The organism is Mucilaginibacter sp. P2_A5 (assembly GCF_056404995.1).
In genome coordinates, this window is record NZ_JBFUCY010000022.1 from 57,672 (window position 1) to 104,595 (window position 46,924).

The 46,924-nt window shown below is 43.3% G+C and carries 44 protein-coding genes (1 of these 44 running past the window's edge); 19 read left to right on the top strand and 25 right to left on the bottom strand.

Features of this window, described 5'->3' with window-relative positions; genetic code table 11:
• On the bottom strand, positions 1-175 hold the start of the coding sequence (locus tag AC1DXF_RS19545) for a vanadium-dependent haloperoxidase (RefSeq protein ID WP_477450383.1). 1,145 nt of this gene lie to the left of the window's left edge; only the first 175 of its 1,320 coding nucleotides appear in the window; its start codon is at positions 173-175; its stop codon lies off the left edge, out of view.
• Between the two features lie 234 nt (positions 176-409).
• On the opposite strand from AC1DXF_RS19545, the gene AC1DXF_RS19550 reads away from it, so the two are divergent.
• The 5 genes from AC1DXF_RS19550 to AC1DXF_RS19570 all read left to right on the top strand — a co-directional run bounded on the left by AC1DXF_RS19550 (position 410) and on the right by AC1DXF_RS19570 (position 6,335).
• Positions 410-3,973: a VCBS repeat-containing protein gene (locus tag AC1DXF_RS19550; RefSeq protein ID WP_477450384.1), complete on the top strand. Its 3,564-nt coding sequence runs from the start codon at positions 410-412 to the stop codon at positions 3,971-3,973.
• On the top strand, positions 3,966-4,178 hold the full coding sequence (locus AC1DXF_RS19555; protein WP_477450385.1) for a hypothetical protein: 213 nt from the start codon (positions 3,966-3,968) through the stop codon (positions 4,176-4,178). Before AC1DXF_RS19550 ends, AC1DXF_RS19555 begins: the two co-directional genes overlap by 8 nt.
• A 424-nt stretch (positions 4,179-4,602) precedes the next feature.
• Positions 4,603-5,634: a sensor histidine kinase gene (locus AC1DXF_RS19560; protein ID WP_477450386.1), complete on the top strand. Its 1,032-nt coding sequence runs from the start codon at positions 4,603-4,605 to the stop codon at positions 5,632-5,634.
• Positions 5,631-6,143: a LytR/AlgR family response regulator transcription factor gene (locus AC1DXF_RS19565; RefSeq protein WP_477450387.1), complete on the top strand. Its 513-nt coding sequence runs from the start codon at positions 5,631-5,633 to the stop codon at positions 6,141-6,143. Before AC1DXF_RS19560 ends, AC1DXF_RS19565 begins: the two co-directional genes overlap by 4 nt.
• A gap of 6 nt (positions 6,144-6,149) precedes the next feature.
• Positions 6,150-6,335, top strand: coding sequence for a LytTR family transcriptional regulator DNA-binding domain-containing protein (locus AC1DXF_RS19570; RefSeq protein ID WP_477450421.1), 186 nt, complete (start codon positions 6,150-6,152; stop codon positions 6,333-6,335).
• Positions 6,336-6,559: 224 nt separating this feature from the next.
• Here the strand turns inward: AC1DXF_RS19570 and xerD are convergent, their stop codons facing one another.
• Entirely contained in the window at positions 6,560-7,459 is a 900-nt protein-coding gene (gene xerD, locus AC1DXF_RS19575; RefSeq protein ID WP_477450388.1) for a site-specific tyrosine recombinase XerD, read from the bottom strand.
• A gap of 205 nt (positions 7,460-7,664) precedes the next feature.
• Here xerD and aroQ point away from each other — a divergent pair, with 205 nt between their 5' ends.
• A complete protein-coding gene (gene aroQ / locus AC1DXF_RS19580; protein ID WP_477450389.1) occupies positions 7,665-8,081 on the top strand; it encodes a type II 3-dehydroquinate dehydratase in 417 nt (138 codons plus the stop codon).
• 38 nt (positions 8,082-8,119) lie between these two features.
• On the opposite strand, the gene AC1DXF_RS19585 is transcribed toward aroQ, so the two are convergent.
• Both AC1DXF_RS19585 and AC1DXF_RS19590 read right to left on the bottom strand, forming a co-directional pair.
• Positions 8,120-9,172: a glycosyltransferase family 2 protein gene (locus AC1DXF_RS19585; protein WP_477450390.1), complete on the bottom strand. Its 1,053-nt coding sequence runs from the start codon at positions 9,170-9,172 to the stop codon at positions 8,120-8,122.
• A complete protein-coding gene (locus AC1DXF_RS19590) occupies positions 9,169-10,053 on the bottom strand; it encodes a lysophospholipid acyltransferase family protein (protein ID WP_477450391.1) in 885 nt (294 codons plus the stop codon). The genes AC1DXF_RS19585 and AC1DXF_RS19590 overlap by 4 nt, the downstream gene beginning before the upstream one ends.
• Positions 10,054-10,088: 35 nt before the next feature.
• Here AC1DXF_RS19590 and AC1DXF_RS19595 point away from each other — a divergent pair, with 35 nt between their 5' ends.
• The gene (locus AC1DXF_RS19595; protein WP_477450393.1) at positions 10,089-10,706 is read left to right on the top strand and encodes a WbqC family protein; all 618 of its coding nucleotides are present in this window, start codon (positions 10,089-10,091) and stop codon (positions 10,704-10,706) included.
• Entirely contained in the window at positions 10,707-11,831 is a 1,125-nt protein-coding gene (gene corA / locus AC1DXF_RS19600; protein WP_477450394.1) for a magnesium/cobalt transporter CorA, read from the top strand.
• A gap of 250 nt (positions 11,832-12,081) precedes the next feature.
• Here the strand turns inward: corA and msrA are convergent, their stop codons facing one another.
• The gene (msrA, locus tag AC1DXF_RS19605) at positions 12,082-12,732 is read right to left on the bottom strand and encodes a peptide-methionine (S)-S-oxide reductase MsrA (RefSeq protein ID WP_477450395.1); all 651 of its coding nucleotides are present in this window, start codon (positions 12,730-12,732) and stop codon (positions 12,082-12,084) included.
• An 80-nt stretch (positions 12,733-12,812) separates the two neighbouring features.
• On the bottom strand, positions 12,813-13,076 hold the full coding sequence (locus AC1DXF_RS19610; protein ID WP_477450396.1) for a DUF3820 family protein: 264 nt from the start codon (positions 13,074-13,076) through the stop codon (positions 12,813-12,815).
• Positions 13,077-13,179: 103 nt separating this feature from the next.
• Between AC1DXF_RS19610 and AC1DXF_RS19615 the strand changes: the two genes are divergently transcribed.
• Positions 13,180-13,413 (top strand): hypothetical protein, encoded by a 234-nt coding sequence (locus AC1DXF_RS19615; protein ID WP_477450397.1) that lies wholly within the window; start codon positions 13,180-13,182, stop codon positions 13,411-13,413.
• 126 nt (positions 13,414-13,539) lie between these two features.
• On the opposite strand, the gene AC1DXF_RS19620 is transcribed toward AC1DXF_RS19615, so the two are convergent.
• The 8 genes from AC1DXF_RS19620 to AC1DXF_RS19655 all read right to left on the bottom strand — a co-directional run bounded on the left by AC1DXF_RS19620 (position 13,540) and on the right by AC1DXF_RS19655 (position 24,313).
• Positions 13,540-14,823 (bottom strand): MFS transporter, encoded by a 1,284-nt coding sequence (locus AC1DXF_RS19620; RefSeq protein WP_477450398.1) that lies wholly within the window; start codon positions 14,821-14,823, stop codon positions 13,540-13,542.
• An 80-nt stretch (positions 14,824-14,903) separates the two neighbouring features.
• Positions 14,904-15,563, bottom strand: a complete 660-nt coding sequence (locus tag AC1DXF_RS19625; protein WP_477450399.1) for a beta/alpha barrel domain-containing protein — start codon at positions 15,561-15,563, stop codon at positions 14,904-14,906.
• Positions 15,564-15,657: 94 nt separating this feature from the next.
• Positions 15,658-16,704, bottom strand: a complete 1,047-nt coding sequence (locus AC1DXF_RS19630) for a PfkB family carbohydrate kinase (protein WP_477450400.1) — start codon at positions 16,702-16,704, stop codon at positions 15,658-15,660.
• Positions 16,701-18,113, bottom strand: coding sequence for a glucuronate isomerase (uxaC, locus tag AC1DXF_RS19635; RefSeq protein ID WP_477450401.1), 1,413 nt, complete (start codon positions 18,111-18,113; stop codon positions 16,701-16,703). Before uxaC ends, AC1DXF_RS19630 begins: the two co-directional genes overlap by 4 nt.
• Positions 18,114-18,123: 10 nt before the next feature.
• Positions 18,124-19,323, bottom strand: a complete 1,200-nt coding sequence (gene uxuA / locus AC1DXF_RS19640; RefSeq protein WP_477450422.1) for a mannonate dehydratase — start codon at positions 19,321-19,323, stop codon at positions 18,124-18,126.
• A gap of 354 nt (positions 19,324-19,677) precedes the next feature.
• Positions 19,678-21,363: a sodium/sugar symporter gene (locus tag AC1DXF_RS19645; protein WP_477450402.1), complete on the bottom strand. Its 1,686-nt coding sequence runs from the start codon at positions 21,361-21,363 to the stop codon at positions 19,678-19,680.
• A 46-nt stretch (positions 21,364-21,409) separates the two neighbouring features.
• The gene (gene xylA / locus AC1DXF_RS19650) at positions 21,410-22,738 is read right to left on the bottom strand and encodes a xylose isomerase (protein ID WP_477450403.1); all 1,329 of its coding nucleotides are present in this window, start codon (positions 22,736-22,738) and stop codon (positions 21,410-21,412) included.
• Positions 22,739-22,825: 87 nt separating this feature from the next.
• On the bottom strand, positions 22,826-24,313 hold the full coding sequence (locus AC1DXF_RS19655) for a xylulokinase (RefSeq protein WP_477450423.1): 1,488 nt from the start codon (positions 24,311-24,313) through the stop codon (positions 22,826-22,828).
• Between the two features lie 131 nt (positions 24,314-24,444).
• On the opposite strand from AC1DXF_RS19655, the gene AC1DXF_RS19660 reads away from it, so the two are divergent.
• Complete coding sequence (locus tag AC1DXF_RS19660; RefSeq protein WP_477450404.1) at positions 24,445-25,482, top strand: LacI family DNA-binding transcriptional regulator; 1,038 nt, start codon at positions 24,445-24,447, stop codon at positions 25,480-25,482.
• A gap of 456 nt (positions 25,483-25,938) precedes the next feature.
• Here the strand turns inward: AC1DXF_RS19660 and AC1DXF_RS19665 are convergent, their stop codons facing one another.
• Positions 25,939-26,202, bottom strand: coding sequence for a hypothetical protein (locus AC1DXF_RS19665; protein WP_477450405.1), 264 nt, complete (start codon positions 26,200-26,202; stop codon positions 25,939-25,941).
• A 207-nt stretch (positions 26,203-26,409) separates the two neighbouring features.
• Here AC1DXF_RS19665 and AC1DXF_RS19670 point away from each other — a divergent pair, with 207 nt between their 5' ends.
• From AC1DXF_RS19670 to AC1DXF_RS19680, 3 genes are all read left to right on the top strand, one after another.
• Positions 26,410-27,717, top strand: coding sequence for a cytochrome ubiquinol oxidase subunit I (locus tag AC1DXF_RS19670; protein ID WP_274212865.1), 1,308 nt, complete (start codon positions 26,410-26,412; stop codon positions 27,715-27,717).
• Positions 27,718-27,729: 12 nt separating this feature from the next.
• Positions 27,730-28,740: a cytochrome d ubiquinol oxidase subunit II gene (locus AC1DXF_RS19675; RefSeq protein ID WP_477450406.1), complete on the top strand. Its 1,011-nt coding sequence runs from the start codon at positions 27,730-27,732 to the stop codon at positions 28,738-28,740.
• 203 nt (positions 28,741-28,943) lie between these two features.
• Positions 28,944-29,972, top strand: coding sequence for a GntR family transcriptional regulator (locus AC1DXF_RS19680; RefSeq protein ID WP_477450407.1), 1,029 nt, complete (start codon positions 28,944-28,946; stop codon positions 29,970-29,972).
• A gap of 230 nt (positions 29,973-30,202) precedes the next feature.
• Here the strand turns inward: AC1DXF_RS19680 and prmA are convergent, their stop codons facing one another.
• The 6 genes from prmA to mce all read right to left on the bottom strand — a co-directional run bounded on the left by prmA (position 30,203) and on the right by mce (position 34,848).
• On the bottom strand, positions 30,203-31,039 hold the full coding sequence (prmA, locus tag AC1DXF_RS19685; protein ID WP_477450408.1) for a 50S ribosomal protein L11 methyltransferase: 837 nt from the start codon (positions 31,037-31,039) through the stop codon (positions 30,203-30,205).
• A 123-nt stretch (positions 31,040-31,162) separates the two neighbouring features.
• Positions 31,163-31,618, bottom strand: coding sequence for a hypothetical protein (locus AC1DXF_RS19690; protein WP_477450409.1), 456 nt, complete (start codon positions 31,616-31,618; stop codon positions 31,163-31,165).
• Between the two features lie 150 nt (positions 31,619-31,768).
• Complete coding sequence (gene tpiA, locus AC1DXF_RS19695; RefSeq protein WP_477450410.1) at positions 31,769-32,533, bottom strand: triose-phosphate isomerase; 765 nt, start codon at positions 32,531-32,533, stop codon at positions 31,769-31,771.
• 193 nt (positions 32,534-32,726) lie between these two features.
• Positions 32,727-33,911, bottom strand: a complete 1,185-nt coding sequence (locus AC1DXF_RS19700) for a GlmU family protein (RefSeq protein ID WP_477450411.1) — start codon at positions 33,909-33,911, stop codon at positions 32,727-32,729.
• A 66-nt stretch (positions 33,912-33,977) separates the two neighbouring features.
• Positions 33,978-34,226, bottom strand: a complete 249-nt coding sequence (locus AC1DXF_RS19705; RefSeq protein ID WP_090646940.1) for a type B 50S ribosomal protein L31 — start codon at positions 34,224-34,226, stop codon at positions 33,978-33,980.
• 220 nt (positions 34,227-34,446) lie between these two features.
• The gene (gene mce, locus AC1DXF_RS19710) at positions 34,447-34,848 is read right to left on the bottom strand and encodes a methylmalonyl-CoA epimerase (protein WP_477450412.1); all 402 of its coding nucleotides are present in this window, start codon (positions 34,846-34,848) and stop codon (positions 34,447-34,449) included.
• 106 nt (positions 34,849-34,954) lie between these two features.
• On the opposite strand from mce, the gene AC1DXF_RS19715 reads away from it, so the two are divergent.
• The 5 genes from AC1DXF_RS19715 to AC1DXF_RS19735 all read left to right on the top strand — a co-directional run bounded on the left by AC1DXF_RS19715 (position 34,955) and on the right by AC1DXF_RS19735 (position 38,987).
• Positions 34,955-36,166, top strand: a complete 1,212-nt coding sequence (locus AC1DXF_RS19715) for an IscS subfamily cysteine desulfurase (RefSeq protein ID WP_477450413.1) — start codon at positions 34,955-34,957, stop codon at positions 36,164-36,166.
• Between the two features lie 102 nt (positions 36,167-36,268).
• Positions 36,269-36,682: a Fe-S cluster assembly scaffold IscU gene (iscU, locus tag AC1DXF_RS19720; RefSeq protein WP_477450414.1), complete on the top strand. Its 414-nt coding sequence runs from the start codon at positions 36,269-36,271 to the stop codon at positions 36,680-36,682.
• Positions 36,683-36,812: 130 nt separating this feature from the next.
• Complete coding sequence (locus AC1DXF_RS19725) at positions 36,813-37,139, top strand: HesB/IscA family protein (protein ID WP_091144685.1); 327 nt, start codon at positions 36,813-36,815, stop codon at positions 37,137-37,139.
• A 380-nt stretch (positions 37,140-37,519) separates the two neighbouring features.
• Complete coding sequence (locus tag AC1DXF_RS19730; protein ID WP_477450415.1) at positions 37,520-37,966, top strand: YybH family protein; 447 nt, start codon at positions 37,520-37,522, stop codon at positions 37,964-37,966.
• 127 nt (positions 37,967-38,093) lie between these two features.
• A complete protein-coding gene (locus AC1DXF_RS19735) occupies positions 38,094-38,987 on the top strand; it encodes a flavin reductase family protein (protein WP_477450416.1) in 894 nt (297 codons plus the stop codon).
• 587 nt (positions 38,988-39,574) lie between these two features.
• Here AC1DXF_RS19735 and AC1DXF_RS19740 read toward each other — a convergent pair.
• From AC1DXF_RS19740 to AC1DXF_RS19755, 4 genes are all read right to left on the bottom strand, one after another.
• The gene (locus AC1DXF_RS19740; protein WP_477450417.1) at positions 39,575-40,177 is read right to left on the bottom strand and encodes a hypothetical protein; all 603 of its coding nucleotides are present in this window, start codon (positions 40,175-40,177) and stop codon (positions 39,575-39,577) included.
• Between the two features lie 145 nt (positions 40,178-40,322).
• Positions 40,323-42,248: a glycoside hydrolase family 127 protein gene (locus AC1DXF_RS19745; RefSeq protein WP_477450418.1), complete on the bottom strand. Its 1,926-nt coding sequence runs from the start codon at positions 42,246-42,248 to the stop codon at positions 40,323-40,325.
• Positions 42,249-42,947: 699 nt separating this feature from the next.
• Entirely contained in the window at positions 42,948-43,382 is a 435-nt protein-coding gene (locus AC1DXF_RS19750) for a hypothetical protein (RefSeq protein WP_477450419.1), read from the bottom strand.
• A gap of 367 nt (positions 43,383-43,749) precedes the next feature.
• On the bottom strand, positions 43,750-46,188 hold the full coding sequence (locus AC1DXF_RS19755; RefSeq protein ID WP_477450420.1) for a beta-sandwich domain-containing protein: 2,439 nt from the start codon (positions 46,186-46,188) through the stop codon (positions 43,750-43,752).
• 529 nt (positions 46,189-46,717) lie between these two features.
• Here AC1DXF_RS19755 and AC1DXF_RS19760 point away from each other — a divergent pair.
• Positions 46,718-46,924 (top strand): helix-turn-helix domain-containing protein (locus AC1DXF_RS19760; protein WP_477449880.1); only part of this gene is annotated, 207 nt, incomplete at its 3' end.

The following is a 46,924-nucleotide window of genomic DNA, read 5'->3' on the forward strand; positions in this document are numbered from 1 at the left end:
CATAGATACGACTTGCCACCGGCGGCGAATAAATATCATGCAGCATTACCTCGCTAACCTCGCGTACCGACCGATGGATGTAATTGGGATTTTCGGCTAATTTTTTCCACCCATTATTTTTATTACAGGCAAACAACAAGGCAACAGCAAAAACAGTAAAGTAAAGTTTATTCATATATGGGTTCCGATAAAATTAATAAAGGTTAATTGGCCCGGATAGGGTATCCATCAAAGCTAACAGTAAATCCATAAACATATATTGAGCGATACAATTTGACGAAATATTGAGATGATTTGCAGAATCGGTTATATCAAAATCCATTTTCTTTACGTGCGCTTACTGTATAGCATTCAGTAACTTAAAGCTCGGCCAAAGCATAAACCATTATTAAATTTTCATTGTAATTACATGATAAAACCTCTACTCATTAAGTTTAAACTCCCCCTTGTACTATTGTTTTTTTTAGCGGCCGGCTGCTCGCGCAAACAGGACGGTCCTACCCTTTTTAAACTATTAGATGCATCGCAAACCGGCATCGATTTTAAGAACACCCTGAGCCCAAGCGATAGTATCAACATTCTTAACCATCCTTATTTGTACAACGGCGGCGGCGTAGGCATAGGCGATTTTAATAACGATGGCCTGCCCGACGTTTATTTTGCAGGCAACATGGTGGCCAACAAGCTATTCCTCAACAAAGGCGATTTAAAATTTACTGATATAACCAACACAGCCTGCGTTGATGGCGAAGGCAAATGGAGCGCGGGTGTATCTGTTGTAGATATTAATAGCGACGGCAAAATGGATATTTACGTTTGCGCGTCGTTTAAATCAACTCCCGAACAGCGCCGTAACATGCTGTACATTAACCAGGGCAACAATAAAGATGGTATACCCACTTTTAAAGATGAAGCAAAGGCGTACGGATTAGATGATAACGGCTACAGCACACAGGCCATTTTTTTTGACTACGACCATGATGGCGACCTGGACATGTACCTGCTAACCAACTTTTTAGGCAAAACCACTCCTGTGGCCTATCGCCCTAAACTGACTGATGGCAGCGCCGAAAATAACGACCGACTGTACCGCAATAACAGTAACGGCACCTTTAGCAATGTTACTAAAGAGGCAGGAATTTTAATTGAGGGTTTTGGCAACTCGGTATCGGTAACTGATATCAACAACGATGGTTGGCCTGATATTTATGTAGGCAATGATTTTATATCAAACGATGTGCTATACATCAACAATAAAAACGGAACATTTACCAACCGCGCAGGCGAATACTTTAAACATACCGGCTGGTCGGTAATGGGGTCGGATATGGTAGACATCAATAACGACGGCCTGCCCGACCTGGTATCGTTAGAGATGCTGCCAGAAGAAAATGTGCGTAAAAAAACCATGCTGATGGGCGATAACTACATTACCTACATCAACAACAAAAAGTTTAATTACGAGCATCAATACATTCGTAACGTATTGCAATTAAACCAGGGACAAACGCCGCTGGGGCACACCCAGTTCAGCGAAATAGCCTACATGGCAGGCATCTACCAAACCGACTGGAGCTGGACGCCCTTAGTGGCCGATTTTGATAACGATGGCTACCGCGATATGGTGATTACCAACGGCTACCCACGAGACGTAACCGACCTTGACCATGCCCTTTACAGTAACGACCAGGGCCGTACTGTAAAGGAAAACCGCACGCTGGCTGCGGCCGACTCGTTCCCGGTTGTTAAAACGGCCAGTTATGCTTTTAAAAACCAGGGCGGTTATATGTTTGCCGATCAGTCGAAAAACTGGGGTATTGTTAAGCCAACTTTTTCGACCGGCGGCGTTTATGCCGATCTTGATAACGATGGCGACCTTGACCTGGTGATCAACAATATTGATGACGATGCCTTTGTTTACGAAAACAAGCTGAATAGCAAAACACAGGTAGATAAAACGCACCATTACCTCACCGTTAAACTAACTGGTGATAGTAAAAACCTTGATGGTATTGGTGCAACCCTGCGTATTTACTACCAGGGCAAGCAGCAATTTTACGATCAGCAACCCTGCCGCGGCTATATGAGCACCGATGATGCCAAAGCACATTTCGGTATCGGCACAGCCAATGAGATTGATTCATTGCGCATCCGCTGGGCCGATGGCAAAACCGAATTGGTAAAAAATATCAAGGCAAATCAAACTATCAACCTGCTATACAAAAACGGTTCGGGCAATTACAGTCCGCAACTTCCGGTGGAGCGTACACCGGTATTCCAATCAGCAGCAAGCCAATTGGGTATCAAATATGTGCACCAGGAAAAAGATGCCATCGACTATAACATCCAGCCAACACTCCCGCATAAACTAAGCCAATACGGGCCATCAATAGCTGTGGGCGATATTGATAACAACGGCTATGATGATTTTTATATCGGCGGATCGGCAGGCAATAAAGGCGTATTTTTTATGCAGGGTGCCGACGGTAAGTTTACGATGGACAATAACCGTTTTTTAAACGATAGTTTCAAGGAAGAAGAAGATATGGGCGCACTGTTGTTTGATGCCAATGGCGATGGCTTCCTTGATTTATATGTAGTTAGCGGCAGCTATGAATTCCCGAAAGACCATACCAGCGCACAAGACCGTTTGTATATAAACAATGGCAAGGGGCAGTTTACCAAAAGCTTTGGCGCAGTGCCGGTTGAGTACGATAATGGCTCCTGCGTACGGGCTGCCGATTTTGACCGCGATGGAGACCTTGACCTGTTTGTAGGCGGGCGGTCTGTTTCGGGAGCTTACCCATCATCGCCGGTGACCCATATTTTCAGGAATGATGGCGGCAAATTTACCGACGTAGCCGCCCAGCTTTGCCCCGAACTGGTTCGCGGCGGGATGATTACCGATGCGCTATGGTCTGATTTTGATAGCGACGGCCTTGTTGACCTGGTTGTGGTTGGCGAGTGGATGCCGGTAAGCTTCTACAAAAATACCGGTAATGGTTTTACGAAACTTAAAACAGGAATTGACGACCACGTTGGCTGGTGGAACAGTATTGTTTCCGGTGATTTTAATAACGATGGCCAGGTGGATTATGTGGCCGGCAACCTGGGCCAAAATTCAAATTACAAAGCGACTTTTGCACAACCAATGACCATTATGGGTAAAGACCTTGATGGCAACGGCTCATTCGACTCTATGATATTTTGCTACATGAAGGCCGGGGACGGTTTGCAAAAACCCTTCCCAATGCACACCCGCGACGATTTGATAAGTCAGCTGATATCTATCCGTAAAAAATACCCAAGCTATCGGGGCTTCGGCAAAGCTACCATGGACGATTTATGGAACGACAAAGACAAAGAAAACGCGGTGATCATGAAAGCCACCGATATGAACACCAGCTTTATTACCAATAAAGGAAACGGCAAATTTACAATAAGCCCTATGCCATTAGGCACACAAATGGCACCCGTGTACGGCATGGTTGCCGAAGACATTGACCAGGACGGCAACCTGGACCTGGTAATGGCAGGTAACGACTTTGGCATGGAGCCCTTTACCGGCCGACATGATGCCTTCATGGGCTTGTACTTGAAAGGTAATGGCAAAGGCGGCTTCGCTCCCCTATCTGTGGCTAAAAGCGGCCTGTTTATTAACGGCGATGCCAAGGGATTGGCCACCATACAATCCGCCAAGGGAGGCGACGTTTTAGTTGCCACGCAAAACCAGGATAGCCTGAAGGTTTACCGTCAAAGCAGTATTGGTATTAAGTCTAAAAAGTACATCAAGCTAAAAGCAGATGATTTTTACGCCGATATCACTTATAAAAACGGCAGCAAAAAAAGGGTGGAATTTTATTATGGTTCAACTTACTTGTCGCAATCATCGCGTAGCTTGCAGGTTGACGCCAATGTAGTGAGGGTTACGATAACCGGTTATGGTGGCAAAAAAAGGCTGGTGAATGACTAAAGATAATGGTGACGGTTTAAACAGCCAACCTTTCGAATATCCGGCAAGTAATAGTTTAATTCAATCAGCGCCTGAGGCCGGTTATACAAAACGTTTGAAGCAATCTGGTCACCAAAGGGCTTTAGCGGGAGCAGAATTTGCCGGTGCTAAACAAATAAGGCCGAAAAACTCTCGCAGTTTTATCGGCCTTTACATCTACCTATGAAAAACAATCCTTTGAGAAGGATATTAAGTTATATTCAATTGCAATGCCAATTATTAAATACTGGTTAAAACCCATAAAACAGCACTTAATATTGCATTACATAATAGTTTGTGGAAATTACTCCACTATTATTGTGTAATAATGACACGGTTTGCAGTGGGCAGTTCTCGGTTTGCAGTAGGCAGTTCCCAGTGGGCTGTTGGCTGCTTGCCGGGATCAGGCTATCCAAGTTGATATACCCACGAGTTTCGATCGAGAGTGACAATACCATCACTGCAAACCCACCGCAGCCAACAAACCGGGAACTGCCCACTGCCCACTGCCAACTGCTAACTGCCAACTAAAAAGGTCCCTTCGTCGGCACATTTAAGCCGCTCGTCTATTGCATTTACAGCGATGAATAAATGCATTTACCTTAGCCCGCATGTTTAACCGCATAAAGCCGGCGCTTATTATCGAGGTGTGTATCCACCTGCTGTTTTGGGCGCTTATTATTTATACCCCCATCATCTCCCGGCCAGACATGCGGGGCATGCCTCAGCACTTTTTTTCGCCCGGGCGTATTATCACCTTCAACCTGGTGCTTGCCGCCGAGTTTTACCTGAACGCCTTTTTACTTATCCCCAAGGTATTAAAAAAGAATGTATGGTTTTATTTTTTGGCTTTGCTGGCATCCTTTGTAGTGTTTAACATCGTGCTATTATATGCCAGGCCACATTTTCCATTGCCCAACATGAAAGACATGGAAGGCCGGGTGCCGCGCGGGCCCTCATTTGTACTGTTCCCGTTACTATCTATAACCGCAGGCAGCTTCGCGTACCATTATCTTGCCGATCAGTTTAGGGCGATGAACAAAAAGAAGGATATTACCAATGCCTCGCTCCTGTCCGAACTGGCATTTTTACGCTCACAGATCAGTCCCCATTTTATATTTAATGTGATCAACAGCGCGGTGGCGTTATCCAGGTTAAATCCTGCGGCAGTTGAGCCTACGCTGATACAGTTATCCCAATTATTGCGTTACATGCTATATGTTACCGATGCCGAAATGGTAACGGTACAAAAAAAAGAAGATTACCTGCGCAGTTATATCGACCTGCAACAAATGCGCTTTGGCGACCAGGTAAAAATTCACTTTAAATCGGATATAAAAGCACCTGATAAAACTATCGAACCCATGCTGCTGATCCCATTTGTGGAGAATGCATTTAAACATGGCACGGGCGATATTGATAGCCCCGATATAGCGATTACACTTTTTGCCGATGAAGAAACCCTTCGGTTTACGGTACAAAATGTGTATAACGCAGCCGAAAAGCAAAAAGATAATGATAGTGGCATAGGCCTGGCCAACGTAAAACGGCGGCTGGAATTGCTTTATCCCGGTAAACACAACTTATATATCAATAAAAACGAGCAAACCTATATCGTAATGCTGCAAATTGAACTGAAATGATGAGATGCCTGATTATTGACGACGAACCGCTGGCCCTTGACCTGTTGGAAGACAACCTGAAACACGTGCACAGCATACAAATAGCAGCACGCTGCCGCAATGCAGGCGAAGCCATACTGGCCATGCAAAAGGAGCAGATTGACCTGATATTTTGCGACATATATATGCCCGGCATCAATGGTTTGCAACTGATCAAAAGCCTCACCAATAAGCCGATGGTAATATTTGTAACCGCTTACGAAAAATTTGCCCTGGAAGGTTTTGAGCTGGATGTAATTGATTACCTGGTAAAGCCGGTACCGCTGGATAGGTTTTTAAAAGCCTGTCACAAAGCCATCGACCTTTTCGAACTTCGCCGAAGTTATGTGCCCCAACCCGTGGTAAAAAACTATTTCTTTTTGCATGCCGATTATAACCTCATCAAAATAAGTTTTGAGCAGGTGGAGTATATTGAAGGCTTAAAAGACTATGTAAAAGTACATTTCGCTAATCAGCAAAAGCCTGTGTGATCGCGCATCAGCCTCAAAGCTGTGGAACTGCAACTGCCATCTGAACAATTTTTCCGGGTACATAAATCTTTCCTGGTAAACCTGCAGCACGTATCCCAGCTGCGCAGGGCCCGCATTAAACTCATCAATACCGAAGTACCCCTGAGCGACAGCTATAGGGACGTGATTAATAAAATGATTGGGAAGGTGTGAGTGGTTGGTGTAGTGGTTGACTGGGTGCATGGTTGATTGAGTTAGGTTAAGGCGAAGCATAGCTTACCCGTCAATTTAACATAATGCCAACTCAGAACTCAGAACTCAGAACTCAGAACTCAGAACTCAGAACTCAGAACTCAGAACTCAGAACTCAGAACTCACAACTCACAACTCAGAACTCAGAACTCAGAACTCAGAACTCACAACTCACAACTCACAACTCACGATCTCGGATGAAACTGGCTTATCGTGCTTTTCAGATACTCCCTGTCCAAATGCGTATAAATTTCGGTGGTGGTGATGCTTTCGTGGCCCAGCATTTCCTGTACGGCGCGCAGGTCGGCGCCGCCTTCAACCAGGTGGGTGGCAAAGGAGTGGCGGAAGGTGTGCGGGCTGATTGTTTTTTTAAGGCCGATAGCTTGCGCCAGGTCCTGGATCATCAAAAATATCATTTGGCGGCTAAGCCTTGCCCCCCTCCTGTTTAAAAACACAATATCGTCTTCGCCTTTTTTAATGGGGATGTGCACCCGCAGGTTTTCGATATAAATTTTAATGGCTTTAATGGCCTCGGCACCTATGGGTACCAGGCGCTCTTTATTACCCTTGCCGATCACTTTTATAAATTCAATATCCAGGTACAGGTTTGATAGCTTTAGCTCGGTTAGTTCGGATACCCGCAGGCCGCTGCCGTACAAGGTTTCTAAAATGGCTTTGTTGCGCGGGCCTTCGGGCTTAGATAGGTCAATGGCGGCTATCAGTTTATTAATATCCTGGTAACTCAATGTATCGGGCAGCTTACGCCGAATTTTGGGCGATTCCAATAACTCCGACGGATCACTTTTTATCAGATCTTCCATCAGCATGTATTTGTAAAAAGCCTTAATGCCCGATAATATGCGTGCCTGGGACGATGGGATCATGCCCAGTTCGGCGGCCCAGGTAATAAACTCCCGCAAGTCGGTTAAAGTAATGGTTTCCGGCTTCAGCTTAAATGGTTTCGTTTCGGCATACTGATATAGCTTTTCTATATCCCGGCTATAGGCCTCCACAGAATTATCGGCCAGCGATTTCTCTAATTTCAAATAAGCCTGGAAACCCTTTATTGCCGAACGCCAATCCAAATTGATTTTAATTTAATGTATTTAAGAAAAGAGTCAAGATATTAGAGTCAAGAATCAAGAAAAAAACATTATTAGGGTATTTCCGCGCAGCTTCGACGAAGAAAATAGTTTGTAAAGCAATATTTTTACATCAGGCTTTTGGGTGTTTGTCTCGATTCTTGGCTCTTGATTCTTGATTCGCATTTTTATACTTAAGTTTGGAGCAATGAAGATACAAATTATAAACGGCCCCAATTTAAACCTGCTCGGCGTTCGCGAAAAATCCATTTACGGCGATACCAGCTTTGAAGGTTACCTTGAACAACTGCGTGCGCGTTACCCGGCCGTAGATATAGCTTACTACCAAAGTAATGTTGAAGGCGAAATTATAAATAAACTTCATGAAATTGGCTTTAGTTACGATGGCATTGTGATAAATGCTGGTGCATATACCCACACCTCCATCGCCATTGCCGATGCTATCGCAGCTATCAATACGCCGGTTATAGAAGTACATATATCCAACGTATACAAACGCGAAGAGTTCAGGCATCACTCCATGCTGGCTGCAAGCTGTAAGGGCGTTATTGCCGGTTTTGGGATGGACTCATACAGGCTGGGGTTAGAAAACCTGGTTGGTTAGGAGAATCAAGAGTTAAGAATCAAGATTCAAGACTAAAACTAAAGCAGATCCGCTGATGGCAAATCTGTAAACCTCCGTTTCTTTTTAACAAAAAACTGCCACACAATACTGCCCTGGAAAGTACCTTTTGAGTTATGAGTTGTGAGTTGTGAGTTATATAATCCTTTTGCCTTTTGCCTTTTACCTTTTGCCTTAAATAAGCTCAAAACAAAGGCCTGGTGTGCCCTGCTTACGGCCCAGGCATCTTTACGTTTGCCTTCCATCATGAACCGGATGAGGGCCAGCAAATCCATTAAAAAGCGGATACTGATAACCCAGAATGCACTCCAGAAAGGCAGGTTCTTTTTTAACAACAAAAGGTTATTCCTGAAATTGAGGTAGGTTTTAAAAGGGTTTTCGGTATTGAGCGTACCGCCGCCAACGTGGTAAACGGTAGATTCGGCGCAATACATTACTTTATAGCCCATATTTTTTAGTCGCCAGCACAGGTCAATCTCTTCCATGTGGGCAAAAAAGTATTCGTCAAAACCGCCTGCCAGGTCCCAGTATTTCTTTTTGATGAACAACGATGCACCCGAGGCCCAGAAAACCTCGCCTGAATGCTGGTATTGGCCATGGTCTTTTTCAACTTCATAAAACATGCGGCCACGGCAAAAGGGATAACCGTATGCGTCAATAAACCCGCCGGCAGCACCTGCGTGTTCAAAGGTATCTTTATTGGCATAAGCTAATAGCTTGGGTGCTGCCGCGGCTATCTTCTCGTCGCCTTCCATCAGGCTTATCACCGGCTCAATCCAACCGGGTACCACCTCAACATCTGAGTTTAACAGGATATAATAATCGGCCTCAACCTTGGCCAGCACACGGTTGTAGCCACCGGTAAAACCGTAATTTTCATCATTCTGAATGATCGTTATTGTGGGATAGTTTTCTTTCACAAACGCCACCGAATCATCTGTGGAGGCATTGTCTCCCAAAACAACATCAAGCCCGGGCCAGGTTGATGCCATCACCGAAGGAAGAAATTGTTTAAGATATTTGGTACCGTTCCAATTCAGGATAACTACGGCAACTTTGGGTGTATCGATCATTTATGTTTGTCCTCCGGCTTAAACTTCCACCTCCGGTGACTCCATAGCCAATATTGAGGCTCCTTCCTGATCATCCCTTCCAGGTATTGCACATGCATTTCGGTTAACTCATGCTCTGCGGTCTGTTTCGGGTTTTCTGTCAGCGGAACCAATGTATAAGTGTAATAACCGCGTTTAACGCGTTTCATATCGTAAAAAACAACAGCGGCATCAATTGTTTTCGAAATCTTTTCGATACCCAGGAAAACCGCTGTAGGCTGGTTTAAAAAAGTGGTAAAATAGTTTACCTCGTTTACACCAGGCGTTTGATCGCCCACCAATACGCTTACCGTTAATTCTTTCCGGTACTCCACCATTTTACGCATGGTTTGCTTCATGGCAACAGGCTGCCCCCCAAACCGCGACCTGATCCGGATAAAAAAATCGTTAAAAATTTCGTTATTCAAGGGCTTATAAACAATCATGAACCTTTTATCAGTTACGAAGTTAAAGTTCAGCGCAGCCATTTCCCAGTTGCAATAATGGCCTGCTACAGCTATGATGCTTTTGCCTTTTGCAAAGTATTCGTGTACTAATTCGGCATTGGTAGCCACTACTCTTTTTTGAATTTGCTTTTCAGATACGGTGATCATTTTTACCGTTTCTACAATCAAATCGGCAAGGTAATGGTAGTATTTACGTTCAATATCCTGGCGTTCCTTTTCTGTTTTTTCGGGAAAGGCGTTAGCCAGGTTTTGTTGTACTACTGCCCTGCGGTAATGTACAATATGGTATATGATAACGAACAAAACATCAGATATGATGTATAAAAACCAAAAGGGCAATAACGAGGTAAGGTATAAAAATAAAATCCCCAACCTTATAAACCCCTTTTTTACCATTATTTTAACCAATTTTGACCACAAACATAAAATATATGATTGAAAAAGGTGCTGTATTACCTATGTTTTATCTTCCGCCGGTTGAATACTTTGTACAATTGAACACGTACAAGCCTGATATACTGATAGAAAGAGAAGAACATTTCCCCAAACAAACTTACCGTAACCGGGCAAATATCTATTCGCCCGAGGGTATCCTTACATTGGTGGTACCAGTGGTAAAAGGTTCAAAAACGCATACCAAAGTTAAAGATGTTAAAATAAGCTACGATTTTGACTGGCAGCGCCTGCACTGGCAAAGCCTTGGCGCATGCTACCGCCGGTCGGCTTATTTTGAATACTACGAAGATGACTTTGCCCGGTTTTATGACAAGCAAAAACAGGTGCCCTATTTGTTTGATTACAACCAGGAGTTGTTACAAATGCTGCTCAAATTCCTTAAAATTAAAACAGAGTTGCAGTACACGTCCGAATATCATGCCGAATACGCTTCCGTACCTGACTTTCGTGCATCCATCCACCCAAAAAAAGAAACAGAGTTACAACAAAAACCGTATTTTCAGGTTTTTGAAGACCGGCAAGGCTTCCTGCAAAATTTGAGCATTGTCGATTTACTGTTTAACCAGGGCCCGCAGGCCATAAATTATTTGTAAATGAATAATCTGATAAAAAGGGTTAAGTATAATGCCCGCCGCAATGCAGGAAATGTTGGCGACAGCCCCGGAATGATACGCGTGCCCGATGGCGCACTTAAGCCGCATATAGCCATGTTTAGCTATAATAAGGATGAGCTGATAACATCCGAAGGCAAAGATATTAAAGTGATATTAGCACAGTTAAAAAAATGCGATAACCATACCCATTGGATAAAAATTAACGGCCTTGGCGATGCCCGGCTGATTGAACAAATTGGCGAGCACCTGAATATAAACCCTTTGGTTTTAGAGGATATTGCCAATATCCATCAACGCCCCAAGTTTGATGAGTACGAAGATTACGCCTTTAGCACCAGCCGGATTGTACATTTTAACAGCGAAGATGAATTGGTGAACCACCAGTTTTCGGCCATTATAAAAGATAACCTGATCATCAGCTTTGAAGAAGACCATGTGGAGTGCTTTGAGGCCGTTAAAGCCCGCTTAAAGGCTGGTAAAGGCGCTATCCGCACGGCAGGGCCCGGGTATATGTGTTACGCGCTTACAGATACTATAATTGACACCTATTTTATTTTGCTGGCGCAGATAGGCGATAAACTGGACGCCATTGAAGATAAGGTTTATACCGATGCCGATAAAAGCATCATGTTCAATTCGCAGCAACTTAAGCGGACGCTTATCATTATCCGCCGGGCAAGCTGGCCCGAACGCGATAAAATAAACGACATGATCCGCTCCGACAGTCCGCTGATAACACCCGAAGTTAAGCTGTTTTTACGCGATGCCTATGACCATTGCATCCAGGCTATGGATTTGATTGAAAACTACAAAGAGGTAACCTCCAGCATTATCGACCTTTACCTATCTATGGTGAGCAACCGTATGAACGAGATTATGAAGGTGCTGACCATTATATCAGTGATCTTCATCCCCCTTACCTTTATAGCCGGTATTTACGGGATGAACTTTGCACGGCAAGACGATAAAGGCCACCTTATCCCCGATAATATGCCCGAACTTTACTGGCATCACGGATATGTATATGCTATCGTTTTTATGTTTCTAATAGCCATTGTACAGGTTTTTGTGTTCTGGAAAAAGGGATGGTTTAATAAATTGTAAAGCCCCTCCTAAATCCTCCCCGGTAGTCTACCGTGTATCCACATCTTTTGGATTCTAGGAACTAATAAAACCGAATGTCGAGCGAGCGAACCAGAAAGGGGCTGGAGAGCAGGGGGTGAGGAGAAATCTTATACACCCTGTATTCCAATAGGCCGGTTGCGATGCAAGTCGTTAAAGATTTCTCTTTCGCGCCCCCCTCTTCCCCCCTCAAGCTCTATCGAAATGACAATTTTCTTTTGTTAAAAAACTGTTACTTCGCAAACTCCGGCTTCAACTCCGCAGCCATCGCTTTCCTGAATTTCAGCACTTTAGGTGTTGATACCGAGGCAATATAGGGCTGGCTTAAATGAGTTTTGTAATAGCCCTGGTGATAATTTTCGGCAGCGTAAAATACGGTAAACGGAACAACCTGTGTAACTACCGGATTATTATAATGCTTTGATTCATTTACTTTTTTGATTGTAGCCAGCAGGATATTTTTCTCTTCGGGTGTGCGGTAAAAAGCTATCGAACGGTAATCTGTACCTTCATCAGGCCCCTGGCGGTTTAAAGTTGTTGGGTCGTGGGCAAAAAAGAAAGCCTCGGCAAGTGTAGCGTAACTAATCACCTTAGGATCATAATAAATCTGCACGGTTTCGGCATGGTTGGTGGTGCGGGTGCTAACATCCTCATATGTCGGATTTTTGGTATTTCCACCGGCATATCCCGAAATAACTTTGTTTACCCCTTTAAGTTCAGACATAGCCTCGCTCATGCTCCAAAAACACCCGCCGCCAAAGGTAGCCAGGGCTTCGCCTCTTTTGGGTTTTGACAACGGGGCCATAGCGTCTGGTTTAGATTGTCCGTTTGCACAACCTATAAATAAAAATACCCCGGCAATATATAACATCAACTTTTTCATAATTATTTTATGTTTTTACTGTTAGTCGGATATACGCAGGATACCTTACAGGCGGATGGTCATCAATTGGTCACGTTAAGCTATTTTAGTTTCGGGCTAATGCCCTGCCCACTATTCAGTGATTTGCGTACCATAAACAAAATCTCGCCTAAACCATTGGTCTTGATCTCGAAAACGGTAGATAACATCATCCCAAGCTTATCTTTTGTAAAGCCTTTACCGCTCATCCACTCCAGGTAACTAATTGGTATATCGGCAATTATTGTGCCTTTATACTTACCATAAGGCATTTGTGTTTGTACAATATCAATCAATACTTTGGGGTCGGGCTGTAAGTTTTTCACGTGTTAAAGATAATGTTTTTTGGGATTGAAGATTTACCTTGGCACTAACCAATATGCAGCAAACACAAAGCAATACCGCTTGTTAGTATTAAAATTATAAACTATGGAACAGCAAATTGAAGCCACCTTGACCGGCACCGACAGTACTATTGATGGCATATTACAACCTATTACTTATGGCAATTTTACAAAAGCATATGAATTTAAGTCGGTTGATGGCACACTGCACCTGGTAATAGCGCAGGAAGCCGACGGCGAATGGATCAGGTTAACAGGCACCGAGCCTTACCTGTCAAGCTGGATTGATGAACTAGCAGAGCAGGTATTGGGTCAGTAGTACTAAGTAGAAAGTCTTAAGTTATAAGTCAAAAACAAATTCGATTTATAACTTAAAGCTTCCTACTCAAGACTATCTTCGGTTATAGTTGATATAACATTTTGCTGATTAAATTTTAACCAATAACTACAGATTTACCGGTTTCATTTTGGGCGATAACAGGTGCATAATAAACCAGGCCAGTAAATATGCACTTCCGCATATCAGGAAAATAATATTATAACCTGTTGTTAAATGCCCACCCAGCTTATAATAATCCAGTATATGCCCAACAAGAAACGGGAACAGGATGCCCCCTACAGAGCCGGCCATTCCCCCAATGCCAATCACCGAACTTAAAGCCCGTTTAGGGAACATATCTGATGCGGTGGTGAAAATATTGGCGCTCCAGGCCTGGTGTGCTGCAGCGGCAAGGCTTATTAAAGCAACGGCCTGCCATACATTAGTTGCGTATTTTGCAGATATAATAGGTACTACACACAACGCAAATATCAGCATAGCTACTTTACGCGCCTTAAATACCGGCCACCCTTTTTTGATGAAATATGACGACAGGTAACCGCCGCCAATGCTGCCTATTGAGGTGGCTGTGTAAACGATGATTAATGGCAGACTTGGTTTTTTAAGATCGAGATTAAAGGTGCTGGAAAAATATGATGGTAACCAGAACAGGAAAAACCACCAGATTGGGTCGGTTAAAAATTTACCTATCACAAATGTCCATGTTTGCCTTATGCCAAAAAGCTGAATCCATTTTATTTTACTCTCGGTAGCCAGCATTGCATCAGCGTCACTGTGGATATATTCAAATTCTCCGGGGCTTATTTTTTTATGTTTTGATGGGATCTCATAAAACAGCCACCAAAATATAAGCCATACAAAACCAATTGCTCCTGTTACCAAAAACGCAGTTTGCCAATTATAAGCACCCAATAACCATGGTACCATTACAGGTGCAACAACCGCCCCGATATTGGCTCCCGAATTAAATATACCTGTGGCAAAAGCTCGCTCTTTTTTAGGGAACCATTCTGCAACCACTTTAATTGCAGCCGGAAAGTTACCGGATTCGCCTATACCCAAAGCGGCCCTTACCACACCAAAACCAAATGTGCTTTTAACAATGGCATGCAGCATGGCGGCTACGCTCCACACAATTAATGATATGGTATACCCCAGCTTGGTGCCTATTTTATCAATAACGCCACCAAACAATAGCAATCCCGCTGCATATGCGGTAGCAAATGCCATTACGATATAGCCGTAATCTGCTTCAGTCCATTTAAATTCTGTTTCTAAAGTAGGTTTAAGCAAGCCTATCACCTGCCTGTCGAGGTAGTTGATTGTAGTTGCAAAAAATAAAAGTGAAACTACAACCCATCTGTAATTTCCAACTTTGGCTTCTCTCATTATATTTGATTTATATTTTAATTTGTTTGTAGCACAAACAAAAGACCATCTGTGCTAAAATCAAGCTTTCAACTAAAAAGTTACCTGGCAGCTTTTACCATCTCCAGCAGTGTTATGGTATCGCTGTACAGCTGGTCGTACAGCTTGTTTTCCAATACATTTTTGCTGATTAGTTTACTGCCCATACCCACCGCGCAAACGCCGGCCCTAAACCAGCCGCTGATGCTGTTGATATTTAAATCGACACCGCCCGTTGGTATAAACAACTGACCGGCAAACAAATCACGGATTGACGATACAAACTCTGGCCCTAAAATATTGGCCGGGAAAATTTTTATTAATGCAGCACCGTGCTGCTGCGCGGTATAAATTTCGGTGGGCGTCATACATCCCGGAATCCATAACAACTCCTGTTTCGCGGTAAATTCACCCACTTCGGGGTTCACAATTGGCGATACGATAAAATCGGCTCCGGCATCAATAAACGCCGTTGCCTCCTCCAGGCTTTTAATGGTGCCTATGCCCAGGTGCAAATCGGGCATTTCGGCTTGTTGCGCCTGTTTTAACACTTTAAAATTGGCCAGCGCGGCGGCCCCACGATTGGTATATTCAAATACCCTCACCCCTGCTTTGTACAAAGTGCGGGTAATTTCGAGGCTAACCTCGGCATCGGGATAAAAAAACAGCGGCAAGGTGCCCTGCGCTACTATCGCATCCAGTACTATATCTTTTTTGCTCATAATTTTGTTAAGTCTTGAGTTCTGAGCCTTGAGTTCTAAGTCTGATTCTCGTTTTCGACTTAGAACTTAAGACTTTGGACCAAATGACTATCGGTCATTTAGCGGTTAACGCGACGTTAATAATTTCTTCAACTGTCTTATCAGTGGCATCGCCCTCAATAAACAGTTTGGTGTATGCTGCGGCAGTTGCAAACTGTAATGTTTGCTGCGGCCCCAGGTTATTGTAAAACCCGTAAATAAGCCCGGCCATAAAGCAATCGCCGCTGCCAACTTTGTCAACCACTTTATCGGTTTCATACTGGCTGGAGTTGTATAGCTTATCCCCGGTATATAAAGCCGTATAGTAGTTAATACCCTCGCCGGCATCAAACCTGAAAGTATTGGCTACAGCCTTGCATTTGGGGTATTGTGCCATGATGGTTTCTGATGTTTTAAGCGCCTCTTTCAGGTAAATGCTTTTTTGTCCCGATTCATGAATATCCGGCGCTACCGGGATGTCGAGCATCAACTCGGCCGCCCAAACATTACCCATCACCAAATCGGCGTATTTTACAAGCTGGGGCATTATATCAACCGGCTGTTTACCGTATTTCCATAATCTTGAACGGTAATTTAAATCAACAGAAATAGTGATCTCTTTTGCCGATGCTGCTTCAAGCACCTCCAGGCAAACATCGGCCACATCCTGGCTTATGGCCGGGCATATCGCGCTGAAATGGAACCAGGTTACGCCATCCAAAACTTTGTCCCAATTAACCTGTCCAGGTTTTAACGTGGCAAATGCCGAGCCTGCACGGTCATAAATAAGGGCATTGTTTTTAACATCCTTACCCTGGGTTAAATAATACAACCCTATCCTATCGCCCTGCTTAAGTATGGGAGAAGTATCAACCTTTTTTGCCTCCAGGTGATCAATTATCTGGGCCGATAGCGCATTATCCGGCAGGGCCGTAAAATATGCCGATGGCAGTTGCCAAAGCGCCAGCGCGCCGGCTACATTCAGTTCGGCACCACCTATAAAAAATGGCAGCTGGTTATCGTTCAGCCATTGGCCGCCTGCATCCGGGCAAATCCGCAAAAGCAGTTCTCCGAAAGAAAGGATGCGGCCTTTTGATGCTGTTATTTCAAATGGCGCGCTCATTTGCTCTGATCGAAATTAAAGTAATTCTTCGCGTTATAATAACAAATATCCTGGACGATTTTACCCGTCCACTCGATATCGTTTGGCAACTCGCCGTTTTCGATATCATCGCCAAACAGATTGCAAACCAGCCTGCGAAAATATTCGTGCCTTGGGAAAGATAAGAAACTGCGCGAATCGGTAAGCATGCCCACCAACCTGCTCAGCAAGCCAATATTGGATAGCGCGTTCATCTGTTTGGTCATGCCGTCTTTTTGATCCAAAAACCACCAGGCCGAGCCAAACTGGATTTTACCCGCTACAGAGCCATCGTTAAAATTGCCGGTCATGGATGCCATCAGCTCATTATCAGCCGGGTTTAAGTTATACAAAATGGTTTTGCTAAGCTGATTGGTTGTATCCAACCGGTTCAGGAATTTAGACAAGGCCCTTCCCTGCGAAAAATCACCTATCGAATCCCACCCGGTGTCCGGCCCAAGCTCACTTAATCCGCGGGCGTTGTTATTGCGCAAGGCACCCAAATGTAATTGCATTACCCAGCCTTTTTCGTGGTTCCACAAAGCAAAATTATACAGCATGGCCGATTTAAATTGCAGGGCCTCGGTTGCATCCAAAGATTGGTTGTTCCTTATCTTGATAAATATATCGGCTATTTCGGCATCGGTATAATCTTCGGCATATACCTGCTCCAAACCATGGTCGGATAACCGCCCGCCGTTTGCTGCAAAATAATCGTGGCGGCCCTTTAAAGCCCATAAATAGGCATCAATAGTATTAATAGCAGTACCTGCGATTACCTGCAGCTTATCAATGTACAGATTTAGTGTAACCAAGTCATCAGCATTCATAGCTTTATCGGGCCTGAAGGTTGGTAACACCTGAACTTCATAACCATCAGCTTTGATTTTTTGATGATACGCCAGGTCATCAAGTGGGTCGTCGGTAGTACAAATTACCTCCACATTTTTGCTTTTGATGATATTGCGTATGCTGTACTCGGGCGATTGCAGTTTTTTGCTGCTCTCGTCATAAATCTGCCGGGCCGTAATTGGCGACAGCAGGTCGTGAATATCAAAATACCGCTGTAGTTCAAGATGCGTCCAATGGTAAAGGGGATTGCGCAGTGTATAGGGTACTGTGGCAGCCCATTGTTCAAATTTTTCCAGGTCGGTTTTCTTCCCGGTAATGTAATCCTCGTCAACACCGTTGGCACGCATGGCACGCCATTTATAATGGTCGCCGTTGAGCCATACCTGGGTTATGTTTTCAAAGTTGATATCGCCGGCAATCTGGTCGGGCGGCAAATGGCTGTGGTAATCAATAATAGGTAAATCGGCGGCGTATTCATGGTACAGGCGCCGCGCGGTTTCGGTAGTTAATAAAAAGTCTTTATCTAAAAAGTTTTTCATCAATAGTAGGTTATGCTTTATCCAGTAAAGAGCGTTTAACGCCCATTTCAAGCCCCCGTAATTCGGCAAGCCCTTTCAGCCTGCCTATGGCCGAGTAGCCGTGGTATGTTTTGTGATTAAAATCGTCAAGCAGTTTATGTCCATGATCGGGGCGCATGGGTATGGCAATATCATCCCGGCCATCGGCCACACGTTTTTGCTGCTCCAGTACAATATTTTTCATAACGGCATACATATCGGTACTGCCACCCAAATGCTCGGCCTCGTAAAAACTGCCATCAGCCTCGCGCTGCACATTACGCAGGTGCAGGAAGTGAATGTGTTCGCCTAATCGTTCCACAATTCCCGGTAAATCATTATCGGCCCTTGCTCCTAATGAGCCGGTACAAAAAGTGATGCCGTTACTTGGCGAAGGGTAATAGTTCACCAGGTCGGCAAGGTCCTGCTCGGTAGATACCACCCTTGGCAGGCCCAGTATCGGAAACGGCGGATCGTCGGGGTGGATACACATTTTAACGCCTGCTTTTTCGGCCGCAGGTATAATGCCACGCAAAAAGTAGGCAAGGTTTTCCTTTAAACCCGCAGCATCAATATCCGCATAGCGCTTTAAGTGCTCCTTAAATTCGGGGATGGTTAGTGTTTTGTTGGTGCCTGGTAAACCTGCCATCAGGTTATTGATCAGTTGTTCACGTTCAGCGGCGCTAATGTTATCGAGGTATTGCTTGGCAACCTGTTGCTGCGTAGCGCTGTAATCGTCGCGGGCGCCCAGGCGCTCCAGGATGTAAAGGTCAAATGCTGCTAAGGCTTTCGCATCATACCTTAAAGCGGTTGCTTTGTTGGCCAGCAGGTAATCCAGGTCGGTACGTGTCCAATCAAGCACGGGCATAAAGTTGTAGCATACAATATTGATGCCTGCCTGCGCCAGGTTTTGGAGGGTAGCAATATAGTTTTGGATGTACTTATCTCTATCGGCGCCGGCGGTTTTTATACTTTCATGAATGTTCACGCTCTCGACAACAGACCACCGTAAGCCGGCCGCCTCAATTATATTTTTACGTTGGATGATATCATCCAAACTCCAAACCTCGCCAACTGGGATGTGGTAAAGTGCTGTAACAACGCCGGTAGCCCCGGATTGCGAAATTGCTGTTAGTGTAACCGGATCGGCAGGGCCAAACCACCGGAATGTTTCTTCTAAATTATTCACTATAGGTTAATGGTATTGTAGTTTGAACGGGCAAATTACACATCATTAGTTTAGGATGGAAACGATATTTGCAACAATCTACGATAACGATTGCGGAGAGGCCTCACCCTGCCCTCTCCAAAGGAGAGGGTTCTGATTAGCGTGGCGGCTTAGTTAGGATTCTTTTTTTAGGGATACGCTAAAAAGCACATCTGCAACCCTGCAAATTACCCCCACTTTGGAAAGAGGATTGAGGGAGGCAAAAAAAAAGAGCGGCCAATAAAAACGGCCACTCTTTAAATATTAATGCTTGACTTTAGTACGTTCAACCCTGATTTCAAGAACCCTCTCCTTTGGAGAGGGCAGGGTGAGGCTCTGCTACCAGAAAATGGAGTAAAGCGCTACAAGTATGCCTGTAATAATAAGCGCACCTACAGCAAATGAATTTGATGTACGGAACATCTTAGTATCAACTTCAAGGCCGTTTGTGCGTAATCCTTTCGAGTTTTCAAGCATCGAAATGATGTACATCCCAACCACACAAATTACAAACACAAATCCCATCCTGTCAAGAAAAGGAATTTCGTACAGCGTAGTTACGCCATCTTTTTGCAATACAGGTATCGAAAAGCCAAAGCTCTTTAAGCCTTCAAGGTTAGTATATAAAGGCAATACTTTTAACACTACCGACATGATAAAACCACCTACCGTAGCAAATAAAGCTGCGTTTGAAGTAGCTTTCCGCCAGAAGAATCCGAGTATGAACATCGCGAAAATACCCGGCGATACAAACCCGGTATATTCCTGGATAAACTGGAAACCACCTTTTTTATCAATGCCCAAAAATTTACAAAGCAGCACACCTAAAGTCATGGCTACAACTACGGTAATTTTACCTACGTTAACCAGTTGTTTATCGGTAGCATCCGGCCTGATTTTCTTTTTAAAGATATCCAACGTAAAAATAGTTGCAATACTATTGGCCTTACCTGCTAACGAAGCAACAACCGCAGCCGTTAGCGCAGCAAATGATAGCCCTTTAAAACCGGCGGGCAACAAGTTTAACAATACCGGATAAGCATGGTCATGATTTTCGGCAATACTTGCTGTACTTATGTTGTCAAACACGTTTTGCTTGTACAATACGTAAGCCGCAATACCCGGCAATACAACAATAATAGGCATTAATAGCTTCAGGAAAGCGGCAAATAAAATACCTCCGCGGGCGGTTTTTAAATCGGCGCCCAATGCGCGTTGCGTAATGTATTGGTTACATCCCCAGTAATTTAAGTTTACAATCCACATACCACCCAATAATACGGTTAAGCCAGGCAAATCGCCGTAGCTTGGGTTTTCCCTTTTCAGTATCATATGGAAGTGGTCATTTGCTTGCTGATACAGTATTGTTAAACCATTGGTAATACCTTCCTGGTGGTAATGCTCGGCTACTTTGCTAACAGCTATATAGGTGGTTACCAATCCGCCCAATATTAAAAAGAACACCTGGATAACATCTGTATAACCTATTACTTTCATACCACCCAGGGTAATAACAACTGCAAAAAGGGCCAGCAATACAAGGCACAAGTTAAAGTTGATGCCCGATATACCGTTAATTGCCACCGCGCCCAGGTAAATGATAGAAGTTAAGTTTACAATTACATACAACAATAACCAAAACACAGCCATTATCATTGCCACAGTGCTGTTATAACGCTGATGCAAAAACTGAGGCATGGTAAATATCTTGTTCTTCAGGTATACCGGAATAAAGAATATAGCTACAATTAACAAAGTTGCAGCAGCCATCCATTCATACGTAGATATAGCTAAACCCATGGTAAAACCATTACCGCTCATTGCAACAAATTGCTCTGCCGAAATATTAGATGCAATAAGCGAAGCGCCTATGGCCCACCAGGTAAGTGATCCCTCTGCTAAAAAATAATCTTTTGATGTTGCATCGGCGTTATGCTTCCGTCTGTATACCCAGTATCCATAACAGGATACTATTAAAAAGTACACGATAAATACGGCGTAGTCACCGTTGGTTAATGAATTCATTGTTTGGTTAAGTTGGTTTTAATAATGTTAGATTGACAATTATAAGCTATATATAGCGATTTATCAAATTTTCTAAATATTCTTGTCGGCCGCTTAATGTTTTAGGCTCGCCATTGGTTATTGCATAGTTACGCAAATCTTCTAATGATAGCTTACCATCCTCAAAATCTTTTCCGGAACCTGCATCAAATGAGGCATATCTGTCGGCACGGATCTTTTTATATTCTGATTTTTGTAAAATGTTATCGGCTATTACCAGGGCACGGGCGAAGATATCCATGCCACCAATATGGGCGTAAAATAAATCGGCCTGATCGGTTGAGTTACGACGAATTTTGGCATCAAAGTTAATACCACCGCCTTGTAAACCACCGGCTTCCAGGATAATCATCATCGATTCGGTAATCTCGTTGATATCGTTCGGGAACTGATCGGTGTCCCATCCGTTTTGAGTATCGCCACGGTTGGCATCTATCGAACCTAATAAACCTGAATCTGCAGCTACCTGTAATTCGTGCTGGAAAGTATGGCCGGCCAATGTAGCGTGGTTAACTTCCAGGTTCAGTTTAAAATCATTCAGTAAATCGTATTTCTGCAAAAAGCCTAAAACGGTAGCGGCATCATAATCGTACTGGTGTTTGGTAGGCTCGCAAGGTTTTGGTTCGATAAAGAAGTTTCCTTTAAAGCCTTGTTTGCGCGCATAATCTTTAGCGGTATGTAAAAATTTAGCAAAATGCTCCTGCTCACGTTTCATATCGGTATTCAGCAGGCTCATATAGCCTTCGCGGCCACCCCAGAAAACGTAGTTTTCGCCGCCTAAAGCAATGGTGGCATCAATTGCCGCTTTAACCTGCGCAGCTCCATGGGCCAATACATGAAAATCAGGGTTGGTAGCTGCACCATTCATATACCGGCGATGGCTAAACAGGTTTGATGTTCCCCAAAGCAATTTAACACCGCTTTCGGCTTGTTTTTGTTTGGCATATTCAACCAAAGCCTGGATGCGGCGGTCGTTTTCGTTTACATCGTTGGTATAATCTACCACGTCTACATCATGAAAACAGTAGTAAGGGATATTCATTTTGGTAATGAATTCAAACGCAGCATCCATCTTGTCTTTAGCGCGTTCTACAGCGTCGGCTTTCTCGTCCCATGCAAAAATGTGGGTAGGCCCGCCAAACGGATCGGCGCCGTTACCGTTAAATGAATGCCAGTAAGAACAGGCAAAACGTAAATGCTCGGCCATCGTTTTACCGGCCACTACCCTGTTGGCATCATACCAGCGAAACGCCAGCGGGTTATCTGATTCCTGCCCCTCGTAAGCTATCTGCCCTATTCCTTTGAAAAATTCCTTTTCGCCTGTGATGATTTTCATATTGTTTAATTAGTGAATTATTGAGTTGTTGAATTATTGATTTACTGAATTATTGAATTATTGAATTTCGCTTTTAACCTTTTGCCTTTATCCTTTCGCCTTTAACCTAACATCAAGTAGCTCTTTCCATTCGTTATAAATAGGTTCAAAATCAACAGAAAGATCCGGTTCTATCAATTGGATAGCTTTGGTATTGCTGAATGCTTCTGCGGGCGATTTAAAGATGCCTGCACCTATTCCTGCGCCTAAGGCCGCGCCTACGCTGCCATCGTTGTTGTATAGTTCAACGGGGACGCCGGTGGCGTTTACAAAGGTTTCGGCAAATAGCTCGCTTAAAAAAAGGTTGCTTTTGCCGGCACGGATTACCGTTGGGTTCATGCCGTTGCTGCGCATGATGTCAAAACCATACCGGAACGCGCAGGCTATCCCTTCCTGTACCGCGCGGAAAATATGCGCCTGGGTATGCAGGTTCAAGTCGATATTTTGGAAATGGGCGCCTACCTGTTTATTGTTAAGCATGCGCTCGGCTCCGTTGCCAAATGGCAGTACGCGCAAGCCCTCGCTGCCTAATGGCGCTTTTTTTGCTTCTTCGTTTAGTTGGTTATAGCCTAAGCCTGCGCCGAAGTTATATTTGGCCCAGCGGTATAAGCTGCCCGTTCCGTTAATACAAAGCAATACGCCTAAACGTTTTTCCTCTTCGGAATAGTTTACGTGGGCAAAAGTGTTGATGCGCGATTGCTGGTCATAAGCCAGTTGATCGCTTACACCGTATATTACGCCGGACGTACCAGCTGTTGCAGCTACCTCGCCCGGGTTTAGTACATTTAATGATAAAGCATTATTTGGCTGATCGCCCGATTTATAGGTTACCGGGATGCCGGCTTTAAGGCCAAGTTTTTCGGCTACATCGCTTTTTAAGGCTCCGTGAGCTGAAAACACCGGGTTGATAACCGGGAACAGGCTTTCATCAAAACCAAAGTAATCAACAATCTCTTTGGAGATGCTGTTGGTTTTAAAATCGAAGAAAACGCCTTCAGATAGTGCCGATACCGATGTGGTGATCTCGCCGGTTAGTTTCATGGCGATGTAATCGCCCGGCAACATGATCTTGTCTATTTTAGCGTAAATCTCCGGCTCGTTCTCCTTTACCCAGGCCAATTTGGATGCGGTAAAGTTGCCCGGCGAGTTTAACAGGTGCGATAAGCATTTTTCCTGGCCGATGGCGGCAAAGGCTTTATCGCCAATTTCAACGGCGCGGCTATCGCACCAGATAATGCTATCGCGTAAAACGTTCTGGTCTTTATCAACCAACACCAGCCCGTGCATCTGGTAAGCAATGCCTATGGCGGCAATATCCTGCGGGTTGTAACCGCCTTTGGCATGGCAGCGTGCCAGTGCCTGTTGCGCCTGGTCCCACCACATCAGTGGCGATTGCTCGGCCCAGCCGGGATGCACGGCCTTTATCGGCGATTCCTCGTCCGGAAACTGTGCCGACGTTATAATTTGTTGCGTATCAGCGTTAACAACGCTAACTTTAACTGAAGAAGTACCTATATCAATCCCTAATAATAACATGGATTTCTTTTGGGTTTTAGCATGAATAGTAAAAACGGGTTTATTTTTGGGCATTTAACTCCACGAAATTAAATAAATATTTAAAATTACAATCGATTGCGTAAAATATTTTTTCCAACTTGCACTTTATAATGAAAAAGGGAAAACGTACCACCATTTATGACATTGCCGCCAAGCTGGGCATAACCGCTTCTTCGGTATCAAGGGCGCTGAACAACAGCAACCAGGTAAACGAAAAAACCAAGGAGCTGATCATGAAAACCGCCGATGAGCTTAACTACAAGCGTAACATCCTGGCGTCAAACCTGCGCAAGGGACACTCCAAAACTATTGGTATTGTGGTGCCGCGCATTAACCAAAACTTTTTTGCCAACGTTATTGCGGGTATCGAGGAAGCTACCTATCAAAAAGGCTACAACCTGATCATCTGCCAATCGGGCGAATCGCATGATAAAGAGATACAGTGTGTAAATACCCTGATAAACCAGGACGTGGATTGCATTGTAATATCGGTATCGGCCGATGGCAGCGACTACCAGCACCTGCAAAACGTGATTGACCACGGCATCCAACTCATTCAATTCGACCGTGTAGCCGAAGAACTGGAAACCCTGAAAGTAATAAACGATAACGAGCAGGCATCGTATGAGGCTGTATCGCACCTGATAGAAAGCGGCTATAAACGCATAGCCCTACTGGAAGGGCCCCAAAACCTCAGCATTTTTAAACAGCGTAAAACCGGCTACCTGCGGGCATTAAATGCTTATAACGTCGAAGTAATTGACGAACTGATAGTTGAAAACGCCTGGACAAAAGAGTTAGGTGCCGAAGGTACCCGCAAACTACTGAGCCTCCCCCAGCCTCCCGATGCCATATTTGCGTCAACATCTGATTTCTCGGCTCTGGGTGTTTTAGAGGTTGCTAACGCGATGAAAATAAAGGTACCATCAGAGTTAGGCGTTTGCGGCTACGCCAACGAAGGATTCTCGGAAATTACCAGCCCATCTATCACCACTATCGATCAGTTTAGTATTTACATGGGCAACACAGTTGCCAACTTATACTTCCAGGAAAAGGGAAATACGGATACCATATCTAAACCAAAAACCATCAGCATAAAACCCGAATTGATTATCAGGGGATCGACGTCGAGGAATGGGAAAGGGTAAAAGTTGATTTTTAGCTCGTGGTCGGTGTTTTCACTGCGCCATTTGTTGACGGTCTTGCCTTTCGAAGAGCTATCACCGCCACTTCAAGCTTATTATTCCGTTATTTTTAAGCTTTGCAATTACAACGAAAACAACCCTGGTGCGATGAAAACACCGACCAGAAGCTGGATTCGTCCCGGACCTGTCAAAATATAACAAGAAACTGAGTCTATAATTAAATAAATATATTGATGGATGCGATTGGCCTATTGGTAACTTATACGATGATAATAAGTGGTGTGATCGCGCTGATAGCTTTCTGTTTAACTTTTTATTTAAATAAAAATTCGCAATTGTTTTATAAGATTGCTCTCTCGTCAGTTTTTGCTATTGTGATTTTTTTTATATCAATGTTCGGCGTTCCACAATTATTGTTGCTATTGTTGCGGAGTTGATGTGCATACAAGATAGAAATTTTCATTTAGCTTGTGGTCGATGGTTCCCCCCCAAAGCGTCTTTACGTAACTGCACTAAAATGATGTCCTTGCCCTCCCAAATACCAGCCAAAGCGGTAACATCAGGATTTTCCGCAAAAGTTATCGGTAGGTTTTTGTATTCCCGAACTCCTTTGATAGTAGTATTATTCGACGGTGTTTTAATACTCATGTCAAATAACTTTGCCAAATCAGGCAAAGCCTTTAAAGCTTTTTCAGTTTTATATTTTATAATTACCTCGGGCATTGCTTATACGTTTATACAAACGTAACTATCGGGACATTAATGTGTGCCATTAAAATACGATAAGCCAACCCTTTTTTACAAAATTCTTCCCACTAATACAACACTTTACCCTAAAATCGCTATAATTCATAATCGATATCAATTAACATTTCTGTTACATTTGTGCGATATAGCTTTTAACTTTCAACCATAATTTATATCACAACTATGGATGACTTTATAGCAGCAAGGTCGCAAATGGCCTTATCCTTAGGGTTTCACATCATCTACTCCTGTATCGGTATGGTTATGCCTGTTTTTATGGCCATATCGCATTATAAATGGATAAAAACCAAAGACCCCGTTTACAAAAACGTTACCATCGCCTGGAGTAAAGGCGTTGCTATATTTTTTGCTACCGGCGCAGTATCGGGCACCATGTTGTCGTTTGAGTTGGGGCTGCTTTGGCCGGGTTTTATGAAGCATGCCGGGCCTATTTTCGGGATGCCATTTTCTTTAGAAGGTACCGCCTTTTTTATTGAAGCGATTGCCCTCGGCTTTTTCCTTTACGGGTGGAACAAACTGAACACCTGGTTTCATTGGGTTACGGGTATTGTGGTGGGTGTAAGCGGGATTGCATCGGGCATATTGGTAGTGGCGGCCAACTCCTGGATGAACAGCCCATCGGGGTTTGATTATGTAAACGGGAAATACCTCAATATAGATCCGTTAAAGGCCATGTTTAACGAAGCCTGGTTTTCTGAAGCTTTACACATGACGATAGCGGCATTTTCGGCAACGGGTTTCGCGGTAGCTGGCATCCATGCGCTGATGATCTACCGGAAACAGAACGTGGCCTTCCACACCAAATCATTTAAAATAGCCATCGTATTTGGTGCGGCTGCGGCCATTTTACAGCCCTTAAGCGGCGATATATCTGCCAAAGGGGCAGCTAAACGGCAACCCGCTAAACTGGCCGCTATGGAAGCTTATTTCCATACACAGGAATATGCGCCCCTGGTTATTGGCGGTATCCCGGATACGGCTGCTAAAAAAGTTAATTACGGACTGGAGATCCCCGGCCTGCTGAGTTTTTTGGTTCACGATGATTTTAAAACGGTGGTAAATGGCCTGGATAAAATCCCGGTTAAAGATCAGCCGCCTGTTGCTATTACGCACTACGCCTTCCAGGTGATGGTGGGTATTGGTACTTTGATGATGTTTATTGGCATCCTGTATTTTATAGCCCTGTGGAAAAAGAAAGAATGGTTAAATAAACCATGGTTTTTAAAGCTGTTTATTATTGCCACGCCAACGGGTTTTATAGCTTTAGAGGCCGGCTGGACGGTGACCGAAGTTGGCCGCCAACCCTGGATCATCCAGGGTGTGATGCGTACCAGCGAGGCGGTTACCAAAATGCCGGGCATCCAGTATACTTTTTACCTGTTTACATTTATTTACTTCACCCTAAGCGTATTTGTTATTTTCCTGCTGAAAAGACAGATCCAAATGGTGCCTAAATTGTACGACAAATAACCTGCTGATACTATGTTATACATCGTTATATTATTTTTATTTGCATCTATCACCCTATACTTTTTATTGGGCGGGGCAGATTTTGGCGCTGGCATTATCGAGCTGTTTACATCCGACGACAACAAGCACCGTACCCGCAAAACCATGTACCAGGCCATTGGCCCCATTTGGGAAGCCAATCATATGTGGCTGATCATTACGGTGGTGATACTTTTTGTGGGTTTCCCGGATATTTACAGCGAGATGTGTACCTACCTGCATATCCCGCTGCTTATCCTGTTATTAGGCATCATTGCGCGAGGTACCGCCTTCACATTCAGAAACTACGATGCCATTAAAGGCGAAAGAACACAAAACCTTTATAACCACCTGTTTATATACTCAAGTTTTATAACACCAATGTTCCTGGGTATTATAGCCGGCAGCGCATTATCCGGTCAGATTGATCCAACAGCCAAAGATTTTGTTCATGCCTATATTTTCAGCTGGTTTAACTGGTTTTCGGTGACTGTAGGCCTCTTTACCGTAGCGCTTTGCGGTTTCCTTGCTGCGATTTACATTGTGGGAGAGACAGACAGCATTGACGATATTAAGCGCTACATCAAAAAAGCAAAGATATTTAACGTAGTAGCCGTTATTTGTGGGGGACTGGTTTTTATAGCCTCAGAAATCGAGCACGTTGGCTTATCCAAATGGATCTTCGGCAATGTTATTAGTTTGGTAGCCGTAATAGCTGCCACTTTATCACTCGTGCTGCTTTGGTTTATTATCTCCGAAAAGAAAAACAGGCAATGGATAAGGTTATTAGCCGCTTTCCAGGTAAGTATGATCCTGATATCGGTAGGGTCAACCCGTTTCCCAAGGTTTGTGATATTCAAGGGCGGTAGCTCAATGTCACTACTGACAGACCACGCGACCGTAAATACTATAGATGATTTGGGGATTGGTTTATTGGTAGGGAGTTTGTTTATACTGCCGGCGCTGGGGTATTTGTATTATAGTTTTCAGAAAAAGGAACGGTAAATTCTGTCTGAACTCGGATTAAGCGGATTTTGGGATTAAGCAGATTTTGACAAATTGGCCATCCATCCGCCTGCAAATCAAATCAAAAAAATCTGCTAAATCCGCTTAATCCGAGTTCAGAAACATCCCACCATCCCCTACTATCTTTTTCTGGATAAAAAACACTTCTGTAATATTACATTTGTGAAACCCAATTGTAACGCGTGAAGAATTATCTTAAAATATTATCTATCGACGAGTATTCCATCACTCCCAAATACCTGCAGCTTTCAAACGCCATTATCAGGGCGATCGAAAGTGGCGATATCGTTAAAGATGATATGCTGCCATCTATCAATGATTTAAGTTTTGCTTTAGATACCTCGCGCAATACGATAGAACGTGTTTATAAAGAACTGAAAGACAAAGGAATAGTAAGTTCGGTTCCGGGTAAAGGTTTTTTTATATCGAACACCGATTTTCAAAAACCGCTGAAGATCTTCCTGCTGTTCAACAAGTTAAGCGCCCATAAAAAATTGATTTACGATGCCTTTGTAGACACTATCGGTGAACTGGCGACCATCGATTTTTACATTTACAATAACGACTTTTACTTTTTTAAAAAGATCATGGCCGAAAGCTTTAACAGCGACTATGCCAAGTACATTATTATCCCCCATTTTTTGGATAACGAAACCAAGGCACATGAGATCATTAACACTATCCCCAAGGATAAACTGATCTTGTTAGATAACCTGGTGCCGGCCATAAACGGCAGGTTTGCGGCCATTTATGAAAATTTTGCGTCGGATGTATATGAAGCACTCAAAAGCCTTACACACAAACTAACTAAGTATCATAACATTAAACTGATCTTTCCCGGTAAAACATACCATTCTAAAGAAATATTAAAAGGTTTCCTTAATTTTTGCAGGCAATACGCGTTCGATTACGAAGTAGTTGAATCGTCGGCAATAGAAACCATACAGAAAGACACGGTATACATCAGTCTCACCGAAGATGACCTGGTAGAACTGATCAAAAAGATCATCGCATCCGACCTAGAAATAGCTAAGGACGTGGGCGTTATATCTTATAATGAGACAGCCCTTAAGGAGATTATTTTGGATGGCATCACCACCATATCAACCGATTTTAAACTCATGGGCAGTAAAACCGCCGAGTTTGCGTTGAGCAATTGCCATGAACATTTCGCGGTACCGTTTAATGTAACGCTACGGAGCTCGTTGTAAGTCCCCTCTCTAAACGGCGAAGCCTTCATTAGCTCCTTTAAAAATCAAATTAAATGCTAATAATCTCCCCGGAAGGGGAAGACTTTGATTTTAAATATCGAACACTGAACGCCCAATATCGAATAATGAAGGGAAAATTTCGATATTGGACATTCAAAATTCATTATTCGATATTATTATACCTATGTTTTTGCCTACCTTAATAGCATTGGGGAGGATTTGGCCGGACCTTACTTTACAAACTTAGCCGCCACCCATTCCTTGTCTTTTTTGTGAATGATATATTTAAGGCCGTATTTAGCCGCTTCATCGATAATAATATCCAGGTCGGGCGATTCATAAAAACCGCTGAAATAAATCTCTCCGTCGGGTTTTAACACTTCGGCGTAGCGCTCCATCTGGTCGAGCAGGATATTGCGGTTGATATTGGCCAATATGATATCATATTGTTCATTGGGTACAACTTCCTTAGAGCCGCATAGCGGGACAATATTCTCAATATTGTTTAACGCAGCGTTTTCGATAGTGCTATCATAACAAACCGGATCATAATCAATAGCGGTAACTTGCGCGGCGCCTAATTTAGACGCCATAATAGCCAGGATACCTGTGCCGCAGCCCATATCGAGCACGTTTTTGCCTTCGTATTCGTTTTCCAGCATTAGTGCCAGCATCATCGATGTGGTTTGATGGTGGCCCGTACCAAAAGCCATTTTGGGATCTATCACTATCTCATACGGAAACTCCGGTTTGGCTGGGTGAAAGGTCGCCCTCACATAAATTTTGTCGCCAATCTCAATCGGCTCAAAATTACTTTCCCATACCTCATTCCAGTTTTGTTGCGGGATAAGTGTTACTTCATAACTAAAAGTAAACAGCTCGCGATAGGGCGCTAATTGCTCAATCAGCACTGCTTCATCAAAAGCATCTACCGGGATATAGGCTTTAAAGCCAAGGTCCAGTTCTTCAAAAGTATCAAAACCAATCTCGCCCAAAGCGTTAATCAGCAAATCCTGCTGGTAATCTTCGGTAGTTATGGTGGTAAAAAGTAATTCGTAGTAGTTCATAAGACAATATTTTCATTACATGTCATTGCGAGGTACGAAGCAATCGCAAACTTTGCAAGCCCAATATGCATAGTTCGCGATTGCCACGCTACGCTCGCAATGACATAATTTTATTTGGAGTTTCTACTCTTCGGCTGCAACCGTCTCCCGCTTCAGATTAACCACCTTCCCTGTCACCAAAAACAAAATAAAAAAGTTAATAGCCCAGTAAGCCAGCTGTATCATTAACATGATAGTTGTTAGCCCAATCAGGTTATCGTAGCCAGATTGTTCATCCCAGATAAAATAAGCCACACCCCCAGCGGCAAGGGCGCAAACAACGGCGACAATAACAAATGTAAATAACGCGCCGACAGCCGACCGCAACACAAAGGCCTCCCAAACTGGCACAATAATAATCCATTGTGTAAGTATGGCGCAAATGAAGTATAAAGGCCAACAGTAATAAAAGCAGGCTATAAAAGCATGAACATTCCCCTCACCCATATCCCCTATTTGCATAGTACGGGCGTATGCACTCGCTATCACAAAGACAGCGAATACCATAAATGCTATTAACGGTGGAAGGAAAGTTCTCATGAAATAGATTTGAGATGTGAGATATGAGATTTGAGACGCATATCCCGCACCTGCCTATCTAACACATTTCTTATACTTCTGTTTGATATTAGATTTGAGATAGCGTGCAAGCGAAGCTGGTCTCATATCTCAAATCTAATACCTCATATCTTAATTAAAGGCTTTAATGATATCCACAAAATCGCGCGATTTCAGGGATGCGCCACCTATCAGGCCGCCATCAATATCCGGGCAGGCAAACAGTTCGGCAGCGTTTTTAGGGTTGCAGCTACCGCCGTATAAAATGGTAGTGTTATCGGCAACTTCCTGGCTGTATTTGGCGGCAATTTCTTTACGGATAAACTCATGGATTTCCTGCGCCTGTGCCGATGATGCGGTTACACCTGTGCCAATAGCCCAAACCGGCTCATAAGCTAAAACCAGTTTCGAAAACTCAGCGGCATCTAAATGAAAAACACCTTCAACCAGCTGCGATTTGATCACATCAAAATGCTCATTAGCTTCGCGCTCCTGCAAAGTTTCGCCGATGCAGAAAATAGGGCGCAAATCGTGTTTTAAAACGGTATCAGTTTTTTTAGCCAAAAGCTCGTTGGTTTCGCCAAAATACTGGCGGCGCTCTGAGTGACCAAGAATAACGTAAGCCGCGCCGATAGATTTAATCATCCGGGCAGAAATTTCGCCGGTATAAGCGCCGCTTTCGGCCTGGTGGGCGTTTTGGGCGCCAACAGAAACTTTATTGTAGCCTTTTGCTAATTGTACCAGGCTATTGATATGGATAAAAGGGCTGCAAATAACCGCTTCCTGGGCACCGGTAACCTCGTCTTTAACCATGTTAATGATTTCGGTAAATACACTTAAACCTTCGTTATAGTCAAGGTTCATTTTCCAGTTTCCGGCAACAATTTTTTTTCTCATTGTGTTTATTGTTAGTTGATTGTGTTATTTTAGGGTGAGTGGTTGATTAAGTTGATTAGGTGAGTGGTTGTATGTTGGCAAGTGACATTAACCATTCACTTAATCACCAATTTAACTACTCACAATTTATAGCAAGTGTTTGTAGGCTGACAGGTGAGCTTAACCACTCACCTAATCAACCAATAACTACTCACTAAAACCTCCGATACTCCTCTGTTAATTCAAATACTTTGGCCAATATATCTTGTTCTACTTCGTCAAAATTGCGATGATCGCGGCGATCGAATACTTTTTGGGCTGTGATAAACATTTTTTTGAGGGAATAAACCTCAAAACCCTGCGCGCCACCCCATGAAAAATCGGCCACAAAATTACGCGGGAAACCTGCGCCAAACACGTTTGCACTAACGCCTACCACAGTACCCGTATTAAACATGGTATTGATGGCGCATTTTGAATGATCGGCCATGATCAATCCGCAAAACTGCAGGCCTGTTTTACGAAAGCGCATGGTATTATAATCCCAAAGCTTTACCTCGTCGTAATTATTTTTCAGGTTCGAGTTGTTGCTGTCGGCGCCGATGTTGCACCATTCGCCCAGTACCGAGTTACCTAAATAACCCTCGTGCCCTTTAGATGAATAGCCCCAGATTACGGCATTGTTTAATTCGCCGCCAACCCTTGAGTAAGGGCCAACCGTGGTTGCACCATAAATTTTGGCGCCCATTTTAACCTGCGAATGCTCGCAAATGGCAAAAGCCCCCCTAATGTGCGTGCCTTCCCAAATTTCGGTATTAGCCGATAGATAAATGGGGCCGTTGGTAGTGTTAAATGTAGAGCATTCGGCAACAGCACCTTCTTCGGCAAAAAAATCGTTGCCAATAATAACATTGGTAGCGCTTATAGTGGCGCTGGTACGGCCTTTGGTGAGCAATTGATAATCTTTCCGCAGTTCGATATCATTCTTCCTGAAAATATCTTCGGGATATTTTATCGATACAAAAAGAGTAGTGTAAGCTATAATTTTGTCGAAAACAGCTTCGGGGTTAAAACTTTGTGCCTCCGACTGATTTAAACGTACGGCCAGTAACTGGTCGTTATATTTCAAGGCCTCGCCCGTTTGCAAATTGCCTATAGCCTCCAGTAAACCTTCATCAGGGCAAACAGCGCCATTGATAAACAGGTTGTCGGCCTCAATTTTTGCAGGGAACTTAGCCTGCAAATAATCAAGCGTATGGAATGAAGTGGTTGCGTTTAAATGTTTAGCCCATTTTTCGGCAATGGTCATAATACCAATGCGCAAATCGGCAACGGGCCGGGTATAGGTGAGCGGCAGTAAAGTTTGGTGTGCGTTATCGTCGAAAAGAATAAGAGCCATGGCGCAAAAATAAAAAAAGTCCCCCGATACGTCGGGAGACTTGTAAATATTTAATTAAACAAGCAATTATTTCTTGTTGTAACGTGTACGGAATTTATCGATACGACCAGCAGTATCAACCAGTTTCATTTTACCGGTATAGAAAGGATGCGATGTGTGCGAAATTTCTAATTTGATCAATGGATACTCGTTGCCGTCTTCCCATTTAATGGATTCACGCGTATCGATGCAAGATTTAGTCATAAAGGCATATTCGTTCGACATGTCTTTAAACACAACTAATCTATAGTTTTTTGGATGCAGATCTTTTTTCATTATATATAAACTTATCTTCTGTAGTCTTTAAAAGAGGCGCAAATGTAATATTTATTTTAGAATTAGCAAAACAATGATTGAAATTAGTTTGCAGTACCCGGTTGGCAGTTTGCAGGTTAAAAAAACAACATTAATGAGTTATTCATTTAGCAATTAAAAACGCATTGCAATCTATTGATCTACAAACGAAAAACAACTGCCAACTGCCCACTTTAAACTGCTAACTGATCGACTGGCACAGCTCGATCAACACGCCATTAGTACTTTTAGGATGCACAAAACATACCAACTTATTATCCGCCCCCTGCTTAGGCTCATCATTTAACAGCACAAACCCTTCACTTTTTAAGCGGTGCATTTCGGCGATAATATCATCTACCTCAAATGCAATATGGTGTATCCCCTCCCCCTTTTTGGCTATGAACCTCGCTATCGGGCTATCGTCATTCAGGGCCTGTAGCAGTTCTATTTTATTGGGGCCTGTTTGTAAAAAAGCGGTTAGTACTCCTTCGCTTTTTACGGTCTCGGTTTTATAAACTGAAGTATTTAAAAGCTTTTCATATATGTTGCCTGCAACATTAATATCGGTTACGGCAATGCCAATATGTTCAACTTTGTTCATGTCCAAATATTGTAAATTAATGGTCAGCTTTGATAAAATACACTTTATTTTGAATGATTTTAAATAAAAACTTACTTATCTTTGTACTGTTAATATTACATAGCACATGAATATCCCCATTTATTTAGATAATAACGCAACAACACCGATGGACCCACGGGTTTTAGAGGCAATGTTACCTTATTTTACCACAAAATTTGGTAACGCAGCCAGCCGTAACCATCCGTTTGGCTGGGTGGCCGAAGAAGGTGTTGATTATGCACGCGAGCAAGTGGCCAAACTGATAGGCGCAAACGAAAAAGAAATCATCTTCACTTCGGGCGCAACCGAATCAGATAACCTTGCCATTAAGGGTGTGTTTGAAATGTATAAAGACAAAGGTAACCACATTATAACTACCGTTACCGAACATAAAGCCGTACTTGACGCTTGTAAACACGTTGAAAAATTGGGTGGTAAGGTTACTTACCTGCCGGTTAAAGAAGATGGTTTACTTGATCTTGCCGTATTAGAAGCCGCCATGACCAGCGAAACTATCCTGGTATCGGTAATGTATGGCAACAACGAGATTGGCGTTATCCAACCTATAAAAGAAATATCTGCAATTGCCCACAAATACGGCGCCCTGTTTATGACAGATGCTGTACAGGCAGTTGGTAAAATACCCGTTGATGTTAATGCTGATGGTATCGACCTTTTGGCACTATCGGCACACAAAATATACGGACCTAAAGGTGTTGGCGCATTATACGTTCGCCGTAAAGGACCGCGTGTTAAAGTAACAGCCCAAATGGACGGCGGTGGCCACGAGCGCGGCATGCGTTCAGGCACTTTAAACGTACCGGGCATTGTTGGCCTTGGTAAAGCCTGTGAACTTTGCGGCCTTGAAATGGAAAGCGAAGCCAAACGTTTATCGGCCTTACGCGATAAATTGCAGTCGGCTTTAACTGTGCTGGAAGAAAGCTATGTAAACGGAAACGTTGAGCACCGCTTGCCGCATGTTGCCAATATCTCTTTCAAATATGTGGAAGGCGAAGGCTTAATGATGGCGATGAAAGATTTAGCTGTATCGTCGGGCTCGGCTTGTACATCAGCTTCGTTAGAGCCATCGTACGTACTGAAAAGCTTAGGCTTATCAGACGACCTAGCACACTCATCAATCCGTTTTGGCCTGGGCCGCTTTACTACCGAAGAAGAAGTTGACTACGCTGTTGAAGTAACCAAAAACTCGGTTACCCACCTGCGCGAACTTTCTCCACTTTGGGAAATGTTTAAAGAAGGCATCGACCTTGACTCCATTGAGTGGGCAGAACACTAAATACGTTATACGTAGTACGTTTTACGTGGTACGTTTTTTAATTCGATAAATTATAACAATCAACGTAATACGTAAAACGTACTACGTATAACAAACAAAAAAATGGCATATTCAGATAAAGTAATCGATCACTACACTAACCCCCGCAATGTGGGCACTTTGGATAAAAGCAGCCACAAAGTAGGTACCGGCTTAGTTGGTGCGCCTGAATGCGGCGACGTAATGCGCCTGCAAATTGAGGTGGATGATAACCATGTTATCACCGATGCAAAATTTAAAACCTTCGGTTGCGGTTCGGCAATCGCTTCTTCATCTTTGGCCACCGAGTGGTTAAAAGGCAAAAGCATTGATGATGCAATGAAGATAGACAACATGGATATTGTTGAAGAACTGGCTTTACCACCGGTAAAAATTCACTGCTCAGTACTGGCAGAGGATGCCATCAAAGCAGCAATCAACGATTTCCGCGTTAAAAACGGCTTAGCGCCGATTGAAAGCGAAAAAGTACACCACTGAGAAGTAGCAAGTATATAGTATCAAGATGCCGTCGCATAAAAGGTCGATTCAGAAGTTCTGTCTTGATACTTGATACTAACTACTTGATACTAATCTTGTTACTTGATACTTACTACTTGATACTAAAAAAATGGTAACTGTAACTGATAAAGCAAAAAGTAAAATAGAACACCTGATGCAGGATGGCGGGCTTGATGCCTCGTATTTTCTGCGTGTGTCTGTACAGGGTGGCGGTTGCTCGGGTTTATCATACAATTTGGATTTTGATAACGAAGAAAAAAAAGGCGACCAGTTTTTTGAAGACCAGGGGGTACGTATGGCTTTGGATATGAAATCGTTCCTGTACCTTGCCGGTACCGAGCTTGATTTTAGCGACGGCCTTAACGGTAAGGGCTTCAATTTCCATAACCCTAACGCCAGCCGTACCTGCGGCTGCGGCGAAAGTTTTTCTGTATAAAATTTATACTTTATATATAAAAGAGGCTCCAAATTGGGGCCTTTTTTGTTTCCGTAAGTTTTTTATTAAACCTGAATGCTGGGGAATCCCTTTTAAAGAGGAGGCACCTACGGAGCCTGGCTTTTCGGTTCCCGTTGTACTATAAACACGTGACTCCCCTGGAGTCCATGATACAGCATTGTATCGTCCTAAAAAAGTTTACAGGCCCAACTCCAGCGGAGTTACGTGTTTATAGCAAAAAGAATTTCGTTTTTGGGCTCCATAGGTGCCTCCTGCTTTTTCTTAATTACATAATTACATCCCCGAACTTATATGCCAATATTTTAAAATGCCGGGGATAATAACTAACTTGTACCAAACACCTATTAACCATATCCACTATGTCGTTCCTTTTTAAATTACCGTTTCTATTGTTATTAAGCGCACTGTTTGCCTTCAAACAAACAGATTATAAAGTGGACATAGAAATTATTAAAGCATCACGAGCAGCATCTAATAATGCCATTGCCAAACACGATGTCGACGGCATATCCAAATATTGGCTACCCGATTTTGTACAAACCATAGGCAGGGGAATTACCACTACCGGGAAAGATAGCATAGCCGCAGGCTGGAAACAGCTATTTAAAATCAACAAAACCGTAGCTTATGTGCGTACGCCAATAACCATTACCGTAGGCGATAACGGCATCATGGCCTGGGAAACCGGCACCTGGACGGCCACCAACTCCTACAGCAAAGGCGGCAATTACTCGGCCATGTGGCGTAAAATTGATGGCAGCTGGAAATTACAGGCAGAGTTGTTTGTATCGTTAAGAAAACTTTAAACAAAAGAGGCTGTATCTGGATGGGCACTAAACACACACAAAAATCCAGAGGAATTCAATGCAACGAAATCTCAAATCTAATCACAGCGTAACTGTCAGGCTGATTAAGCTTTAAATAAAAATTTGAATGAAGTTGAAAACTATTGATGCATCATCGTTGACACCGGCTGAAATGCAACTTTATCTGCACTATGCCATTGCTCCCCGGCCAATATGCTTTGTATCCACTATCGACAAAAACGGCCGGGTTAATTTAAGTCCGTTTAGTTTTTTTAATGTTTTTAGTATCAATCCACCGATATGTGTTTTTTCACCCACAAGCAGGGCGCGGGATAATACCACTAAACACACGCTTGAAAACGTTTTGGAAGTACCTGAATGTGTAATTAATATTGTGAACTACGATATGGTGCAACAGACCTATTTAACCAGCCTGGATTACAAAAAAGGAGTAAATGAATTTTCGAAAGCGGGGTTTACTGAATTGGCTTCGGAGAAGGTAAAGCCACCGAGGGTAGCGGAATCGACCGTTCAATTGGAATGTGTGGTGAATGATGTAATATCGTTAGGAAAAAACGGGGGCGCGGGTAATTTGGTTATTGCCGAGGTGAAACGGATGCATATCAATGAAGCTATTTTGGATGCCAATGGCAAAATAGACCCGCATAAAATAGACCTGGTGGCTCGTTTAGGCGGCGATTGGTATTGCAGGGTAACCAGCGATAATTTATTTAAAATTGCTAAACCAACAGGCTGTGCCGCAATGGGTATCGGCGTAGATGCTTTTCCAAAAGAGGTTAAATACTCCAAAGTATTAACCGGGAATAACCTGGGATTATTGGGACTTGTTGAAACGCTACCATCCGCTGAGGAGGTAATAGCTTTTAGTGAAACCGACGAAATGAAAGAGCTTGCTGATGCTACCATCAGTGACACTCGCACCCTACACCTGCATTTAAAAGCCAGGCAATTGTTAGATGATGGCCGGGTAATGGATGCCTGGAAAGTGTTGTTAATGTAGTTTATTTATTGATCTTGCCACTGTCGCACAAGCATTAATTGTATAAACCGAAACTGGCGTGCGCGCCAGCGGGTGATCTCTCACATCTCAAATCTAATCATGGCGTACGCCGCCGGTAGAAGCGGCGCCAGGCTATCCACTCATACTACACGAGGCCTTAGCCACAGGCCGGTATCCGTTTCTATCCTTTACGCGAGCTGCGGGTATACAAAAACAGCTGGATGAAATTAAACATCCGGGTGTTGCATATTTATTACTTAGATTGCGTTTACCTATCAGCGGGCCACAAGGCTGGAGCCTTTGCGGCAGCGACAAGTCCTTGCGTTAGCTGGAGCAGTCTGTCGGCCTCTTATTATATGACATTACACCTCAACAAGGAAGGAATTGCACATTCCCTACCTCTCTCCCCCCCCTCCTTAGCGAAAGTTTTGTGGACATTGAGCGATGGCGGACATGTGACTTTCTTAGTCTGTATCGGCCTAAAAAAGGTTTACTGGTTAATTGATTAATCCTGTTATACGTTTACAACAATGTTTTTTTGTTTTTAAGCAGTTTTTATCACATTGGTTGAAACGAACGCCCTGGTTCTATTCCTCTATAATTTCAGAAGGAATAAAAGTTTTTAGGACTTTCTTCACCCTTTCATTATCAATAATTGCGAACTTCCAATCCATCTGCGCCTTATTTGATGCTGCAATTACAACTTTCTTTGAATTGATAACAAAAAAGCCCGTGGTTTCATCAAAATTAACATTACCAGCACCAAACCCATTGGCAAGAGCTGATTTTCGAAGTGCATTTTTTTGTTTCTGATCTTCAGGTTTTGGAGCAACTTTTCCAGTATCCTCTTTAAATTTCATTTGAAGTATGGATTCACTTGCAAATTTCACATAACTGCTATCGTGAATGGTTTTGACAGGATGAAAGTCCGTCAAGGTTGGCAGGCTAATTTTAAATTCAAAATCAGCAGAATTGAATGTTCTTTTTAATATCATGATCAATTGCTCTTTTGATATTATCTTGAACAAGCCGGGATTTGTATATTCAATTGCCTTTTCGAAGTTCTTATCGGCAACAAACTTTGAATAAGCATTAAACTGCTCCTTAATTCGAATCTCTGCATCCTGAGCATTTACTTTGGATACAACAGAACATGCAAGAAGCAAATAAACGAAAATGTGTTTTTTCATATTATAAAAGAAAGTATAGGTAAATATAGAGGGATAACCAAATACGTCTCTAATACTTTTATCTTTTCCAAATACTTCTGCCATCCGATGCAATTGCCCAACGCTTTTGGTTTAGATGCCGGCATTTCACAAAATTGTAGTTGAGTTATTTCAAGTTCCAATAGAGTACGTAACGCTGTTTATCAATCTCGTAATAAGGAATCAGTGTAATGGGCCTGGCCGCCACGTCTTTGGTTTTGAAGATAAGCTGCTTCCCCGTCAATTGTGTTAGCCAGTCGGTCAATTTTCGGTCTTTAACGCTTAGTGAACTGATAACATCCTCAGGGATATTATAATTTACAAAATCCAGCTGATCCTTAGCAAAGGGTGCAGGCGGGTTTATTCCGTTGGTGCCCATATCCCCTGCCAGCAACAATGGGCCGTAAGCGATTGCGGCTACCTTTGCATCATCGTTTGCAGGGATCAATCGCAATGACATGGGAAAATTAACAACCACTTTATCGCCGGTTTTCCATACTCGTTTTAACTCAATATAGCTTCCGGGCTTTTCTGATATTTTAACTGCTTTACCATTTATTGTAACCATAGCACCTGACGTTGCCCAATGCGGATACCGGATATATAACGAAAACGGAATCCGCGACGGCGCTTCCTTTACCGTAAGGTTAGTCACACTTTCTTCGGGATAATGGGTTTGTTGAACTATTTTAAAGCCTTTCTCGCCCCAGTTCAATTCCGATGGGATAAACAGGTTAACATAAATGCCATTATCCGTGTGGTAATAAATACTTTCGGCATATTTAGCATGATTTTCAAAACCGGTGCCAACGCAACACCAAAAGGAGTCGTCGTGTGAACTATAGGTCTTGAACAAACCGGGCTTTACGGATTGTAAATATGTTACCATACCAGTCCCCGCTTCCTGCGATGGCAATATATGGTTATATAAAGCGCGTTCGTAATAATCTGCATACTTTGCGTCTGCTGTCCAGGTAAACAGATGACGTGTCAGTTTTAGCATATTGTAGGTGTTGCAGGTTTCGGTGGTAGTGGCTGTAATATGTTTCGAGATTTGATCGGGCGTAAAGAAAAATTCCTGATCGCTGTTACCACCGGTTGCAAAGGTATGGTGATTGATGACCGTTTGCCAAAAAAATTCAGCAATCGTTTTTAGCGTGTCATCATGTGTAAGTTCATATCCGCGCGCTGCACCTATTATTTTAGGGATTTGGGTATTAGAATGAACCCCCGCCAGTTTATCTTCCTTATTTGCTAAAGGGTCCATAATAGCGTGATGATAAAAAAGCTCTGCTAATCTTTTGTCGTTCATGTTTCCGGTTATGGCATACAAATTATAGGCAACTTCACTCATTCCGCCAAACTCAGTTTTTTCCATGGTGGCCAATTGCTGAGGCGTTAAAGGCTCAAGTTTATGAAAAGCCCATCCGCTCATCTTTTCTGCAATATCCAAAGCCTGCTTGTTGCCTGTATACAGATACATATCGGTTAGCCCTGCCATCACTTTGTGAATAGTATACCAGGGTGCCCACACCCACTCACCCTTGATTGCCCGGTTGATAAATTGCTTGGGGAAAGCACTTAGATAACCACCTTCATCCAAAACCTGCTGGCACTCGGCAAGTGCTGTCACCAACGAATCGGCTTTTTGTTTGTAAACTATCTCGCCTGTTGAAGCATACATCAACGCAAGCCCCGAAAGTATATGGCCCATAGTATGTCCGCGTAACTCACAATTTGGTGATTCCCATCCACCCAGCGGTTTGGCATTGGATGCAATACCGGCATTTAACCGCCAGGTATGCAACAAGCTTGCGTTGCTAATGCTCAACATCCAGCTGGCATCGCGTTCCATGTTTTGCTTGAAACGACTATCCAACAACCTTACATCCTGCAAATTAAAGCTTTGCGCCTTTGCGGCGACTTTGGGCCGGTTGGTCAGTTCTTTTTGATACTGACCGATATATTGTGAAAAAGCCGGTTTGCAAATGAGCATAACGGCAATAAAATGGCCGGCGATTACGATAGTTTTAAGTATTGTTTTTTTTTTCATATTGCAAATTTGGTAACAGGTATTATACCGGCCTTTTATGAGTGCTGCTCTCTTCATAAATTTCGACTTTAGTAAATGCCGGATAACTTTTTAAATGACTGTGCTTATAATTGGTTGGGCATTCTATATAAACGCCTTTTTCGGAATCATCAAATTTAGGTTGAAAGAAACATCAGAACGTAAACAAATTAGTCTTTTTCTTATACAAATCCGACTTTTTAACAGTTAATACTTTCATATACATACGCATATAGTTACAGGAATTGCACTTATCAATACGCCCCGCCGGCGCACGTGTGATCATGGCGTACGCCGCCGGTAGAAGCGGCGCCAGGCTATCCACTCATACTGCACGAGGCATTAGCCACAGGCCGGTACCCGTTTCTATCCTTTACGCGAACTGCGGGAATACAAAAATACCCGGATGAAATTAACAGCTGGGTGTTGCATATTCATTACTTATCATGGCGTTTACCTATCAGCGGGCCACAAGGCTGGAGCCGTGCGGCAGCGAAAAGTGCTTGCGGTAGCTGGGGGCACACGCGACATGCTTGCACCAGCGGAGGGCACAACTTGCGACAGCGCAGGACGATTCCACGGAACTACCCCTTTCGGTAATTTCATGATCTTTTACATATTTACATATCTGATTTACAGTACTTTATAAGAAAAACCGCAGAATTAATACACCACACAACATTAATCAGAGCTATTCTGAATCCAATCTATACTACTGTATGGGGTTATTATAGAATCTTTACAAACCCTTATAAATATTTTTTTTATTTGTTTTTTTATGATGACATCGGTCTCATATACATCTACTGGATCATCAATTATAATGTAGCTATATTTGTATTTTGTATTTTTAAGAATATCAATATTCAAATCCAACTTCTTTGATTTACACCATTCCTTAAATGACTTGTCTAAAAGCTCTTTTTCGCCGTTGCTAAATATATGAGGTGAAGGAGTTATTAACTTAACAATAGCACCGTTTGAATATATAGGACGGTAACCCTTATTAATTAACGGTTGGACATTTATTTCATCTCCATTGAGCATATTTGTCATAACAGCGTTGCGTTGACATCCAATTAGTAATAAAGAAAAAACACAAATAAAAACTTTCATTGCCCTTTGGGTTTAAAGGTTTTTTGATCAGATGCTGTAGAATATGGTGAAGCCCCGAAGCCGGCGCACGGGGCCGTGTGTGTCCAAATTGTTTAGCACAATTATTATCGCTTGCAAAAAGGCCCGGCACAGTTATAGTATTTTGTATAAAGCTACAATCATTCCCTTAACATTAATCATCTCTATTAATTATCAACGCAAAAAAAAACCGAATGAACTTAATATATCAGGACTAAAAGATTGCTTAGCAGATCGTTACTTTGCTGTATCGACGGCACTTCACTGAACCGTGGCCGCAAAAAAGCATCGCAGAATTCGAGTATCCGGCTTAATATCGTACTGCCGTTTTCGTATTTAGAAAATGTTTTTAGTTCCCGGAAGGCGCTCCCTGAACATCGTCATTACTGATACCCCTTTTGCTTTTCTTTACGGCTTCTTTCAGCTTGCCGAAGCGATAATTCAGGCTGGCTGTAAAACCCCTGAAATAGGCGCGGTTAATATTTGTTTGGTTAAAATCGGGCCCGAATGAATTCCTGATGTTATTCCTGTACTTGTTGAAAGGGTTATTAACAGTGGCCGAGAACGAAAGTTTATCCTTCACCACATCTTTATTAACCGTGAACGATACACTGGCATAAGGGTTTGAAGTACCCTGGATGGAAAGGTTAGGGCCATTCAGAAACACGTTGGTGCTAACACGCCAGCCCTTCTCAAAATTATAACCGCTGTTGACCGATGCACCGTACATAAAGCCCTGATTTTTCACCAGCTGACCATTCACAATACCCTGCACACGGCCATGAGCAATTCTTCCGTTGAACGATGAGCTCCATTTTTTTGTAATGGGGTAATTGATACTGCCGTTGAAGGTAAACAGGCGGGCCTTACCTGTATTATCAAAACTGCTGCGGGTAATATTCGTGGCCGGATCAAAAACCACAACAGGCATGATCAGGTCATTAAAATAATTATAGCCAAGCATCAGGTTCAACGAAGCCTTTTGGGTCCTGCTATAACCTAACTGGATATTATTGGATACAGCGGGCCTGAGGTTGGGGTTCCCCGACGATTCGAAGTTTGGGTTCGAGCGGTCTACAAAGGGGTTTAACTGGTATATACCCGGGCGCTGTATCCTTTGCGAAAACCCGAGGTTTACTGTACTGGAGTTTTTAAACCGTTTATTGATACTTACCGAAGGTACTACATTAAAGAAGTTTTTGTTCAGCTGCGACGCGGTAGAAATAAAGTCGGCATCGATCAATGTCTCCTCTATCCTCGCGCCTGCTTTAAAGCTCCAGTTTTGAAGGGTGTAGCTATAACTGTTGTATGCGCCCAATACATTTTGGCTATTATCAAACTTATTGCTTCGCGACGGGTCGGCCTCAAAACTGCTTGTTGCCGCATTGTATCCGAGGTACTGAAAATCACTGTTGTTATCGCGCATAATTGCTTTCACCCCCATTTCAATAGTCAATTTCTTTACAGGGTGTACGTAATCTACCTGAAAAGTCTGTTCCGAAGATTCGCCTTCGTTGTTTTGCAGGTAATCGGGCGTAGTATAGTTCACGCGGTTCGACGCCGTTAGCGCCGCACGCTGCCTGTTGTTGAATGTATAATACTGGTACGAAAATGTGAGCAGCCTTTGCTTACTGCTTTTAAAACCCAGCTGGTAATTTAAAGCCACATTCAGGCCCCTGCCGCCTGCCGTATTGTTATTGTACAGGTCGTACTGCTGAACCATAGTGCCGGCTTCATCCAGCACAGAACTTTGCGTATTGATGCCGTCCTGGTTATTTCCGTTAATATTGAATTGACCCGAGATAAGATCAAGGCTGTCTATTTCGTAACTGATCCCGACTTCTGCATAGCCATTCCTGCCATCCCACTCTGCAGAATTATGCTGATCAAGGCTGGTAGGGTTGCTCCCGGTGGTAAGCCTTGTAATGGAACTGAGCACTTGGGGCGAATTGGAAATATTTGCACCAAAATAGCCCGATAGCTCCAGTTTGCCTTGTTTAGACGAAAACGACCCGCCCAATCTTGGACCGCCTACCGGGAATACCTGGCTAAAGTTTAGCGTACCATTGTACCCGTTATTCGCTTTTTTATTGGTGACAATATTGATGATACCTGCCATTCCCTCGGCATCGTACCTGGACGAAGGGTTGGTAATTACTTCGATGCTTTGAATGGTTGACGCAGGCATACTTTTAAGAATATTTTTTGGGTCGCGCTCCATCATGCTCGATGGCTTGCCGTTAACAAATATCCGGTAGTTGCTATTTCCCTTCAAAAGGATATTATCGTCGCCATCTACGCTCAACAAAGGCACTTTCCGCATCATCTCCAGCACGCTGTTGCTTTTACTGTCTGGGTCGGATTTCAAGTCGTAGGTGAGTTTATCAACCTCCTGTTTAATGATGGGCCGATCTGCTGTAATAGCCACCGTTTTTAGCTGTGTGGTTTGTTCGCTGATAGCAATGTTGCCCAGACTAACGGAAGGTTTCGTATTGTCTGTCAGGTCGACAGGGAGTGTTTTTGGGTTAAAACCAACGCTTATCAGCGAGAGCAGGTATTTTCCTGATGGCAGCTTTCCAAAGATGAATGTCCCGTCGGTTTTGGTCACGGCGGTTCGCACCAATTGCTTTGCCTGGTTGCGCAGGTTTACGGTTACATAGCCGACCGGTTGTTTCGATAGCGAATCGGTTGTAACGCCGTTTACTGCAAATAATTTCTGCCCTGCCTGCCCGAATACCGCGATTCTAACTAAGGAACACAGGATGATGAGTAAAAACTTTAGTTTCATGATAGGTAAATGTTTGATAATATTTTTTTGTGCTGCTTCAACCATTGCGGCAATCCATACAATACCATGCAATACATAGTACTATAAGCATATGACGACTACCCCAATGGATTTGTTACACCCCATTTGAAATAAAAATTTTATAAAACTGCAGCTTGTATCTCAATTGTAACCCCACTGCTTGGCGCAAGTCTTGTGCGTTTGTACATTGAGCGATGACGAACTTGTGACTGTCTTAGTCTGAAAGCTCTGCCTGCACTTTATTGGAGTTGTCTCCACAGGTGTTCGGAATACTTTTTAGTTCCCCCTGCTCTCCTAAGTGTTCCGCAGTTCGAATGTCTCTGACTCAAACGACTATCCTGTAGTTCGTAACTACCCTTGCTGTCAGTAGTCTTCCGCTGTTCGAATGTCTCCGACTTCGAACGACTATGCCTGTAGTTTGCAACTACCCGTATGGATAGCAAAAATAGCGCACAGCACAAGTAGTCTGACTTGTCCTGATCTGGGTTTACACAATCAAGACAAAAAAATGGACAAATTACCGGAGAAAGAGCAAGTAGTAATAGAATACTTGGCAGGTGGGACGACAATGCGTAAATTGGCAAGGAAAAGTGGATATAGCCGTGCGGCAATATCAAGATGGGTTATAGCGGAAAGGAAAGAGATGGGTAAACGGGCTATGTTAGAAGTATCAAAAGCCACGAAAGGAAAAGATGAGATGCCAACAGAGGTTAAA

Excerpts from the sequence above, each read along its gene's own strand:
- AC1DXF_RS19725 (WP_091144685.1), top strand. The coding sequence starts at position 36,813 with ATGGTAACTGTAACTGATAAAGCAAAAAGTAAAATAGAACACCTGATG.
- AC1DXF_RS19615 (WP_477450397.1), top strand. The coding sequence starts at position 13,180 with ATGGAACAGCAAATTGAAGCCACCTTGACCGGCACCGACAGTACTATT.
- AC1DXF_RS19630 (WP_477450400.1), bottom strand. The coding sequence starts at position 16,704 with ATGAGCGCGCCATTTGAAATAACAGCATCAAAAGGCCGCATCCTTTCT.
- AC1DXF_RS19550 (WP_477450384.1), top strand. The coding sequence starts at position 410 with ATGATAAAACCTCTACTCATTAAGTTTAAACTCCCCCTTGTACTATTG.
- AC1DXF_RS19660 (WP_477450404.1), top strand. The coding sequence starts at position 24,445 with ATGAAAAAGGGAAAACGTACCACCATTTATGACATTGCCGCCAAGCTG.
- AC1DXF_RS19755 (WP_477450420.1), bottom strand. The coding sequence starts at position 46,188 with ATGAAACTAAAGTTTTTACTCATCATCCTGTGTTCCTTAGTTAGAATC.
- AC1DXF_RS19585 (WP_477450390.1), bottom strand. The coding sequence starts at position 9,172 with ATGATCGATACACCCAAAGTTGCCGTAGTTATCCTGAATTGGAACGGT.
- tpiA (WP_477450410.1), bottom strand. The coding sequence starts at position 32,533 with ATGAGAAAAAAAATTGTTGCCGGAAACTGGAAAATGAACCTTGACTAT.
- AC1DXF_RS19625 (WP_477450399.1), bottom strand. The coding sequence starts at position 15,563 with ATGAGCAAAAAAGATATAGTACTGGATGCGATAGTAGCGCAGGGCACC.
- AC1DXF_RS19740 (WP_477450417.1), bottom strand. The coding sequence starts at position 40,177 with ATGAAAAAACACATTTTCGTTTATTTGCTTCTTGCATGTTCTGTTGTA.
- AC1DXF_RS19735 (WP_477450416.1), top strand. The coding sequence starts at position 38,094 with ATGAAGTTGAAAACTATTGATGCATCATCGTTGACACCGGCTGAAATG.
- AC1DXF_RS19675 (WP_477450406.1), top strand. The coding sequence starts at position 27,730 with ATGTTATACATCGTTATATTATTTTTATTTGCATCTATCACCCTATAC.
- AC1DXF_RS19700 (WP_477450411.1), bottom strand. The coding sequence starts at position 33,911 with ATGGCTCTTATTCTTTTCGACGATAACGCACACCAAACTTTACTGCCG.
- AC1DXF_RS19590 (WP_477450391.1), bottom strand. The coding sequence starts at position 10,053 with ATGGTAAAAAAGGGGTTTATAAGGTTGGGGATTTTATTTTTATACCTT.
- aroQ (WP_477450389.1), top strand. The coding sequence starts at position 7,665 with ATGAAGATACAAATTATAAACGGCCCCAATTTAAACCTGCTCGGCGTT.
- AC1DXF_RS19565 (WP_477450387.1), top strand. The coding sequence starts at position 5,631 with ATGATGAGATGCCTGATTATTGACGACGAACCGCTGGCCCTTGACCTG.
- AC1DXF_RS19560 (WP_477450386.1), top strand. The coding sequence starts at position 4,603 with ATGTTTAACCGCATAAAGCCGGCGCTTATTATCGAGGTGTGTATCCAC.
- AC1DXF_RS19555 (WP_477450385.1), top strand. The coding sequence starts at position 3,966 with ATGACTAAAGATAATGGTGACGGTTTAAACAGCCAACCTTTCGAATAT.
- AC1DXF_RS19620 (WP_477450398.1), bottom strand. The coding sequence starts at position 14,823 with ATGAGAGAAGCCAAAGTTGGAAATTACAGATGGGTTGTAGTTTCACTT.
- iscU (WP_477450414.1), top strand. The coding sequence starts at position 36,269 with ATGGCATATTCAGATAAAGTAATCGATCACTACACTAACCCCCGCAAT.
- AC1DXF_RS19745 (WP_477450418.1), bottom strand. The coding sequence starts at position 42,248 with ATGAAAAAAAAAACAATACTTAAAACTATCGTAATCGCCGGCCATTTT.
- AC1DXF_RS19665 (WP_477450405.1), bottom strand. The coding sequence starts at position 26,202 with ATGCCCGAGGTAATTATAAAATATAAAACTGAAAAAGCTTTAAAGGCT.
- AC1DXF_RS19645 (WP_477450402.1), bottom strand. The coding sequence starts at position 21,363 with ATGAATTCATTAACCAACGGTGACTACGCCGTATTTATCGTGTACTTT.
- AC1DXF_RS19750 (WP_477450419.1), bottom strand. The coding sequence starts at position 43,382 with ATGAAAGTTTTTATTTGTGTTTTTTCTTTATTACTAATTGGATGTCAA.
- prmA (WP_477450408.1), bottom strand. The coding sequence starts at position 31,039 with ATGAACTACTACGAATTACTTTTTACCACCATAACTACCGAAGATTAC.
- xylA (WP_477450403.1), bottom strand. The coding sequence starts at position 22,738 with ATGAAAATCATCACAGGCGAAAAGGAATTTTTCAAAGGAATAGGGCAG.
- mce (WP_477450412.1), bottom strand. The coding sequence starts at position 34,848 with ATGAACAAAGTTGAACATATTGGCATTGCCGTAACCGATATTAATGTT.
- AC1DXF_RS19730 (WP_477450415.1), top strand. The coding sequence starts at position 37,520 with ATGTCGTTCCTTTTTAAATTACCGTTTCTATTGTTATTAAGCGCACTG.
- AC1DXF_RS19595 (WP_477450393.1), top strand. The coding sequence starts at position 10,089 with ATGATTGAAAAAGGTGCTGTATTACCTATGTTTTATCTTCCGCCGGTT.
- corA (WP_477450394.1), top strand. The coding sequence starts at position 10,707 with ATGAATAATCTGATAAAAAGGGTTAAGTATAATGCCCGCCGCAATGCA.
- AC1DXF_RS19655 (WP_477450423.1), bottom strand. The coding sequence starts at position 24,313 with ATGTTATTATTAGGGATTGATATAGGTACTTCTTCAGTTAAAGTTAGC.
- AC1DXF_RS19715 (WP_477450413.1), top strand. The coding sequence starts at position 34,955 with ATGAATATCCCCATTTATTTAGATAATAACGCAACAACACCGATGGAC.
- AC1DXF_RS19705 (WP_090646940.1), bottom strand. The coding sequence starts at position 34,226 with ATGAAAAAAGATCTGCATCCAAAAAACTATAGATTAGTTGTGTTTAAA.
- msrA (WP_477450395.1), bottom strand. The coding sequence starts at position 12,732 with ATGAAAAAGTTGATGTTATATATTGCCGGGGTATTTTTATTTATAGGT.
- AC1DXF_RS19670 (WP_274212865.1), top strand. The coding sequence starts at position 26,410 with ATGGATGACTTTATAGCAGCAAGGTCGCAAATGGCCTTATCCTTAGGG.
- AC1DXF_RS19690 (WP_477450409.1), bottom strand. The coding sequence starts at position 31,618 with ATGAGAACTTTCCTTCCACCGTTAATAGCATTTATGGTATTCGCTGTC.
- uxaC (WP_477450401.1), bottom strand. The coding sequence starts at position 18,113 with ATGAAAAACTTTTTAGATAAAGACTTTTTATTAACTACCGAAACCGCG.